This window comes from Burkholderia cepacia, from assembly GCF_001718835.1.
Classification (GTDB): domain Bacteria; phylum Pseudomonadota; class Gammaproteobacteria; order Burkholderiales; family Burkholderiaceae; genus Burkholderia; species Burkholderia cepacia_F.
Map to the genome: position 1 here is coordinate 171,661 of NZ_CP013443.1, position 53,981 is coordinate 225,641.

General features: G+C 68.3%; 59 protein-coding genes, 1 tRNA gene and 2 riboswitches (2 of these 62 only partly in view). Of the genes, 12 read left to right on the forward strand and 48 right to left on the reverse strand.

Going from position 1 to position 53,981, the window contains the following annotated elements; all coding sequences use genetic code 11:
* On the reverse strand, window positions 1-129 hold the 5' portion of the coding sequence (locus tag WT26_RS04025; protein ID WP_069272241.1) for an ADP-heptose--LPS heptosyltransferase. The gene continues 921 nt to the left of window position 1, outside the view; 129 of the gene's 1,050 nt are visible here — the first part of the coding sequence; its start codon is at window positions 127-129; the stop codon falls past the left edge of the window.
* Window positions 130-145: 16 nt separating this feature from the next.
* On the reverse strand, window positions 146-1,849 hold the full coding sequence (locus tag WT26_RS04030) for a thiamine pyrophosphate-binding protein (RefSeq protein WP_069272242.1): 1,704 nt from the start codon (window positions 1,847-1,849) through the stop codon (window positions 146-148).
* A 268-nt stretch (window positions 1,850-2,117) separates the two neighbouring features.
* On the opposite strand from WT26_RS04030, the gene WT26_RS04035 reads away from it, so the two are divergent.
* From WT26_RS04035 to WT26_RS04050, 4 genes are all read left to right on the forward strand, one after another.
* Window positions 2,118-2,576 carry a hypothetical protein gene (locus WT26_RS04035; protein WP_059983870.1) on the forward strand — a complete coding sequence of 153 codons (459 nt, stop codon included), beginning with the start codon at window positions 2,118-2,120 and terminating at the stop codon, window positions 2,574-2,576.
* Window positions 2,573-2,881, forward strand: a complete 309-nt coding sequence (locus tag WT26_RS04040) for a type II toxin-antitoxin system mRNA interferase toxin, RelE/StbE family (protein WP_069269772.1) — start codon at window positions 2,573-2,575, stop codon at window positions 2,879-2,881. The genes WT26_RS04035 and WT26_RS04040 overlap by 4 nt, the downstream gene beginning before the upstream one ends.
* A 205-nt stretch (window positions 2,882-3,086) precedes the next feature.
* Entirely contained in the window at window positions 3,087-3,323 is a 237-nt protein-coding gene (vapB, locus tag WT26_RS04045) for a type II toxin-antitoxin system VapB family antitoxin (RefSeq protein ID WP_069272243.1), read from the forward strand.
* Window positions 3,323-3,724, forward strand: coding sequence for a type II toxin-antitoxin system VapC family toxin (locus WT26_RS04050; RefSeq protein WP_069272244.1), 402 nt, complete (start codon window positions 3,323-3,325; stop codon window positions 3,722-3,724). Before vapB ends, WT26_RS04050 begins: the two co-directional genes overlap by 1 nt.
* Before the next feature lie 44 nt (window positions 3,725-3,768).
* Here the strand turns inward: WT26_RS04050 and WT26_RS04055 are convergent, their stop codons facing one another.
* The 7 genes from WT26_RS04055 to WT26_RS04085 form a co-directional block, all read right to left on the reverse strand.
* Entirely contained in the window at window positions 3,769-5,157 is a 1,389-nt protein-coding gene (locus WT26_RS04055) for an L-serine ammonia-lyase (RefSeq protein WP_059528035.1), read from the reverse strand.
* A gap of 30 nt (window positions 5,158-5,187) precedes the next feature.
* Window positions 5,188-6,324: an alginate lyase family protein gene (locus WT26_RS04060; protein ID WP_059528335.1), complete on the reverse strand. Its 1,137-nt coding sequence runs from the start codon at window positions 6,322-6,324 to the stop codon at window positions 5,188-5,190.
* Window positions 6,325-6,474: 150 nt separating this feature from the next.
* Window positions 6,475-9,402, reverse strand: a complete 2,928-nt coding sequence (gene gcvP, locus WT26_RS04065; RefSeq protein ID WP_059528038.1) for an aminomethyl-transferring glycine dehydrogenase — start codon at window positions 9,400-9,402, stop codon at window positions 6,475-6,477.
* 72 nt (window positions 9,403-9,474) lie between these two features.
* Window positions 9,475-9,855: a glycine cleavage system protein GcvH gene (gene gcvH / locus WT26_RS04070; protein WP_069272245.1), complete on the reverse strand. Its 381-nt coding sequence runs from the start codon at window positions 9,853-9,855 to the stop codon at window positions 9,475-9,477.
* A 104-nt stretch (window positions 9,856-9,959) separates the two neighbouring features.
* Window positions 9,960-11,078 (reverse strand): glycine cleavage system aminomethyltransferase GcvT, encoded by a 1,119-nt coding sequence (gcvT, locus tag WT26_RS04075; protein ID WP_059528044.1) that lies wholly within the window; start codon window positions 11,076-11,078, stop codon window positions 9,960-9,962.
* An 84-nt stretch (window positions 11,079-11,162) separates the two neighbouring features.
* A riboswitch (glycine riboswitch) is annotated at window positions 11,163-11,296 on the reverse strand.
* Between the two features lie 31 nt (window positions 11,297-11,327).
* Window positions 11,328-11,429, reverse strand: a riboswitch (glycine riboswitch).
* 108 nt (window positions 11,430-11,537) lie between these two features.
* Complete coding sequence (locus WT26_RS04080) at window positions 11,538-11,927, reverse strand: hypothetical protein (RefSeq protein ID WP_069273688.1); 390 nt, start codon at window positions 11,925-11,927, stop codon at window positions 11,538-11,540.
* Between the two features lie 122 nt (window positions 11,928-12,049).
* A complete protein-coding gene (locus WT26_RS04085; protein ID WP_069272246.1) occupies window positions 12,050-13,102 on the reverse strand; it encodes an oxidoreductase in 1,053 nt (350 codons plus the stop codon).
* Between the two features lie 373 nt (window positions 13,103-13,475).
* Between WT26_RS04085 and WT26_RS04090 the strand changes: the two genes are divergently transcribed.
* Both WT26_RS04090 and WT26_RS04095 read left to right on the forward strand, forming a co-directional pair.
* The gene (locus WT26_RS04090) at window positions 13,476-15,563 is read left to right on the forward strand and encodes a UvrD-helicase domain-containing protein (RefSeq protein WP_048025221.1); all 2,088 of its coding nucleotides are present in this window, start codon (window positions 13,476-13,478) and stop codon (window positions 15,561-15,563) included.
* Window positions 15,564-15,700: 137 nt separating this feature from the next.
* Window positions 15,701-16,726, forward strand: a complete 1,026-nt coding sequence (locus WT26_RS04095) for an IS110 family transposase (RefSeq protein WP_060092462.1) — start codon at window positions 15,701-15,703, stop codon at window positions 16,724-16,726.
* 298 nt (window positions 16,727-17,024) lie between these two features.
* Here the strand turns inward: WT26_RS04095 and WT26_RS04100 are convergent, their stop codons facing one another.
* Entirely contained in the window at window positions 17,025-17,906 is an 882-nt protein-coding gene (locus WT26_RS04100; protein WP_069272247.1) for a c-type cytochrome, read from the reverse strand.
* A 251-nt stretch (window positions 17,907-18,157) separates the two neighbouring features.
* Here WT26_RS04100 and WT26_RS04105 point away from each other — a divergent pair.
* A tRNA-Arg gene (locus WT26_RS04105) sits at window positions 18,158-18,233 on the forward strand.
* 54 nt (window positions 18,234-18,287) lie between these two features.
* Here the strand turns inward: WT26_RS04105 and WT26_RS04110 are convergent.
* The 7 genes from WT26_RS04110 to WT26_RS04130 all read right to left on the reverse strand — a co-directional run bounded on the left by WT26_RS04110 (window position 18,288) and on the right by WT26_RS04130 (window position 23,897).
* A complete protein-coding gene (locus WT26_RS04110) occupies window positions 18,288-19,319 on the reverse strand; it encodes a tyrosine-type recombinase/integrase (RefSeq protein ID WP_249023797.1) in 1,032 nt (343 codons plus the stop codon).
* Window positions 19,232-19,681, reverse strand: a complete 450-nt coding sequence (locus WT26_RS38325) for a helix-turn-helix domain-containing protein (RefSeq protein WP_080403289.1) — start codon at window positions 19,679-19,681, stop codon at window positions 19,232-19,234. The genes WT26_RS04110 and WT26_RS38325 overlap by 88 nt, the downstream gene beginning before the upstream one ends.
* A gap of 9 nt (window positions 19,682-19,690) precedes the next feature.
* Entirely contained in the window at window positions 19,691-20,050 is a 360-nt protein-coding gene (locus WT26_RS35205; protein WP_080413459.1) for a hypothetical protein, read from the reverse strand.
* Window positions 20,047-22,839, reverse strand: coding sequence for a toprim domain-containing protein (locus WT26_RS04115; protein ID WP_069269775.1), 2,793 nt, complete (start codon window positions 22,837-22,839; stop codon window positions 20,047-20,049). The genes WT26_RS35205 and WT26_RS04115 overlap by 4 nt, the downstream gene beginning before the upstream one ends.
* Before the next feature lie 3 nt (window positions 22,840-22,842).
* A complete protein-coding gene (locus WT26_RS04120; protein ID WP_059586359.1) occupies window positions 22,843-23,106 on the reverse strand; it encodes a hypothetical protein in 264 nt (87 codons plus the stop codon).
* A gap of 202 nt (window positions 23,107-23,308) precedes the next feature.
* The gene (locus tag WT26_RS04125) at window positions 23,309-23,557 is read right to left on the reverse strand and encodes an ogr/Delta-like zinc finger family protein (RefSeq protein WP_010095912.1); all 249 of its coding nucleotides are present in this window, start codon (window positions 23,555-23,557) and stop codon (window positions 23,309-23,311) included.
* A 124-nt stretch (window positions 23,558-23,681) separates the two neighbouring features.
* Complete coding sequence (locus WT26_RS04130) at window positions 23,682-23,897, reverse strand: hypothetical protein (protein ID WP_010095910.1); 216 nt, start codon at window positions 23,895-23,897, stop codon at window positions 23,682-23,684.
* Between the two features lie 126 nt (window positions 23,898-24,023).
* On the opposite strand from WT26_RS04130, the gene WT26_RS04135 reads away from it, so the two are divergent.
* Together WT26_RS04135 and WT26_RS04140 are read left to right on the forward strand one after the other, a co-directional pair.
* Window positions 24,024-24,479: a helix-turn-helix domain-containing protein gene (locus tag WT26_RS04135; RefSeq protein ID WP_155123057.1), complete on the forward strand. Its 456-nt coding sequence runs from the start codon at window positions 24,024-24,026 to the stop codon at window positions 24,477-24,479.
* A 369-nt stretch (window positions 24,480-24,848) separates the two neighbouring features.
* Window positions 24,849-25,145 (forward strand): hypothetical protein, encoded by a 297-nt coding sequence (locus tag WT26_RS04140; protein ID WP_060106460.1) that lies wholly within the window; start codon window positions 24,849-24,851, stop codon window positions 25,143-25,145.
* 131 nt (window positions 25,146-25,276) lie between these two features.
* Here WT26_RS04140 and WT26_RS04145 read toward each other — a convergent pair whose 3' ends face one another.
* The 26 genes from WT26_RS04145 to WT26_RS04265 form a co-directional block, all read right to left on the reverse strand.
* Window positions 25,277-26,356, reverse strand: a complete 1,080-nt coding sequence (locus tag WT26_RS04145; RefSeq protein ID WP_060106462.1) for a phage late control D family protein — start codon at window positions 26,354-26,356, stop codon at window positions 25,277-25,279.
* On the reverse strand, window positions 26,353-26,808 hold the full coding sequence (locus WT26_RS04150; RefSeq protein WP_059530902.1) for a phage tail protein: 456 nt from the start codon (window positions 26,806-26,808) through the stop codon (window positions 26,353-26,355). The genes WT26_RS04145 and WT26_RS04150 overlap by 4 nt, the downstream gene beginning before the upstream one ends.
* 29 nt (window positions 26,809-26,837) lie before the next feature.
* Window positions 26,838-29,390 (reverse strand): phage tail tape measure protein, encoded by a 2,553-nt coding sequence (locus WT26_RS04155; RefSeq protein ID WP_069269776.1) that lies wholly within the window; start codon window positions 29,388-29,390, stop codon window positions 26,838-26,840.
* Window positions 29,391-29,405: 15 nt separating this feature from the next.
* Window positions 29,406-29,519: a GpE family phage tail protein gene (locus tag WT26_RS35210; protein WP_010095898.1), complete on the reverse strand. Its 114-nt coding sequence runs from the start codon at window positions 29,517-29,519 to the stop codon at window positions 29,406-29,408.
* Window positions 29,520-29,527: 8 nt separating this feature from the next.
* Window positions 29,528-29,911: a phage tail assembly protein gene (locus tag WT26_RS04160; RefSeq protein WP_059897886.1), complete on the reverse strand. Its 384-nt coding sequence runs from the start codon at window positions 29,909-29,911 to the stop codon at window positions 29,528-29,530.
* 69 nt (window positions 29,912-29,980) lie between these two features.
* Window positions 29,981-30,490: a phage major tail tube protein gene (locus WT26_RS04165; RefSeq protein ID WP_029226832.1), complete on the reverse strand. Its 510-nt coding sequence runs from the start codon at window positions 30,488-30,490 to the stop codon at window positions 29,981-29,983.
* A 28-nt stretch (window positions 30,491-30,518) separates the two neighbouring features.
* Window positions 30,519-31,691, reverse strand: coding sequence for a phage tail sheath protein (locus WT26_RS04170; RefSeq protein WP_069269777.1), 1,173 nt, complete (start codon window positions 31,689-31,691; stop codon window positions 30,519-30,521).
* Window positions 31,692-31,750: 59 nt separating this feature from the next.
* The gene (locus WT26_RS04175; RefSeq protein ID WP_069269778.1) at window positions 31,751-32,380 is read right to left on the reverse strand and encodes a tail fiber assembly protein; all 630 of its coding nucleotides are present in this window, start codon (window positions 32,378-32,380) and stop codon (window positions 31,751-31,753) included.
* Between the two features lie 15 nt (window positions 32,381-32,395).
* Entirely contained in the window at window positions 32,396-33,895 is a 1,500-nt protein-coding gene (locus WT26_RS04180; protein ID WP_060199750.1) for a phage tail protein, read from the reverse strand.
* Window positions 33,896-33,901: 6 nt separating this feature from the next.
* On the reverse strand, window positions 33,902-34,444 hold the full coding sequence (locus WT26_RS04185) for a phage tail protein I (RefSeq protein WP_060199748.1): 543 nt from the start codon (window positions 34,442-34,444) through the stop codon (window positions 33,902-33,904).
* A complete protein-coding gene (locus tag WT26_RS04190) occupies window positions 34,437-35,351 on the reverse strand; it encodes a baseplate J/gp47 family protein (protein WP_060199746.1) in 915 nt (304 codons plus the stop codon). The genes WT26_RS04185 and WT26_RS04190 overlap by 8 nt, the downstream gene beginning before the upstream one ends.
* Window positions 35,348-35,710 (reverse strand): GPW/gp25 family protein, encoded by a 363-nt coding sequence (locus tag WT26_RS04195; RefSeq protein ID WP_059609406.1) that lies wholly within the window; start codon window positions 35,708-35,710, stop codon window positions 35,348-35,350. The genes WT26_RS04190 and WT26_RS04195 overlap by 4 nt, the downstream gene beginning before the upstream one ends.
* Window positions 35,707-36,390, reverse strand: coding sequence for a phage baseplate assembly protein V (locus tag WT26_RS04200; protein WP_042586752.1), 684 nt, complete (start codon window positions 36,388-36,390; stop codon window positions 35,707-35,709). The genes WT26_RS04195 and WT26_RS04200 overlap by 4 nt, the downstream gene beginning before the upstream one ends.
* Before the next feature lie 4 nt (window positions 36,391-36,394).
* Window positions 36,395-36,802, reverse strand: coding sequence for a hypothetical protein (locus WT26_RS37080; protein ID WP_155123058.1), 408 nt, complete (start codon window positions 36,800-36,802; stop codon window positions 36,395-36,397).
* Window positions 36,803-37,021: 219 nt separating this feature from the next.
* On the reverse strand, window positions 37,022-37,600 hold the full coding sequence (locus tag WT26_RS04210; RefSeq protein ID WP_069269780.1) for a hypothetical protein: 579 nt from the start codon (window positions 37,598-37,600) through the stop codon (window positions 37,022-37,024).
* Window positions 37,601-37,603: 3 nt separating this feature from the next.
* Complete coding sequence (locus WT26_RS04215) at window positions 37,604-38,527, reverse strand: gp53-like domain-containing protein (RefSeq protein ID WP_069269781.1); 924 nt, start codon at window positions 38,525-38,527, stop codon at window positions 37,604-37,606.
* Window positions 38,524-39,090 (reverse strand): phage tail protein I, encoded by a 567-nt coding sequence (locus WT26_RS04220; protein WP_059717646.1) that lies wholly within the window; start codon window positions 39,088-39,090, stop codon window positions 38,524-38,526. The genes WT26_RS04215 and WT26_RS04220 overlap by 4 nt, the downstream gene beginning before the upstream one ends.
* Window positions 39,083-39,994, reverse strand: a complete 912-nt coding sequence (locus tag WT26_RS04225) for a baseplate J/gp47 family protein (protein ID WP_069269782.1) — start codon at window positions 39,992-39,994, stop codon at window positions 39,083-39,085. Before WT26_RS04225 ends, WT26_RS04220 begins: the two co-directional genes overlap by 8 nt.
* Entirely contained in the window at window positions 39,991-40,446 is a 456-nt protein-coding gene (locus tag WT26_RS04230; RefSeq protein WP_069269783.1) for a phage tail protein, read from the reverse strand. The genes WT26_RS04225 and WT26_RS04230 overlap by 4 nt, the downstream gene beginning before the upstream one ends.
* Window positions 40,439-40,675 carry an Rz1-like lysis system protein LysC gene (gene lysC / locus WT26_RS38330; RefSeq protein ID WP_230461592.1) on the reverse strand — a complete coding sequence of 79 codons (237 nt, stop codon included), beginning with the start codon at window positions 40,673-40,675 and terminating at the stop codon, window positions 40,439-40,441. Before lysC ends, WT26_RS04230 begins: the two co-directional genes overlap by 8 nt.
* Complete coding sequence (gene lysB / locus WT26_RS35215; RefSeq protein WP_060265275.1) at window positions 40,563-41,003, reverse strand: Rz-like lysis system protein LysB; 441 nt, start codon at window positions 41,001-41,003, stop codon at window positions 40,563-40,565. Before lysB ends, lysC begins: the two co-directional genes overlap by 113 nt.
* Window positions 41,000-41,830: an N-acetylmuramidase domain-containing protein gene (locus WT26_RS04245; RefSeq protein WP_059955887.1), complete on the reverse strand. Its 831-nt coding sequence runs from the start codon at window positions 41,828-41,830 to the stop codon at window positions 41,000-41,002. The genes lysB and WT26_RS04245 overlap by 4 nt, the downstream gene beginning before the upstream one ends.
* A 3-nt stretch (window positions 41,831-41,833) precedes the next feature.
* Window positions 41,834-42,100 carry a phage holin family protein gene (locus tag WT26_RS04250; RefSeq protein ID WP_045566864.1) on the reverse strand — a complete coding sequence of 89 codons (267 nt, stop codon included), beginning with the start codon at window positions 42,098-42,100 and terminating at the stop codon, window positions 41,834-41,836.
* 1 nt (window position 42,101) lies between these two features.
* Complete coding sequence (locus tag WT26_RS04255) at window positions 42,102-42,446, reverse strand: putative holin (protein ID WP_010095861.1); 345 nt, start codon at window positions 42,444-42,446, stop codon at window positions 42,102-42,104.
* Between the two features lie 15 nt (window positions 42,447-42,461).
* A complete protein-coding gene (locus tag WT26_RS04260) occupies window positions 42,462-42,668 on the reverse strand; it encodes a tail protein X (protein ID WP_042586759.1) in 207 nt (68 codons plus the stop codon).
* A gap of 422 nt (window positions 42,669-43,090) precedes the next feature.
* Entirely contained in the window at window positions 43,091-43,561 is a 471-nt protein-coding gene (locus WT26_RS04265) for a DUF523 domain-containing protein (protein WP_069270644.1), read from the reverse strand.
* 189 nt (window positions 43,562-43,750) lie between these two features.
* Here WT26_RS04265 and WT26_RS04270 point away from each other — a divergent pair, with 189 nt between their 5' ends.
* The 3 genes from WT26_RS04270 to WT26_RS04280 all read left to right on the forward strand — a co-directional run bounded on the left by WT26_RS04270 (window position 43,751) and on the right by WT26_RS04280 (window position 47,744).
* Entirely contained in the window at window positions 43,751-45,325 is a 1,575-nt protein-coding gene (locus WT26_RS04270; RefSeq protein WP_069272249.1) for a TIGR04222 domain-containing membrane protein, read from the forward strand.
* 298 nt (window positions 45,326-45,623) lie between these two features.
* On the forward strand, window positions 45,624-47,294 hold the full coding sequence (locus WT26_RS04275) for a methyl-accepting chemotaxis protein (protein WP_069272250.1): 1,671 nt from the start codon (window positions 45,624-45,626) through the stop codon (window positions 47,292-47,294).
* 144 nt (window positions 47,295-47,438) lie between these two features.
* Window positions 47,439-47,744, forward strand: a complete 306-nt coding sequence (locus WT26_RS04280; RefSeq protein WP_230461593.1) for a hypothetical protein — start codon at window positions 47,439-47,441, stop codon at window positions 47,742-47,744.
* Window positions 47,745-47,762: 18 nt separating this feature from the next.
* Here WT26_RS04280 and WT26_RS04285 read toward each other — a convergent pair whose 3' ends face one another.
* The 5 genes in view from WT26_RS04285 to WT26_RS04305 are tightly spaced (at most 47 nt apart) and all read right to left on the reverse strand, a layout consistent with a single transcriptional unit that may run on beyond the window.
* Window positions 47,763-51,143, reverse strand: coding sequence for a glycosyltransferase family protein (locus WT26_RS04285; protein ID WP_069269786.1), 3,381 nt, complete (start codon window positions 51,141-51,143; stop codon window positions 47,763-47,765).
* A gap of 2 nt (window positions 51,144-51,145) precedes the next feature.
* Window positions 51,146-52,303, reverse strand: coding sequence for a dTDP-4-amino-4,6-dideoxygalactose transaminase (rffA, locus tag WT26_RS04290; protein ID WP_059705448.1), 1,158 nt, complete (start codon window positions 52,301-52,303; stop codon window positions 51,146-51,148).
* Window positions 52,304-52,350: 47 nt separating this feature from the next.
* Window positions 52,351-52,998, reverse strand: coding sequence for a class I SAM-dependent methyltransferase (locus tag WT26_RS04295; RefSeq protein ID WP_060153637.1), 648 nt, complete (start codon window positions 52,996-52,998; stop codon window positions 52,351-52,353).
* Between the two features lie 10 nt (window positions 52,999-53,008).
* Window positions 53,009-53,731: a WbqC family protein gene (locus WT26_RS04300; protein ID WP_088506297.1), complete on the reverse strand. Its 723-nt coding sequence runs from the start codon at window positions 53,729-53,731 to the stop codon at window positions 53,009-53,011.
* Window positions 53,728-53,981: the end of an NAD(P)/FAD-dependent oxidoreductase gene (locus WT26_RS04305; RefSeq protein ID WP_069269787.1), read on the reverse strand. It continues 1,132 nt past the right edge of the window; 254 of the gene's 1,386 nt are visible here — the last part of the coding sequence; the start codon falls outside the window, past its right edge; its stop codon occupies window positions 53,728-53,730. Before WT26_RS04305 ends, WT26_RS04300 begins: the two co-directional genes overlap by 4 nt.

The following is a 53,981-nucleotide window of genomic DNA, read 5'->3' on the forward strand; positions in this document are numbered from 1 at the left end:
CACGTGGCCGGCGGCGCGGCCGCGGCCGTGCTCGAGGTCGTAGGGCGCGACGAGCGTGCCGTCCGGTGCGAGCAGCGTGCCCGGCCAGACGCGCGCCTCGTCGGGTGACAGGGCGGCTGCGGCCGGCACGGCGCACGCTCCCGCGTCATCCGCCGCGCGCGCGGCGGCCCTGTTCGCGGATCTGTTCGAGGGTCGCGGCCGGCGTGCTGGCGTCCTGCGGGATGCGGATCTCGATCAGTGCGGGCAGCCCGCAGGTCAGCGCGCGTTCGAGCGCGGGCGCGAAATCGGCGGTGCGCTCGACGGTCTCGCCATGCGCGCCGAACGCGCGCGCATAGGCGGCGAAATCGGGATTCGTGAGCCCCGTGCCGTGCACGCGGCCCGGGTAGTTGCGCTCCTGATGCATGCGGATCGTGCCGAAATGCCCGTTGTTGACGACGATCGCGACGATGTTCAGCCCGTACTGCATCGCGGTCGCGAGCTCATTGCCGGCCATCATGAAGCAGCCGTCTCCCGCGAGCGCGACGACGGCGCGCGACGGGTACAGCGACTTCGCGGCGAGTGCGGCCGGCAGCCCGTAGCCCATCGCGCCGCTCGTCGGCGCGAGCTGCGAGCGGAAGTGCCGGTACGCGAAGTGGCGATGCAGCCAGATCGCGTAGTTGCCGGCGCCGTTGGTCAGGATCGCGTCGTGCGGCAGGCGCTCGCGTAACTGCACCATCACGTCGCCGAGCTGGACGTCGCCGGGCATCGGCAGCGGCGCATGCCATTCGCGATACGCGCGATGCGCGTCGGCGGCGCTGCCGGCCCACGCGGGGTGCGCGGGCGGCTCGAGCGCGGCGAGCGGCGCGGCGATCTCGGGCATCCCGGACACGATCGGCAGGTCGGCCGCATACACGCGGCCGAGCTCGTCCGCGCCCTGGTGCACGTGGACCAGCGTCTGGCGTGTCTTCGGGATGTCGAGCAGCGTGTAGCCGCCGGTCGTCGCTTCGCCGAGGCGCGGCCCGACCACGAGCAGCAGGTCGGCGTCGCGGATGCGTTTCGCGAGCGCGGGGTTGATCCCGAGCCCGACGTCGCCCGCATAGTTCGGGTGCGCGTTGTCGATCGTGTCCTGGTAGCGGAACGCGCAGGCCACCGGCAACTGCCAGCGTTCGACGAAGGTGCGCAGGTTCGCGCACGCGTCGGGTGTCCAGCCGCTGCCGCCGACGATCGCGAACGGCCGTTCGGCGCGCGCGAGCCGCTCGCGCAGCTCGTCGAGCTGCGCGGCCGACGGCGCGGCCGCGATGCGTTTCGCGGCCGGCACAACGGGCTGCGGCGCGCAGGCTTCGGACAGCACGTCCTCCGGCAGCGCGAGCACGACCGGGCCGGGCCGGCCGGCGGTCGCGACGTGGAACGCATGGCTCAGGTATTCGGGAATGCGGCGCGGGTCGTCGATCTGCGCGACCCATTTCGCCATCTGGCCGAACATCCGCCGGTAGTCGATTTCCTGGAAGGCTTCGCGGTCGAGGTGCTCGCGCGCGCACTGGCCGACGAACAGGATCATCGGCGTCGAATCCTGGAACGCGGTGTGCACGCCGATCGACGCATGCGTCGCGCCGGGCCCGCGCGTGACGAACGCGATGCCGGGGCGGCCGGTCAGCTTGCCGACCGCCTCGGCCATGTTCGCGGCGGCCGCCTCGTGGCGGCAGACGACCGTCTGGATACGCGCGGTGTCGTCCGCCAGCGCATCGAGTACGGCGAGGAAACTCTCGCCCGGCACGCAGAACACGCGTTCGACGTGATTGGCGAGCAACGCATCGACGAGCAGTCGCGCGCCGGTGGTGGCGGGCTGCTCGAGATCCTTGGAATGCGACATGGGCTGCCGTCTCCCTGGGTAGCGGGACGTACAGCTTACGCCGGTTCGGGTGCGGGTGAAAAGTGACGGAACGCGGGTGGGGGAAAGATCATCGGCTGGCTGGAAGGCCAGCTTGCGCGCGCTTGGCGACCGGTGAAAAGTACTGCGACGGACGCCGAGTCGAATCCCGACCCGGATCACTGAAGCCACGCTACCAATTAACAGTAAAATGGTCGACCATTCAATAGTAAGATCCCCTTCGGAATCATTGATGGGGGCAATCATCATCATGGCAACCGAAACGATCGACCAGAAGACGCTCACGCAGCTCGTCGAGGCGGGCGCCGTGCGCGACGCACACGTGGTCGGCCACGGCAACGGCTGGACCGTCGCGGCCCGCTATGGCGCGACCGAGCGCTTTCTGTCGGCCAGGCGCGGCGACGTGCGCGTGTTCCGCCGGTTCGAAACGCTGGTCGGATTTCTGCGCGACATCGGCATCAGCCGATTCGACGTGGACGCTTCGGATTTCGATCCCGATGCCGCCGGCCGGGCCACCCGGCCCGATCGCGCGGCCGCGCTGAAAGCGGCGCACGAGGCGGCTGCTTACGATCGCTGGTTTCGCGAACAGGTGCAGCAGGCGCTGGACGACCCGCGACCGTCGATTCCCCACGCCGAGGTCGAGGCCGAGTTTGCTTCGCGCCGTGAAGCGCTCCGACAGCGGATCGCTAAGCGTGGGGGCAAGGTTTGACGTTCGCGCTGCACTGGAATCCGAACGCGTGCGAGGATCGTGCGGCAATCATGGACTTCATCGGCCAGGACAACCCCGTGGCCGCGCTGGAGCTGGACGAACTGATCGATGAAATGGCCGAGGCATTGCCGGTGCGTGCCGAGCTGTATCGGCCGGGGCGCGTGCAAGGCACGCGCGAGTTGGTGATTGCGCCGAACTACGTGCTCGTGTATCGCATCCGGCAAGCCGAAGGCATCGTCGAGATTCTGCGCGTGCTGCATGCGCGACGGCAGTGGCCGTACCGAAAGAGGTCGGGGTTTGAATGATGCTGGCCGGAGCCTTTGTTGTGTGTTCGGGGGAGGGCGATGTGACCCCGAAGCCAATGCCGCCACGGGTACGCATTCCTAATCTATCAAGGATGCATCTTTTCCGATGTGGCAGTTGGTGTAGGCACATGTACACACATGGATTTACATTTTGCCGGAAGTGGACTAATGTACATCCATCGTACATCCGTATTTGGAGGTAACCATGCATACCACCCGAGCGTTCAGGAACGGCAACTCACAGGCCGTACGGATTCCGGCGGATCTTGCTTACGAGCGCAGCGACATCGAGCTCGAAATCGAGCGAGTGGGCGATGAAATTCGCATTCGACCTGCTCGGCGGCCGTTGACGGGTGTGCTCGAGAAGTTCGCGAAATTCGGGCCGGATTTCATGGCGGAAGGGCGTGGCGACCACGAGCAGGCCGACCGCGAGGGCTTGTGATGGCGCGCTACATGCTCGACACCAACATGTGCATCTATCTGATGAAGAATCAGCCGGAACAGGTCGCGAGACGATTTGCCCAGTGCTACACGGGGGACGTCGTGATGTCGGCGATCACCTATGCCGAGCTCGAGTATGGTGTCGCGGTCTGCGCGAATCCTGATCGCGAGCGCCGAAATCTCGCGGCGCTGATCGAGGACATTCCCGTCGCCCCGTTCGATGTGGCGGCGGCGCGGGCCTACGGGCCGGTGCGGGAGGCAACGCGGGAGCGCAAGAATGACCAGCTGGACAAACTGATCGCCGCCCATGCGGTGTCGCTCGACGTCGTGCTCGTGACCAACAACGAGCGGGATTTCGCGAGCTACCCGGGCGTGCGGCTGGAGAACTGGCTGAACGATTAGGAGCCGTTTCCGCTTTCAGTGGAAACGGCTCTCGCACACCGCCATCAGCACTCGACGATATTCACCGCGAGCCCGCCGCGCGACGTTTCCTTGTACTTCGTCTTCATGTCGGCACCGGTCTCGCGCATCGTCTTGATCACCGAATCGAGCGACACGTAGTGCGAGCCGTCGCCGCGCAACGCCATGCGCGCCGCGTTGACCGCCTTCACCGACGCCATCGCGTTGCGCTCGATGCAGGGAATCTGCACCATCCCGCCGACCGGGTCGCAGGTGAGGCCGAGGTTGTGCTCCATCCCGATCTCGGCTGCGTTCTCGACCTGTTGCGGCGTGCCGCCGAGCACGGCCGCGAGCGCGCCGGCCGCCATCGAGCACGCGACGCCCACTTCGCCCTGGCAGCCGACTTCCGCGCCGGAGATCGACGCATTCAGCTTGTAAAGAATGCCGATCGCGGCGGCGGTGAGCAGGAAGTCGATCACGCCCTGCTCGTTCGCACCCGGCGTGAAGCGCGTGTAGTAGTGCAGCACGGCGGGGATGATGCCGGCCGCGCCGTTGGTCGGCGCGGTTACGACGCGCCCGCCGGCCGCGTTTTCCTCGTTGACCGCGATCGCGTACAGGTTGATCCAGTCGATCATCGACAGCGGATCCTGCAGCGCACGCTCCGGGCTGCCCGTCAGCGTGCGGTACAGCTGCGGCGCGCGGCGCTTGACCTGGAACGGGCCGGGCAGGTTGCCGTCGGCATCCGGGTTGCCGATTCCGCAGCCGCGCGACACGCACGACTGCATCACCGCCCAGATCTTCAGCAGGCCGTCGCGCGTCTCTTCCTCGGTATGCCACGCGCGCTCGTTTTCCCACATCAGCTGCGCGATCGACTTGCCGGTCGACTCGGTCAGCGCGAGCAGCTCGGCGCCGGTGCGGAACGGGTGCGTCATCTGCTCGGCCGCGCTCAGCACCTTCGTGTTCGGCGCGCCGGCCGTCACGACGAAGCCGCCGCCGACCGACAGGTAGGTGCGCTCGACCAGCACCGCGCCGTTCGCGTCGCTCGCGCGCAGCTTCATCCCGTTCGGATGCTCGGGCAGCGCCTGGCGGTAGAACGCGATGTTCTCCTTCAGGACGAACGGCACCGGGTGCGTGCCGAGCAGCGCGAGCGTCTTCGACTGGCGGACGTCTTCCAGCCGCGCGTCGATCGTGTCGGGATCGACGGTGTCGGGCGCGTCGCCGAGCAGGCCGAGCATCACGCCGCGGTCGGTGCCGTGGCCCTTGCCGGTGGCGCCGAGCGAGCCGTACAGCTCGACCTTCACGTGGGCGGTCGCGTCGAGCATCCCGTCGCGCTCGAGGCCCTGGACGAACATCAGCGCCGCGCGCATCGGCCCGACCGTATGCGAACTGGATGGACCGATACCGATCTTGAAGAGGTCAAAGACGCTGACTGCCATTTCGATTCCTGCCTTGCTTTAAGAGTAGTGCTAGCGCGCCTGCAATGGCAGGCACGCGGCGAGCCATGCGGGCGGCGTTGGGGAAAGTTGCTGCGCGACGCGGGCGTAGCGCCCGTCGAGCCGCGCGGCCAGATGAAAGAGTTCGGTGGCGTTTTTCGGGTCCCACTGCCCCGTGTAGCCCGGCAGGCCGGCTTCGCGGCGCTTCGCGTCGAACGGCACCGGCGAATTCACGAATTCCTCGTGCGTTTTCTCGCCGAGCGCGTACGGCACGAGCCAGTCGAGCGCGGCCTCGAGGGTCGCACCGTTCGTGCCGCGCTCGCGCAGCCAGTTGCGGTTGAAGCGGCGCGCGGCGAGCGCGGCCGTCACCAGCGGCTGCAGGTCGTAGACCGCGTAGTGCAGCGCGTCGCGCTCCTCGAAGTCCCACGTCTTGCCGTCCGGGCCGATGTTGTCGGCGAGATGCTCGACGAACAGCCGCTGCGCGGCGTTCATCATCTTGCGGTCGCCGAGCGTGAACGCGGACAGCGCGATCAGCTTGATCCGGTGGCTCTGCCAGTTGTTGCGCCAGGTGCCGGTGAGCGGGCGTTTCTGCGCGTCGATCTGCGCGACATAACCGGCGCCGAGCTTCGCGATGAACGCTGCGGTCGCGTTGCGGGTCTTCACCGGCAGCGCGCTTGCCGTCATGTCGTACGCGACGATCAGGCTGTCGAAACGCGTCTCGTCGATCGGGTTGAAGCTCGGCTGGTAGGTTCCGACCCACGCGGACAGGAAGCGGTCGACGAGCTGCAGGTAGCGCGGCGCGTTCGTCACGCGCCACGCGAGCGCGGCATCGCGCATCAGGTCGAGATCCTTCAGCGCGGCGGCACTCTGGTCGTAGATGCCTTCGTGCGGCAGCGTGCCCTCGGTGTGCACGCGCGCCATCGCCTTCGGCTGCTCGCCGATGCGCGCGTCGACGCTGCGGATCAACGCCTGGACGCCCGGCTCGGCCTGTGTCGTCTCGCTCGCCTGCAGGGCCGGCGCCGCGCAGAAATTCATCGCCGCGCGCGCGCTGCCGCACGCGCCGAGGCCGGCCGCGGCCAACGACAGCGACGCGACGAACATCGGCACGAAGCGGCGCGCACGCGGCCGCCCTTGCATTGCACCATGGCCCGGAAACATCGGACGCACCATGCGGAACTCCTTCATTGGCTGGATCGCGTGTGATGTTAGCCGGATTGGCGCACAAACGTGCACGGGTTCGAGCGGCGAACAAAAAAACCGCACGCAACCCCGGGTTGCGTGCGGTGCGGTCACCATCGGATGGCTCCTGCCTCGTGTGCGTTATGCGTATTCCGACATCGGCACGCACGAGCAGAACAGGTTGCGGTCGCCGTAGACGTTGTCCGCGCGGCCGACCGGCGGCCAGTACTTGTTCGTGCCGAGCGACGCGACCGGGTACGCGGCCTGCTCGCGCGAGTACGCGTGCGGCCATTCGTTCGCGGTGACGACGGCCGCCGTGTGCGGGGCGTGACGCAGCGGGTTGTCCTCGCGGTCGGCGCGGCCTTCCTCGACCGCGCGGATTTCGTCGCGGATCGCGATCATCGCGGCGATGAAGCGGTCGAGTTCCTCCTGCGATTCCGATTCGGTCGGCTCGACCATCAGCGTGCCCGGTACCGGGAAGCTCATCGTCGGCGCATGGAAGCCGTAATCCATCAGGCGCTTCGCGACGTCGTCGACGGTGATGCCGCTCGACTCCTTGATCGGGCGCAGGTCGAGAATGCACTCGTGCGCCACCAGCCCGCCCGGGCCCGAATACAGCACCGGGTAGTGCGGCGCGAGGCGCTTCGCGATGTAGTTCGCGTTGAGGATCGCGGTTTCCGTCGCGGCGGTCAGGTTCTTCGCGCCCATCATCGCGATGTACATCCACGAGATCGGCAGGATCGATGCCGAGCCGTATGGCGCGGCCGACACCGCGCCGATGCCGTTTTCGTCGCGCGAATAGCCGGTCGAACGCTGGTTCGGCAGGAACTTCGCGAGGTGCGCGCCGACCGCGACCGGGCCGACGCCCGGGCCGCCGCCGCCGTGCGGGATGCAGAAGGTCTTGTGCAGGTTCAGGTGCGACACGTCGCCGCCGAACTGGCCCGGCGCGGTCAGGCCGACCATCGCGTTCATGTTCGCGCCGTCGACGTACACCTGGCCGCCGTGCGCATGCACGATCTCGCAGATTTCACGGACGTTCTGCTCGAACACGCCGTGCGTCGACGGATACGTGATCATGATCGCCGCGAGGTCCTTCGCGTGCTCGTCGGCCTTGGCCTTGAGATCGGCGATGTCGACGTTGCCCTGCGCGTCGCAGGCGACGACCACGACCTTCATGCCGGCCATGTGCGCGGAGGCCGGGTTCGTGCCGTGCGCGGACGCCGGGATCAGGCACACGTCGCGGTGCGCTTCGCCGCGCGAGGCGTGGTAAGCGTGGATGATCAGCAGGCCCGCGTACTCGCCCTGCGAGCCTGCGTTCGGCTGCAGCGACACGGCCGCGTAACCGGTGGCCGCGACGAGCATCTGCTCGAGCTGGTCGATCATCTCGCGGTAGCCGACGGTCTGCTCGGCCGGCGCGAAGGGGTGGATCCGGCCGAATTCGGGCCACGTGACCGGCAGCATCTCCGACGTCGCGTTCAGCTTCATCGTGCACGAGCCGAGCGGGATCATCGAGCGGTCGAGCGCGAGATCCTTGTCCGACAGGCTGCGCAGGTAGCGCAGCATTTCGGTCTCGGAATGGTGGCGGTTGAACACGTGGTGCGTCAGGTACGCGCTTGTGCGCTCGAGGCCGGCCGGCAGCGCGGCGACGCCGGCAAGGCCGGCATCGAGGGCATCGACGGCCGGTGCGGTGCCGCCCGCGGCCTGCGCGAACACGGCGAGGAGATCGGCGAGGTCGTCGCGCGTCGTCGTTTCGTCGACCGACACGCCGACTTGCGTGTCGCTCACGCGGCGCAGGTTGATGCGCTTGGCCTTCGCGAATTCGTGGACCTGCGCGGTGCGCGCGCCGGTATCGATCGTCAGCGTGTCGAAGAACGTGTCGTTGACGGTCGCGAAGCCGAGCTGCTTCACGCCGGCGGCGAAGAGGGCCGCGATGCGGTTCACGCGCAGCGCGATCGTCTTCAGGCCGTGCGGGCCGTGATAGACCGCGTACATGCTCGCCATGATCGCGAGCAGCGCCTGCGCGGTACACACGTTCGACGTCGCCTTCTCGCGGCGGATGTGCTGTTCGCGCGTCTGCAGCGCGAGGCGCAGCGCGGGCTTGCCCTGCGCGTCGACCGTCACGCCGACGAGGCGGCCCGGCATCTGGCGCTTGAATTCGTCACGCACCGCGAGATACGCGGCGTGCGGGCCGCCGAAGCCCATCGGCACGCCGAAGCGCTGCGTGTTGCCGATCGCGACGTCCGCGCCCCAGTCGCCGGGCGGCGTCAGCACGGTCAGCGCGAGCAGGTCGGCCGCGACGACCACGTGGCCGCCGGCCGCGTGGATCGCTTCGGTGAGCGCGCGGTAGTCGCGCACGTCGCCGTTTACGCCCGGGTACTGCAGCAGCACGCCGAATGCGTTAGCCTGCGCGGCGTCGGCGGCCGGGCCCGTCCTGACCTCGATGCCGACCGGCAGCGCGCGCGTGCGGATCACTTCGAGCGTTTGCGGCAGCACGTCGTCGGCGACGTAGAACACGTTCGATGCCGGCTTGCCGGTGCGCTGCAGCAGCGTCATCGCTTCGGCCGCGGCGGTGGCTTCGTCGAGCAGCGACGCGTTCGAGATCGCGAGGCCCGTCAGGTCGGCCACCATCTGCTGGAAGTTCAGGAGCGCCTCGAGGCGGCCCTGGGAAATTTCGGGCTGGTACGGCGTGTAGGCCGTGTACCACGCCGGGTTTTCGAGCACGTTGCGCAGGATCACCGCCGGCGTGTGCGTGTCGTGGTAACCCTGACCGATATACGAGCGGAACACCTGGTTCTTGTCCGCGAGAACCCGCAGCGCGGCGAGGGCTTCGGCCTCGCTCTTCGGCTGCGCGAACGGGCCGAGCGGCAGCGTTTCGGCGCGGCGGATCGAGGCCGGGATCACGGCGTCGATCAGGGCGGCGCGCGACGCAAAGCCGAGCGTGTCGAGCATGGCCTGCTGGCTGGCGGCGTCGGGGCCGATGTGGCGTTCGGCGAACGCGTCGTGCGTTTCGAGCGCGGCGAGCGAGAGGGGCGTGCGGTTCATCAGGCGGTCCGGGTGTTCGAGCTTCATGGCAATCCTGCGGTCGCGGCGCGCGGCCCGTGCTGCCGGGCCGGCGCGCCGCGCGATTCGTGAGTAGTTGGGTTAGCCGACCAGCTTCGCGTAGGCGGCGGCGTCGAGCAGGTTGTCGGTCGATGCGCCGTCGGCGAGCTTGATCTTGAACAGCCACGTGTCGTACGCGTCGCTGTTCACTTCTTCCGGCGTGTCGACGGCGTCCGCGTTGATCGCGACCACCTCGCCCGACACCGGCGAATAGATGTCCGACGCGGCTTTCACCGATTCGACGACGCCGATCGCGTCGCCCGCCTTCACCTGCTTGCCGACGGCCGGCAGTTCGAGGAAGACGATGTCGCCGAGCGTGTTCTGCGCGTGATCGGTGATGCCGACCGTCAGCGTGCCGTCGGCTTCGGTGCGGATCCACTCGTGTTCGTCGGTGTACTTCAGATCGGCCGGGACGTTGCTCATCGGATGCTCCTGAATAGAAAGGGTGTGATTCGTTGTTCGGGCGCGTCGCGCGGACGCGCCTGGTGCGGGTCGCCGGGCGCCATGCCGCCCGGCCCTCCGGGTCGTTACGCAGCGAGGACCTTGCCGTTGCGCACGAACGGCAGTTTTACCACGCGCGCGGGAAGATTCTTGTCACGAATTTGCACCTGGACCAGGTCGCCGATCTGGACGGCCGCCGGCACGCGCGCGAACGCGATCGATTCCTGCATCGACGGCGAGAACGTGCCGCTCGTGATCTCGCCTTCGCCGTGCGGCGTGACGACCTTCTGGTGTGCGCGCAGCACGCCGCCCGCCTTGCCGTTTTCCTTTTGCAGGATCAGGCCGACGAACGCGGCGCGGGTGCCGTTTGCTTCAAGGGCGGCGCGGCCGACGAAGTCGCGCGGCGCGCTGAGGTCGACCGTCCATGCGAGGCCCGCGTCGAGCGGGGAGACGGTGTCGTCCATGTCCTGGCCGTACAGGTTCATGCCGGCCTCGAGGCGCAGCGTGTCGCGCGCGCCGAGCCCGCACGGGCGCACGCCGTTCTGCTGCAGCGCGTTCCACAGCGCTTCGACGTGTACGGCCGGGACGATCACCTCGAAGCCGTCTTCGCCGGTATAGCCGGTGCGTGCGACGGTGAGATCGCCGAACGGCGTGCCGGCGACCTGCGCGGCGTTGAACGGCTTCAGCTCGCTCGTCGCGGCGCGCGCGGCGGGCACGGTCGTCCAGACCTTTTCGCGCGCGTTCGGGCCTTGAACGGCGACGATCGCGAAATCGCGGCGCGGCGCGATCGTGACGCCGTAGCCGCCTTGCTCGTTCAGCTGGTTGAACCACGCGATGTCTTTCTCGGCCGTGCCGGCGTTGACGACGACGCGGAAGAATTCTTCGGTGAAGTAGTAGACGATCAGGTCGTCGACGACGCCGCCCTGCGGGTTGAGCAGGCACGAGTAGAGTGCCTTGCCGGGCGTCTTGAGCTTGCCGACGTTGTTCGCGATCGCGTGCTCGAAGAACGCGCGCACGCGGCTGCCGGTGAAATCGACGACGCACATGTGCGACACGTCGAACATGCCGGCGTCGGTGCGCACGGCTTCGTGTTCTTCGATCTGCGAGCCGTAGTTGACGGGCATGTCCCAGCCGCCGAAGTCGACCATGCGGGCATTGAGCGCGCGGTGCGCGGCGTTGAGCGGGGTGTGATTCAGTGCAGTCATCGAGGCCTCAGGCAAGGCGCTTGCGCGCGGATCAGAACGGCCATGTGCCGACCACCGCGGCCGACGGCCTGCGAGCGATCCGGTACATGCCCCTCTGTCCTCGATACCTGAGAGATTGCGCTGCCGGCCAGGCCTGGCGAACGCGCGCCCCTTCGGTGGGCAGCCTGCCCGCGCAGCCTAGGCGCTGCGGGCTACTGCCGCTCTCCAGAGTGCGAAGATCGCGGCCTGCGACGTGCGCAGGCGGGATGCTTCGACGCGGTCGGTCCTTTTGCCTGAGAGTTTGCGGGTGTGCCCCTTCGGCGGCGCAACCGGCTGGAACAGCACGGTCACACGCTCTCCCGACGCGTGCGGGCGACTGTACGCGAGCGGGTGGGCCTTGTCAATTTGAGCAAAAGAATGTCGCTTCGCGACAAGCGGCGGCACGGCGCCGCCGCGTTTTTCGTCCGGCCGCGGCCGGCGTCACTCGCCGATCGCGCGCGCGGCCGTGTCGAGTTCCTGGTTCAGCACGCGCTGCTCGTCGCCGGACAGGCCGCCGCTGTGCTGCGCGGACATGTCGTTCGCTTCCTGGCGGATCACGTCGAGGCGGTGATGAAGCTGCGCGCCGTACGGCGGCGGGTAGTAGCCGCCGTTCACGCGCGCGTCGATGCGGCGGTGCAGGTTGTCGATCCGGCCCTGGATCTGCTGCGCGCGCTCGAAGCCGACGACCTGCGGACTGGGTTGCGGAACGACTTGCGGAGCGGGGCGGGGCGGTGGCGGAGGCGCCGGGCGACGCTGCTGCGGCTGCACGATACAGGCCGCAAGCGAGGAAACCAGGACGCAGCACGCTGCTGCGCGAATCAACCGTTGCATCAACATTCTCCAGACGGATTGGTGTCGGATCGACTTTTTCGAGAAACGCGTCAGACCGGTAGGACGCTGACTTTCGTTCCCCCGGCATTTGTAACCGAATGTTCCGGCGCGACGCGGGCCGTTCAGACGATCTTGCGCACGAACGGCAGCCGGCGGCCGTCGTGCTCGCTTTGCGCGGCGAGCTCGATGATCGTCATCACGTCGACGGCATCCTGCGCGGTGACCGGGAACGGCGCGCCGTCGCGGATCGACGCGGCGAGCGCGCGGTAGAACTCCGCGTACTGGCCGTCGAGTGTCGGCACCGGGCGCTCGACCTCGACCTCGCCGTCGAGCACGCGCAGCAGGCCGGGCGGGTTGCCGCCGCCGAATTCGACGTCGTCCGCGGTGAGGCCGGCCTTGAGCTGGTCTTCCTGCGTGTCGAGCCCGAACTTCTGGTAGCTGCCGCGTGTGCCGTGCAGCGTGAAGCGCGCGGGTTCGATCGCCGACAGCGCGCTCGCATGCAACGCCACTTCCTTGTCCGGGTAGCCGAGCTGCAGGTGCACGAAATCGGGCGCCGTGCCGTTGTCGCGACGGGTCTTGACGGTCGCGCCCACCGTTTCCGGCAGGCCGAACAGCGCGAGCGCCTGGTCGATCAGGTGCGGGCCCAGGTCGAGCAGCAGGCCGCCGCCGCGGGCGGGCTCTTCGCGCCAGCGCGTGCGCGGCGTCGGCCGGAAGCGGTCGAAGTGCGACGTGACACAGGTGATGCGACCGAGCTCGCCCGATTCGACGATGCGGCGCACGGTGAGGAAATCGCCGTCCCAGCGGCGGTTGTGGAACGGCGCGAACAGCCGGCTGCGCGCGTTCGCGAGCCGCGCGAGCGCGAGCGCCTCGTCGGCGGTGAGCGTGACGGGCTTGTCGACGACCACGTGGCGGCCGGCTTCGAGCACCTGGCGCGCGAGCGCGAAGTGCGTGTCGTTCGGCGTGGCGATCACCACGCATTCGATGTCGTCGAGGCCGAGCAGCGTGTCGAGATCGGGGACGACGCGCGCGCCCGGATACGCGGCCTGCGCGCGATCGGGCTGCCCCGTTGCGATCGCGGCGACTTCAGTGCGGCCGCTCGTGGCGATCACCGGCGCGTGGAACGTCGCGCCGGCGAAACCGAAACCCATCAAACCAATCCTGAGCAATGACGACATGGCGATCCTTGGCAACAAGCGAAACGTGAGGACGGCGCACCGTAGCGGCGCGAAGACGACCGGCTATTTTGGCACGACGGCGGTCTGGAATCCGGCGCGATTTTTGCGCTCGCGCACGTGGCTATATAGAGGGGCAATGGCCCGCGGCCGCTGATTGTCGCGCAATCGCCGCCGCGCGTAGCCGAATTGGCCGAACGGACAGGGGCGCATGCGCCCGTCCGCCCGCACAGCCCCGCCCGGCGCGGCTCCGGAATTCGCCGCCGCGGCCGTGTTAACATGCGCGTCCTGCCCGTGCGTCCGCATGCCCGACCCGGCGCCCCGCGCGCGGCATCCTCCCGGCGTTCCGCCGTCAACCGCAACACCATCCGCCATCATGTCCGCAGGCCTCAATCCCGCCCAGAACGAAGCGGTGCGCTACCTCGACGGTCCCTGTCTCGTGCTCGCCGGCGCGGGCAGCGGCAAGACCCGCGTGATCACGCAGAAGATCGCGCACCTGATCGAAGCGAAAGGCTTCGAGCCGCGCCACATCGCAGCCGTCACGTTCACGAACAAGGCAGCCGCCGAAATGCGCGAGCGCGTGGGGAAGCTGCTCGAGGGCAAGACGCTCACCACGCCCGGCAAGGAGGGGCGCAAGGTGCCCGTCAACCAGCTCACCGTCTGCACGTTCCATTCGCTGGGCGTGCAGATCCTGCGCCAGGAGGCCGAGCACGTCGGGCTGAAGCCGCAGTTCTCGATCATGGATTCGGACGACTGCTTCGGGATGATCCAGGAGCAGCTCGGCACGACCGACAAGGGGCTGATCCGCAAGATCCAGAGCATCATCTCGCTGTGGAAGAACGGCCTGATCATGCCCGACGAGGCGATGGCGATCGCGGCCAACGAGGACGAGCACCAGGCCGCGCTGGTCTACCGCAACTACGTCGCGACGCTGCACGCGTACCAGGCGGTCGACTTCGACGACCTGATCCGCCTGCCCGCCGAGCTGTTCGCGAAGAACGAGCAGGTGCGCGACCGCTGGCAGAACAAGCTGCGCTACCTGCTGATCGACGAGTACCAGGACACCAACGCGTGCCAGTACGAGCTGCTGAAGCTGCTCGCGGGCCCGCGCGCAGCGTTCACGGCCGTCGGCGACGACGACCAGGCGATCTACGGCTGGCGCGGTGCGACGCTCGAGAACCTCGCGCAGCTCGGCAAGGATTTCCCGAAGCTGCACCTGGTCAAGCTCGAGCAGAACTACCGGTCGACGGTGCGCATCCTCACCGCCGCGAACAACGTGATCGCGAACAACCCGAAACTGTTCGAGAAGAAGCTGTGGTCCGAGCACGGTATGGGCGACTCGATCACCGTCACGGCGTGCAACGACGAGGAGCATGAAGCCGAATCGGTCGTGTTCCGGCTGTCCGCGCACAAGTTCGAGCGGCGCGCGCAGTTCCGCGACTACGCGATCCTCTATCGCGGCAACTTCCAGGCGCGCATCTTCGAGCAGGTGCTGCGGCGCGAACGCATTCCGTACGTGCTGTCGGGCGGCCAGTCGTTCTTCGACAAGGCCGAGATCAAGGACCTGTGTGCGTACCTGCGGCTGATCGCGAACGCCGACGACGATCCCGCGTTCATCCGCGCGGTCACGACGCCGCGCCGCGGGATCGGCAACACGACGCTCGAGGCGCTCGGCTCGTTCGCGGGCCAGGCGAAGGTGTCGCTGTTCGAGGCCGTGTACATGGGCGGCATCGAGGCGCGGCTGTCGGCGCGCCAGGTCGAGCCGCTGCGGATGTTCTGCGACTTCATCCAGCGCCTGACCGAGCGCGCGGACAAGGAGCCCGCGACCGTCGTGCTCGACGACATGATGGAGGCGATCCACTACGAGGCGTACCTGTACGACGCGTTCGACGAGCGCCAGGCGCAGTCGAAGTGGCAGAACGTGCTCGAATTCCTCGAATGGCTGAAGCGCAAGGGCACCAAGCCCGAGACGGAGGCCGTCGACGGCGAGGCCGAAGGCTTCCACAACGCGGACGGGCTCGCCGATACCGGCAAGAACCTGCTCGGCCTGATCCAGACCGTCGCGCTGATGTCGATGCTCGAGGGCAAGGACGAGGATCCGGACGCCGTGCGGCTGTCGACCGTCCACGCGTCGAAGGGGCTCGAGTATCCGCACGTGTTCCTGGTCGGCGTCGAGGAAGGCATCATGCCGCACCGCGGCGGCAGCGAGGACGACGGCCCGATCGACAACGAGCGGATCGAGGAGGAGCGCCGGCTGATGTACGTCGCGATCACGCGTGCGCAGCGCAGCCTGCACCTGAACTGGTGCAAGAAGCGCAAGCGGGCGCGCGAGACGGTCGTGTGCGAGCCGTCGCGCTTCATTCCGGAGATGGGGCTCGACGATGCGCCGCCGCCCACCCCGGAAGAGGCGCCGATGTCGCCGAAGGACCGGCTCGCCAGCCTGAAGGCGTTGCTGCAGAAGTGATCGCGGCCGCCGCGTGACGGACGGCCAGACAAAACCCCCGCGATGCTTGTCGCAGCGCGGGGGTTAATAGGATGGTCAGCCCGATCCTCGCTCAGTGGACTACGCTGAGTGAGGATTTTGTCCTTTTGGGGGCCATCATGGACACGGTATCGCTGATCGGCATCGATCTCGGCAAGCACTGCTTCCACCTGCATGCGCAGGATGGGTCGGGCAGGATGGTGTTGCGCAAGAAGCTCACGCGCAATCAGATGTTCACGCTGCTGAGCAATTTTCCGAGTTGTACCGTGGTAATGGAAGCCTGCGCCGGTGCTCACTGGATCGCACGCCGACTTCAAACGCTAGGCCATGAGGCCAAGTTAATCTCCCCCCAATTCGTCAAGCCGTTCCGGCAAGGCAACAAGAACGATTTCGCGGATGCTCAGGCGATCTGTGAAGCCGCTTCGCGCCCGAGCATGCGTTTCGTGAGCCCGCGTAACGAAGCGCAGCAGGTCGTGTCGGCGTTGCACCGCGTGCGCGAGGCGCTGGTGCGCAATCGCACCGGTACGATCAACCAGATTCACGCATTTCTGTTGGAGTTCGGTATCAGCCTACCGCGTGGCATGGCAGTGATGCGGCGATTACCGGCCGTACTGGAGGCGGAAGCGTTGCCGCCCAGGCTGGTGGCCGTGCTCGAACGCCTGCAGGCGCATTTCAAGTATCTGGACGAGCAGATCGGCCAGGTCGAACACGAGCTGCTCACGCAACTGCACGAAGACGAACGCAGCGAACGGCTACTGGAGATTCCCGGCATCGGCCCGATTACTGCCAGTGTGTTGATGTCGGAATTGGGCGATGCCCGCCAATACGGCTCAGCGCGTCAGTTCGCGGCGTCGATCGGCTTGGTACCTCGGCAATACAGCACGGGCGGCAAACCCACGTTATTGGGCATCAGTAAGCGCGGCGACAAAGGCTTGCGGAGACTGCTGGTGCAATGTGCGCGGGTCATCATGCTGCGCATCGAGCGCCGAACGGATTCCTTGGGCGTGTGGGTCCGCAGTCTACTGGCACGAAGGCACTCGAACGTGGTGGCTTGCGCTCTGGCCAATAAATTGGCGAGGATCGCCTGGGCCATCCTCGCCAAAGGGACACACTATCGAAGCGCGCCGGCGGCTCTGCCGGCCTGACGCTTCCCATCGCTTACAGCTTCAGTTTCAGTCGTCACACCTGGTTTTGCGACGCGAGATACGTGAAGGCATAAACGACTCAACGGCCGGGCAAGTAACCTGACACAAAAATCAGCATGTCGATGCTGAGGGGTTTTTGAGGTTTGCCCGGTGCGGCTCCCATCATGGGGCGGGATCTTTCCCATCCACAACCCCGGATAGATTCGAGCAAGTCCACTTTAGGTCAACGCTGCCTCGCTTGCAAAAATCGGGCTGACCATAGATTTTCATTGGGCCGACGCGGGCGTTACTTCGGGCGTTACTTCGCCGAGTTGACCATGTAGTCGACGGCGGCCTTCACGTCGGCGTCGGATGCGTTCGACCCGCCCTTCGGCGGCATCGCGCCCTTGCCGTGCAGCGCGTAGTTGTAGACCGTGTCCATCGAGTCCTTCAGGCGCGGCGCCCAGTCTTCCTTGCTGCCGAACTTCGGCGCGTTCAGTACGCCGGTCGCGTGGCAGGCCTGGCAGACCTGCGTGTACAGTGCCTTGCCGGCGGTTGCGGCATCGGCGCTGGCCGGGGCGGCCGCCGGTTGTTCGCCGGCCTTCGGGATCGCGGCGATCGCGGCCTGCGCGGCGGCGATCGCGGCGTCGGCGGCGCCCGACGCGGGCGCGGCGCCGGCAGCCGCCGTCGCATTGGCGGCCGGTGCGGCCGGTTCGGGGAAGTTCGCGCCGTCGTTGTTCGCCATGTAGACGATCGCGCGGGCGATTTCATAGTCGCTGACGTCGTCGGGGCTCGTGCCGCCGCGCGGCGGCATCGCGCCCTTGCCGGCCAGCGCCGTCTTCAGCAGCGTGTCGAAGCCTTGCGAGATGCGCGGCGCCCAGTCGTCCTTGTTGCCGAACTTCGGCGCGCCGGCGGCGCCCGTGCCGTGGCAGGTCACGCAGACGGCCTTGTAGACTTCCTCGCCGGTCTTGTACGTGCGGGGCGCATTGGCGTCCTTCACTTCGACCTGCGCGAGCGGGGCGATACGCGCGGCGACCTGCTCGTCGGATAGCGCATCCGTGCCGGCGCCGGAACGGAACGCAACGTTCGCGTAGGTGGCGAACAGGACGATCAGGATGATCGGAATCGCGAACGACGCGATGATGACGGCAATCAGCTGCCCGGGAGTTTTGACGGGAGATTCGTGGGGTGCTTCGCTCATGCTTGCCTCGTCTCCGTGAATAGGAATTGTGAGCGCGGTGCAACGGCAAAATGGCAGTCCAATGAAGCACGGACGATTATAGACGGAACGTTTACATCACGGCGAGCGGCGCGATGGCGCGTGTTTACCCGCACGATCGCCGCCCGGCGGGCGATTTGCCGGCATGGTGGACGCATCATGGGAAACCGAGTATCCTTGCCGTCTTGCCAATCGTGGGCGGCCTGTATACTGGGGTCGTTTCACTGTCACACGCGCCCGTAGCTCAATGGATAGAGTACTGCCCTCCGAAGGCAGGGGTTGCTGGTTCGATCCCAGCCGGGCGCGCCAAGTCTAGTAAGACTCTCAGCGGTTTCCTCCCTTCGTCAGGCAGCATCGTTGCAGCTAGATTGCAGCCAGCATCGGCGCGGGCTCGGCCGTCAGCGGCGTGACCCACTGCGCCAGGTGGTCGGCCGACAGGTGCGCGTACCGCTGCACCATCTCCATCGTTTCCCATCCGCCCAGTTCCTTGAACACCTGGAGCGGCGTGCAGCGCTGCACGTGCCAGCTCGCCCACGTGTGCCGCAGGTCGTGCCAGCGGAAGTCGCGGATGCGCGCACGCTCCAGCGCCTTGCGCCACGCGGCCGTCGTGGTCTGGTAGACCGGCTTGCCCTGGTACACGAACACGCTGTCGGTGAAGCCGGGCGCGCGCTTCGTCGCGCGCTGGCGCAGCAGCACGGCGATCGCCGTGTCCGACAGCGGCACCGTGATCGCCTTCTTCGCCTTCGCCTGGTCCGGGTGGATCCACGCGACGCGCCGCGCGAGGTCGACCTGCGACCACTGGAGCCCGGTCACGTTCGAGCGGCGCAGCCCGGTCTCGAGGCTGAAGCGCGCCATGTCGGCCAAGTGGTCGGGCAGCTCAGCGAGCAGCCGATCCGCTTCCGCCGGCGTCAGCCAGCGAATCCGCTTCGACACGACCTTCGCGCGCTTCGTGACCGGTGCGCGATCCAGCCATTCCCACTCGACGGCCGCGTTCAGCACGGCCTTCAGCACGCCGAGCACGCGGCGCACCGTGCCGTCGCTGACGGTCCGGCCGGTCTCCACGTCGCCGTGCCGGGTGCGCACCACGCGCGGTTCCCGCCGTTTCGCGAGCGCGATCGCGTCGATGCGGTTCCGGTCGATGTCGGCCAGCGCGACGCCGGCGAGGTGCCGGTCGAGCCAGCGCAGATGCGTCTTCGACGTTTCCAGGCTCGGCAGCCCGTCGCGCTCGATGACGTACCGGACGACCGCGTCGTTCCACGTATGGCGCGGCTTCGCGCCGAGCCGCGCCTGGTTCCACAGGTCCACCTTCAGCCGGTCGTGGAATTCCTGGGCCTGCGCTTTGTCGCGGGTGCCAGTGCTTCCCTGTATCGGCGTTCCGCCGCCAGGGGGGTACAGCTTGTATTGCCAGTTCGGGCTGGTTTTTCGTTTGTAGAGCGACATTCGTTCACTTCCTCCGGCGGTTCGCCCTGCGCCGCTCGCGGGAGCCATTCTCCGGCGAGGTAGCGCTGCAGGGCAGCGATCGAGAACATCCAGCGCTTGCCGACCTTGCGGCCCGGCAGCGCGCCGGCCTTGGCCTTCAGGCGCACCGTTTCAGGGTGCGCGCCGAGCAGGGCCGCCGCGCCGAACAGGTCGACGGTCGCCGCGGGCGCGGCTTCGGCGTGCCGCGCGCCTGGGGGGCAGGCAGCGCAACTCGTGGAATGGTGGCTTGCACGAGAAATGGTCATAACGCATTGATTTTCATGGTTTTTGTTTGCCATCAGTTGCCATCATTCACGCGTGGCGGCCCCGCAAGACTCATGGCGCGAAAAACGGGCAGCGCGGGCGACCGATGGCGACGCGCACGCGACTCGTGGCGTGCGTTGCCGGCCGATGCCTGCCGCTTCCCGGTTGTCTTTCTTCTTCTTTTTCAATGAGTTGAAGAAAAAGAAGAAAGAGACGGGCGCGGCCGGCGCGAAACCCGGACTCGTGGCAAAAACGGCCCGACACATGGCGGATCCGGCACCACGCGCGGCGGCAGTTCGTTCAGGAATCAAGGACTTGCAAGCGGGCACCCGCGAAATCCACGATTCGCGCGCGCTGCCTGCGGGTTCCCCGCACTCCGGCCGGTTCAGCCGGTCGCGGCTCATGCGCGGCCTCCGTGCATTGCGTCGGACGCCAGGTCTTCGCGCACGGACACGTGCAGGCCGAACGCGGCCAGGCGCTCGAGCGACACCGGCGTCAGGTACGGCACGCGGCGCATGTAGATGCGGCGCTCGACCTCCTTCTCGCCGACCACCACGCCGGCGTGCTTGAGCTGCGCCTTGAACACGCGGTCGGACTTCACCGGCAGGCCGTTCCACTTGTCACGCAGCGCGCTCGTGTGCGCGAGGTGATCCATCACGTGCCCGGTGCGCAGCAGCAGGCAGAACTCGCCGTCGACGGTGTCGAACGTGTACGGGTGCTTGTAGTTGCCGCCGTCGATCTCCGACAGCACGGTTTCCATGATCCAGACCCATGGCTCGCGATCGGCGCTCGTCTCGGCGACGTGGCCGTTCATCTCGGCGATCAGGTCGCGCGGGAAGTCGCCCTCGCTCGGGTCCATCCCGGCGAACTCGCACAGGTAGCGCCACGCCAAGGCGACTGCCGCATAGTTGCCCGCCATGCGCCGCGCGCCGTCGTCCTCGCCGCTCGCGCGGCAGCTGGCGAGCGCCCGGTCGCGCAGCGTCGTGTACTGGTCGGCCACGGCGCGCTTGTCCAGGCCGGCGAGGAATTCGAGCCATTGCCGGACCGGGAAGCGCGGCAGGTCGTCGGGCAGCAGCGGCCCGCGCTTGCCGGTCAGCGTCGTGCGCACCAGCTTGCCGAGCAGGCTGCGCACCGGCACGTCCTCGCCGGCCAGCATCACGGGCGCGCACAACAGGTATTCCGTCATGTCGGCGCCGCGCCGCGTCACCGTGTACTGGTAGTTCTCCTGCAGCAGGCCGACGGCCTTGTCGATCACGTCCTGCCGGCGCGCGGACAGTTCCTCCCAGCCGACCGGGTGGCTCGTGTGGCTGATGCTGGTGAGGAGCCGGAATTCGGTCTGCAGCGACTGCCCTGAGAACATCGTGAACGCGAGCGAGCGTTCGAGCCGCTTGATCAGCGTCGACTTGCCCGCGCCCTTGTTCGCCTGGATCGTGAGGTGCGGCCAGAAGCCGAGCAGCGCCTTCAGGTGGCCGCCGAGCGCCCACACGAGCGGGATCGTCGCGGCGTTCTGCCGGAACGTCGTCTGGTACGCGGCGATCACGCGGCGCGCGTCGCTGGCGAGGCCGCTCGGGAACGTCAGGTTGTGATACGGGCACTGCTTGTCCGCTTCGGTGAAGTAGCAGTCCGGGCCTTCGTTGACGATCAGCCGGCCGTCGCGCCATGCGAGCCCGACGAAGTTCGCGGCCTGGCGCGCGCCGAGATCCGCGCCGCGCTCGAGGATGTTCACCATCCGCTTGAACGGCGCCGGCGCCCAGATCGGGCCGAACTTGCCCCACTGGTCGACGTTGTGCAGCTGGTCGTCGAGCATCACGCGGCGGATGAGCTGCGCGCCGTGGCGCGGCGCCTGCACCGACACGGCGAAGTAGACGGTCGGCGCCTGGTCGGCGTCGCCCGTCATCGTCGACGTCGCGCTCGCGACCGACACGCGGCTGATGCCGGCGATGCGGAAACCGCACAGATCAGTCATGACCGGCGTTTCGACGCCCGATTCCTCGTTGCGGTCCATCTTCGTGATGTAGCTGGTGAAGTCCGGCCGCACGCGGAAGCGCCAGTACTGCGCGAAGTCGTGCGGCGGCAGGAAGATGCGCGGCCGGCCGCGGCGCGTCGCGTCGCCGGGCAGGCCCGCGATCAGCCACGGCTCGAGCTGCTCGAGCGCGCGCGCCAGCTCGGCCGGGCCTCGCAGCTGCAGGAAGTCGTTCACGTCGTTGATCGGCTTCTGCGTCGTCTCGCCGTTCGCGAGGTCCGCGAGCCAGCCGGCCTGGTCGACCAGCACCGCGCTGACGTTCAACGCAGTGAGCCGCTCGTGCAGCGCCCACGCGGCTTCCGGGCCGGGGCGGTGGCCGGCGCGCGGGTGGCCGTCCGCGAACGGCGCGTCGTTGTCGAGGCAGATCACGACGTGCTTGCCGCGCAGGAACGCGAAATCGATGCGCTCGACGTTCGCGAGGCCGCGCAGCGCGAGCGCGGCGGTGCCGGGCAGCGCGCAGGTGTCGACCGACAGCGCGTTGATCGCGCTTTCGACGATGATCACGCGCTTCGCGCTGTCGAGCCGGCGCGCGTCGGCGGTCCAGCCGTAGCCGGCCTTGTCGCCCTGGGTCTGCGTCTTGACGCCGCCGTTCAGCGCGGGATCGACGTAGCGCATGTCGACCGCGACGACGCGCGCGTCGCCCGGCGCGCGCACCACGAATGCGGCGGCTGGGCCGCCGTGGCCGACTTCGCCGGCGGCGACCTTCGGGCTCGTCCACGTGTTGAAGCCGAGCGTGCGCGCGGCGATCGCGGCGTCGATCGCCGGGGCCGCGATGCCGCGGCCGCCGAGGTAGCCGCGCACGCGATCGCGTTCGGCGAAGCACCGGTCGGCGATGTACTCGACGGTGGATTTCTCGCGGCGCTCCGCCGGCGCCGGGCGCTCGGGCGGGAGGCCGTAGGCGTCGTGCAGGTAGCGCACGGCGTCGGCGACGGTGCCGCCGCGCGCATGGATCACGAGGTCGATGCACGAGCCGCCGGCGTCGGCGCTGTGGTCGCGCCAGCCGGTGCCGTGCTTCGGGTGGTTCACGTAGATCGACAGGGACGGGCTGCGGTCCTCGTGCCGCGGCGAGTGGTAGAGCGCCCGCTCGCCGCCGCGGCCGCGCTTCAGGCCGAGGCGGCCCGCGAGGTCGTGCAGGTCGATATGCCGTTTCAGTTGGTCGATCGAAGCCATCGTTTATTGCTGCTGGTCAGGTTGCTGCCGGGGGTGTTGCGCCGGATTGCCGGTCGTGGCGGGCGACGCGACGAGCGCGCGCAGCGCGGCGGCGGATTGCGGGAAGCCGAGCGCGAGGCGATCGCCGAGGGCCGCGATGAAGCAGGCGAGCGCGCGTTGCCGCGCGGCGCTGTCCGGCGGGTTGTCGAAGCTCGGCACGTCGGCGGCTGCCGCGATCGCGGCCCGCAGCGCCGTGTCGTGCGGCGCGGGTTCGAGGAAGCGGTTCATGCGCGCGCCTCCCCGGCGAACGTGCAGGCGGGGTGCGCCGTGCGGCGGCAAATCGAGTGGCCCGCAGGCCGCCGGACGGCGTGGCCAGGAAGGGGCGATGCAAGGGTCGGGAACATGACGTGTCCTTTTCGACGGCAAAAAGAAGCCCTCGCGCCGTTCAGGCGCGATGCGAGGGGCCAGGCAGGGGGCGGGGGTTAGGGCGTCAGACGGGCAGCTCGAGCTGCGCCGCGAGGCGCTCGCGCACGTGCGGCGAGAGCGGCAGCTGCAGCGACAGGTTCGGGATCGCGGACGGCGACAGCGTGCGCGCGAATTCCATGTTCACGACGTACGTGTGGCCGCACTCGGGGTTCGTGCACTGGAAGGTGATTTCGCGGAAGGTCAGCGACATTTCGCGGCTGCTGCGCGCGGTGGCGCGCGTGCGGCAGTGCGGGCAGCGGTTCAGGATTCGCATGGTGTCTTGCTCCGTGCGGCCGGCGCGATGCAACGTTGGCCGATTGGCGAGTGGGCGTGTGCGCGCACGTGGTCCAGAATCGACACGTCGCGTGCGGGATCGGGGGACATGAATGCGCGCCGGTTCAATGGCGCGCGGTGCGCGAGCGCGGCGCGGCGATCGCGCGCAGATGGCTCGCGCCGATGCGGATCAGCTCGCGCGCCATGCTGGAAATCGAGCGGTTGCGCTGCGCGGCGAGCTGCTCGAGCTCGCCGCGCTCGGTCGGCGTCAGCCCGACGTAGACGGGCTTGTTCGACATCGTGCCGCGCGGCGAACGGCGTGGGCCTTTGGAGGTGGTCATGGTCGGTATACTTTGTTGAGATAGTCTTGCGTTACGGTAAGGCTAGTCTAATGAGCAAAAAACGACGCGTCAATTGTTAATGGGTAATTTATGACACAAATCGGGAGTCGCTTGCGAGACGAGCGCTTGCGGATCGGACTCAGCCAGGATGAGTTTGCGACCGTGGGCGGCGTCGCGAGACGCTCGCAGTCCGCATACGAGTCGGACGAACGCTCTCCCGACGCGGCCTATCTGCTGGCCGTTCGCGAGATCGGCGTCGACATCGGCTACGTGCTGACCGGCGAACGGCTCGCCGTCGACGGAGCGGCGGCGGAGCAGGGCGAGCGCGACGCCGACGAGGCGGAAGTGCTCGCGATGTACCGGCAGCTCAACGAAGCCGGCAAGGCGTCGCTGCATGCGTTCCTCGCCAGCTGCATCAACACGGGCGCGATGCTGCAGACGGCGACGCCGCGGCGCGCGAAGCGCCTGTCGGAGAATCGCCGCGCGGCGCTCGACCAGCGCACCGCCGAGAACGTCGATCGCGCGATGGCCGAGCTCGAGCGGCTGAAGGCCGAGCGCGCGGGGAAGGAACCGAAGAAGTAGGTCGCGGCGCCGCGCGCCGGTCTGTTTGCATCCGGCTGCCGCAAGCGGCGGCCCGGCCGGCGTCGGCGTTCCCGCTTCGCCGTCGTCACGCCATCCCGGCATCGGCGAAATCCCGCCGTCCGTTCCCTTGAAATTCCTGTCGCCCGCGGACCAGGCGCATGCTCCCGCGCGCGGGCACGCGCGGGGCCGTGGCGTTCGGACGTTTCGCAAACGCATCGGATAAAATCCGAACAATCACTGTATATCCATACAGTATTGGTTTAGCATTCTGAAAGCCGGCGAGGCTGGCGATGGTGGGAAATCCGAGGCTACCCCCGTCGCGTCAGGCGGCCCCGCCGGTTGATGACTGTGTTTGTGGAGACCGGAAGAATGAACAGCAACAGTGAGCACAACACCGGCACGATTGGCGCGTCGATGCCGGCTGATCATCACGCGGACAGCCGCGGGTCGTCGATGTTCACCCCGCGAATCCGTACGGGCATGACCGAGGATGAGCGGGCTGACGCGCACGCGGCGATCGACACCGCGATGCAGTCGGTCGGCCAGGTGCTCGAGGCCGCGCTGCAGGCGATGGCGAACCTGCGCGATGCGCGCGCGACGTTGACGCAATGCGGCGACGGGCGGGACGCGCGCCTGAATCTCGGCGGGCAGCAGACCTCCCGCTGAGCCGCGGTCATGCCCGGCGCCGTCGCGACCGGTCGCGCGACGGCGCCAGGAATCGCCACGCAGGCCGGCTTTCCGTCCGGCCCCTCCTTCCTTTCCTTCCGCCCGATCCGGGCCGCGCATCCGGCGCCGCGCTAGTGCTTGCCGGACGCCGCGCCACCTTGTTTCTTCTTCGAATCCTTGCGCACCTCGAGCTCGAGCTCCGTCGTGAAGCCTTCGCTGCCGAGCTTGTGCGTCGCCTTCTTCACGAGCCACGGCGTGTCGTCGATTTCCGGCTTGAAGCCCGACACGGTGACGGGCATCTCGGGAAACAGCTCGGGCCGCCCGAGCGCGAGCGTGTAGTTCAGCGTCGCCTGCTGGCGCTGGATGCGCGCGTATTCGGCCTGCGCCGCCGCGCGCGCTTCCGCTTCGGTCGCATAGTCCTGCGGCAGCACCTTCGTGTTCCTGGCCTTCTCGTCGCCGACCGCCACCGACTTGCGCTGCGCCTTGCCGTTCGAATGGTAGTGCGCGCGCACGGCCGCGTAGCTGTCGCGCTCCACGATCCTGTAGTGATGCTGGTCGCCGCTCGCGCGCGTGAGCGGCAGCACGTCGAGCGGCTTGCCGCTCGCCGTCTTGCCGCCGCCGATCGGCAGGAACAGCAGATGGCGGGTCTTCACGGTCATCACGGCGTCGTAGCGCTTCGCGAGGCGCGTCAGGAACGACATGTCGGATTCGTGCGTCTGGTCGATGTGGTCGATCAGGATCTGCGCGAGCGTCGCGTCGACCGTCGGCTTCAGCCCGTGGCGCGCGGCGATCGCCTGCACGATCGCGCCGATCGTCTGCCGGTGCCAGCTTTTTTCCCGGCGCTCGTGCATGCGGTTCGTCATCGACGCCGAGCGCGCCTTGATCGTGATGATGTCCGGCGCGCCGCTGTGCTCGACCTGGTCCACGGTGAACGTGCCCTTGTCGACGAGCGGCTCGCCGACCCAGCCGATCGACACCGCGATGTTCGCGCCGCGCAGCGGAATCGCGAACGTGTTCTGCGTGTCGTCGATCACGAGGTCGAGCATGTCGGCCTCGTCCGCGCGCGATTCCGCCAGCGACAGGCTGACGAGGTTCGGCGCGATCAGGCGCGACAGGTCGCGGCCGTCGAGCGTGATCCGGTAGTCGGCCTGCGGCTGCGTGCGTCCGGTGCGGGTCGGCCGTTCGCCCGGCTTGCAATCGAACGTGCTCATCGTTGGGCCGCTCCGCCGTCTTCGTTGGCCGGCGCGCCGTCGTCTTCCGCCGGCGGCGCTTCGGCCAGCACGCCGTCGTCGACGCGCTTGAGCGTCAGCGTGAAGTCGATCTTGCGCGGCACGCCTTCCTTCGTGTGATACGTGCCCGTCACGCTCAGGTTGTCGATGATGTACGCGCCATAGACGTAGCCGTTGCCGTCGACGAGCACGTACGCGTCGCCGACGTCGCCCATCCGCGCGAGCGTCTCGATCGACGCGATCTCGCCGATGCCGTTCTCGGGCGCGACCGTGCCGCTGAGGGTGATCGTGTCGTCGCCGGCGCCGGTGTACTGGCTCGCGTCGCGCACGCCGATGCGCGCGGTGGCGCGGTGCTTCCAGTTGCGCTGGCGCTGGAGCTGGTGGTACGGCGCGGTCGCCAGGCTGAAAACGAACTGGTCGAGCGACATCATCATGGCGGGTTTCCTTTCGTTGAAGCGGACAATCAATCGGACAGGCGCGAGCTGGTGCGGGAGGCCTTTTCGCGTTCGGCGCGCTCCCACTGGACGCGCACCAGACGGGCGACCTCTGCCTCGTCGACGCCGGGCGGAGCGGTGAAGTTGATGATGACCGGGCCGGACGCAGGCGCGGCGCTCGCGGCGGCTGCCGGCGCCATGAGCGGCGGGCGGTAGTCGAGCGACGTGCTATAGCGCGCGAGCGGCGACGCGGCGGTGGCTGACGAGTTCGCGGCGTAGGCGGGCGGGCCGGCCAGGGCCGCCGCGGTCGTGATCGTGGCGGCGGTCAGCGCCACGCGCCCCTGGCCGCCTGCTGCGCCGGGCGCGTCCGACGCTTGCAGGCCGAGCTTTTCCTTGAGCCAGCCGAGCGCCGAGCTGCCCAGGTTGCCGATCGTGTCTTTCAGCGCGCCGAGGCGATTCGTGATGCCGTCGATCAGCGCGGAAATCAGGTTGCCGCCGATTTCCATGAAGCGTGTGCCGATGTTGCCGAACCAGTCGCCGATGCCGCCCAACGCGGCTTTCACCCACTCGACCGTGGCGTCCCATTTCGCGGCGATCCAGTCGCTTGCCGCGCCGAACGCGCCCGTGATGGTGTCCCACAGCGCGATGAACTTCGGGCCGAGCGTGTCCCAGTTCTGCCAGACGCCGATCGCGCCCATCGCGATCAGGCTGATCACGGCCAGCAGCGGGTTCGCCAGCGCCAGCCGGCCGAGGCCCAGCAGTGCCTGCCCGATGACGTTGAACGCGCTGACCATCGACATCGCGAAGCGGAGCACCGCGATCGATCCGAGCACGGTGCCGAACGCACTCGCGAGCGTGCCGACGACGACGAACAGCCCGGCGAGCACCGTCAGGGTCGTGACGATCACGTTCGCGGCCGTGCGGTGCTCGCGCATGAACGTGACGACTTTTCCGATCGCGGTTGCCGTGAGGTCGAGCGCCTTGTTGTAGATCGGCGTGACCCGTTCGCCGATCTCGAGCTTCAGGTCGCGCAGCTGCGCGAGCGCGGCGAGCTCGCGGCCGTGCGTCGACTCCGCGCCTTTCGCCTTCATCCCGTCGACGCCGTCGGCGGCGGCACTCTGCCGTTCGGTGTCGTGGATCTGCTCGCGCTGCTCGTACATCGTCGTGAGCAGGTTCCCCGCGGCCTTGTCGGGGAAAAGTTTCGCAAGCTCGGCCTTCACCTTGTCGGGGCTGGTGATCCCCTTGGCGGCGAGCTTCGGCAGCAGCACCTTTTCGAGCCACTCGAGCGGCGACGCCTGCAGCTTGTCGCTACCGGTCAGCGCGCCCGGCTTGAGTCCGCTGATCGCGCCGTTCTTCTTGTGCTCGACCAGCTTCGGATCGACCAGGCCGAGCGCCGCCAGCCGTTGCGCAGCGGGCCCGGACGCCTTGCCCTCGAACGCGCTGCCGTACAGCGACGCGAGGCCTGCGCCGGCCGCCTTGCCGCCCAGCTTCTCGATGAGCGGCTGCATCTGGTAGTAGAACGCGTCCGTGCGCAACTTCTTGGCCGCATCGCCGCCCGATTCGGCGAAATTGCTCCACTCGTCGCCGCTGACCTTGCCGGCGGTTGCCGTCATCATCTTCTGCACGATGTTCGCTTCGGCGCCGAACGCCGCTTGGTTCCTGGTGCCGCCGCGCAGGTCGATCACCTTCAGCATGCCCATGAACTGGTCGACGTTCTTCTTCGCGTCTTCCGCGCCGAACAGAGCCTCGTTCGCGAATTTCATGTTCGCGAGCATCGGCATCGCGACCCGTGCGTGTTGCTCGTCGCCGCCCAATGCCGACAGCGACTCGCGCATCAGGCTCAGGTTGTCGATGGTCGACTGGCCGTAGGCCTGCTGCGCACGCGCGAACTTCACCGCATCGGCCGACGCACCCTGCGCGCGCATGCGCAGCGTTTCGCTCTCGGCCTGCTTTGCGATGTCGAGCGGCTCGGACAGCATGCCGAACATGTCCTTGCCGATGCCTTTGATGGCCTGGCCGCGTGTCGAGAATTTCTCCCCGACACCCCGCAGCGCCTCGATCCTTGCGCGCCTGGCGTCGGCACGCTGCTGGCGCTGGGCGTTGTACCCGCGCACCCCTGCGTCGATCATCGACGTGCGCGACGCCATGGCTGCGCGCAGGTTGCGCTCGTCCCGCGACAGGTTGCGCGTGTCGATGCCCGCGCCGGCGAGCTGGGTGCGCAACGCTTGTACACGGCGCGCTTGAAACTCGTGCGAATTCGCCAGGTTCGTGGCTGTGCGGTATGCCTTGTCGAAGTCACTGATCATCTGGCGCGACGGCGAGCGGGTCGCGCGCAGCGACTGGGCGAGCGTGTCGACGCGCTCGCGCGCCGCCTTGAGCTCGGACGCAGTATTGGCGAGACCCTTGCGCATCTCGCGAAACTCGCCGATGCGCTTCTGCGTCTTCGCCATGTCATCCAGCTCGCGGCGGGTATCCCTCAGCGAGCCGGCCAGCCCCTTGTTGCCGGTCAGCATCATTTGCAGGGGCTTCGTCATGTTGTCGACCATGTCGAACATGACGCGCAGTTTCAAGGTGTTGTCCATCGTCGATCGTTTCGCTCATTCGGCGCCGGCGCGCACTCGCGCGCGCTCGCGCCAGTCCATCAGCTCGGCCAGGCTGAAGGCGTCCATCACGGGCGGTGTCCAGCCGAACACCGCCGCGATGTCCGCCATCGGGTCTTCTATGCGGTCTGGGAGGCCAGTCGGGATTTCACGGCCTTCGGCATCAAAAAACCCGCGAAGATGCCCCCCAGTTGCACGAGGTCGGCGGGGTCGATGTTGGCGACGTCGGCTTCGGTCAGCATCGGCGAGCTGATGCGCGGCAGCACCTTCGACAGCGCGACGACGTCGAGGCTGACGAGGTCGGACAGCGATACGCCGCGCAGCTCGCCCGAATTCGGCTTGCGCAGCGTGATCGTCGTGATCGTCTGGCTGCCGCGCACGAGCGGCGTGTCGAGCGTGTGCGTTGCCGGATCGTCCTGCGCGGGCGCTGCCTCGGTGACGGCTGCAGCGGATGCGTCGGCCTGCAGGTCGGTCGCGGCTTGTTCGGATTGGGTCGGATACATGGTGGTCCTGGCGGTGATGAAGGAAATACAGCGGGCGGGCCCGGCCGGGGATGCCGGCCGGGCCGCGGCTTACAGGCCGATCGCGTTGCGCAGCGCCGAGAACAGGTCGGTGCCGTTGTACTTTTCGATCATGTTGATGAAGTCGATCTCGATCAGGTCCACGCCGTTGACGGACAGCTTGTAGTAGCTGGCGACGGTCGTGACCTTGAACGTGGTGTCGTCCTTCGGCTTCGCGGTGCCCATGTCGATTTCGCTGTGACGGCCCTTGATGACGATCTCGACCGCGTCGACGCTGGTCGAATCCGCGGCCTGGTAGCCGCCGGCGAAGCGCAGCAGCACGCCGTCGTGCTTCGTGATGCCGTACTGGCCGAGCACGGAGCGCATGAAGCCGCCGCAGGTCCATTCGAGCTGGATTCCTTCCTGCCCGAAGTCGACCTTGATCGGGCCGCTCATGCCGCCGCCCTGGTAGTCCTCCATCTTGCGCGTGAGCTTCGGCAGCGTGACTTCGACAACCTGGCCGACGAAGTTCTCGCCGTTCTGGAACAGGTTGAATCCCTTGAGTTTGCGAGGCATACCCATCGTGTTTGACTCCTGGTGAGGCCGACCGTTACGCGCTCACGCGCGCGGCGAAATCGGCGAGATAGCGGTCGGTGATGCGCTGGCGCAGCATCAGGTTTTCGAGCGGCGGCACCGGCGTGTACTCGTAGTCGAGATACGCCTTGCCGGACTTCAGCACGTCGGTCGTGTTCGGCTCCGGGTCGTACCAGGCCGAGCCGCCGATCAGGTAGCCCTGCGACGTCCATTCGCGGAACTTGCCGTTGATGGTCTCGATGATGTCGCGCGGCAGCGACGGATTGAGCGGGCCGTCGATGATGGCCATCTGCGCTTCGGCGATCGAATCTGCGATGACCTGCGCGGTGCGCGTGTAGTTCTCGAACGCGAACAGCGGATCGTCCGAGCACGTGCGCGAGCCCCAGAAGCGGAAGCCGTTGCGGTTCACGAGCGTCGTCACGTCCTGCTCGTTCAGGAAGCCGGCGTCGGTCGCCGGATCCTGCAGATCCCACGACACGTCTGCGCTGATGCCCGTGACGCCGTTCACGCCGACGTTCGACAGCGTCTTGTGCCAGCCCGTGTCGTTGTCGATCTTCGCGCGCAGGCCCGCGGCATACGCGGTGGCCGGCACGACGACGGTCGAGTTGGTCGCGTCGTCCCACGCGAGGAAGTCCGGCCAGATCACCATGATTTCGCGCTGGCTGAACTGCTTGCGATATGCAACGGCGTCTTCCTTCGTCTTGGCGCCGTTGGCCGACACGTAGGCGAACGCGCGCAGCGACTGCGCGATCGACGCGAACGCGGCGGCGACCGGCTGCGTGTCGAGGCCCGGCGCCGCGAGGATGCGCGGCTTCACGCCGAAGCGCGACTGCGCGCCGAGCAGCGCCTTCATGCCGGTGTACTTGCCGTCGGCGGTGACGGCGCCGATCACGTTGGTGTTCGTCTCGGCGGCGTCCTTGCCTTCGGCGACGCGCACGACGATCGTGACGGGCTTGGTCTGGCGGCCGATCGCGTCGAGCGTGCGGCGCAGCGTGCCTTTCTTGCCGGCCTTGCCGAGCGCGGCGACGACGTTGGTCAGCAGGACCGGGGTGTTGAGCGGGAAGGCGGTGGCGTCGGCGTCGTCGGCCGTGCAGACGATGCCGAGCACGGCCGTCGAGATCGTGCGGATCGGACGGCTGCCTTCGTTGATTTCGATGACGCGTACGCCGTGGTGGTAATCCTGCGGCATGGTGTGTGGCTCCTGTGTTTGCTTACGGAAGAGAGAAAACGGGATGAATCCCGTGCGGATCAGGTCGCGGTTTCCGCGACCGGAGCTGCAGGTGCGCTCGGCTCGGCCGGCGGCGTCGGTACGTAGGGCGCGGGCGTGGCGGGCCACGCCACCGCATCGGGGAACGTGTCTGCCTGGATGGCCGATACGAGCGCCATCTGGTATGCCGACCAGGCCTTGAAGTAATAGGTGCCTTCGTCGTCGAGCAGGCCCGCGGCGTATGCATCGGCCTTGCCGGCGTTTGCCTTGCGCGCGGTTTCGAGACGCTGTTCGAACTCGGCCATCGCGGCGTCGCGCTTCTCGCGCTCGACCAGTTCGGGCGGGACGGTCCATGCGCCGTCGATCCACGTGTGGCGCAGTGAGGGCCGCGGTTCGGTGGTCAGGCCGAGGTCGTCGGGGGTCTTGCCGGCGAGCGTGATTTCGACCGGCTCGCCGGTCTCGGTGCGATAGCAGGTGCGTCCGCGATAGTCCGGCAGGAGAACCCATGCGCCGTTGCGGTAGAACGGCCAGGTCGTCGGCGTGCGCGCCGGCGGCGCGTCGAACGTGGCCGACGACGGGACGAGCCAGCGTTCGTGGTTGCGTGGATCGGCGTCGGGCTGGCTGCTGCTCAGGTATTCGCCGGTCGAAGGGCTGTAGTGGTGGATCAGCATGGTTCGGAATCCAGGTTAATAGGCGCGGATCATGGCGAGCAGCGCGATGTTGCGGGGGCGCGACTCATTCGAGCCGTCAGCGTTGACGGTGATGACGTGGTTGTGTGCGCCAGCGCCAACGGTGCCGATGTTATGGACGTGGTGGCCGTCGCCGGCGATACCGATGCCGGTGAGCGAGGGCGTTGCAGTCGTGCCCACTCGCGAATTTCGGGCGTTGACACTGGAGCCGACGTCACCGCCAGGCTGATTGGTCCATGCGTCGTTCACTCCATGCACGTGCCCGTGGTCGACCACGCCGTGACCGTGAAAGCCGGCGCCATCTGACCAAGCGCCGTGAGCGTGATCGCCGACCGGGCTCGCGCCCGCGCCGTGAGCGTGCAATCTGTTTGCACTTTCCTGCCACGATCCAATTGCGCGCTGAGGGTCGGTGTCGCCGCGGCCGTCTGCCCAGCAACGGATGAACTCGCCGCGCATTTCCGGGAGGCGGAACGTCGTTGTGCCATCGCCGGTTGAAAAGCAGCCCCAACGGCTGTTCCCCCAATCGGCATCTGACACGAGTGCGCCGCTCGCCTGCGCGTAAGCCCACAGACCTGGATAGTCCGCACGGTTCAGGAGCACACCGTTCGCCTTCAGGAAGCCAGCGCGCACTGTCGTGCGAGGCTCAAATACGATTTGGCCGATGGTCGTCGTCGAGAGGGCAGCCAGCACCCATTCCGTCGTCGCCAAACGCGTGGAACGGTCACCTTGTGCAGGGGTCGGGCCTGTCACCGGCTGGTCGAAGGCCGCGAGCGTTGGGGTGAAGCGCAGTACGGATGCACCGTTGCATGTCACGCCAAACTGGCCGTCTCCGTTGTGGTACAGGCCCGAGTCCGATGTGCCGTCGTTCACGAATGTGAGCGACGGACTGGTGAGGCTGCCTTCGGCGAGTATCAGGCGCTTGCCCGGTTCGATCCACACGTCGCCGCTGAAAGTTGCGCCGGCCAATGAAGCGTAGCGTTTGGCCGCAGTCTTCGGCGTCACGGCGCGCGTGTCATCGGCACCCGCATCCACTTCCGCCTGCGTCGCCAGCTCGACCACGCCCTGCCGCTCGGTGGTCGCCGGCGGGTTCAGGAACGACGCGTCGCCGAACACGAGCTGCGTCGCGTCGATCGTCGCGAACTGCATGTCGGTCGACAGCAGCAGCAGCGCGGCCGGCGATTTCTCCATGATCGGCGTCGCCTGGCCGTAGGCGGCCAGCAGCACGCCGTTCTCGAGATAGAGGCCGAACCCGTACAGCGAGTACTGGTCCGCCGTGTCGTCCTTCAGCGTCGCGTGAATCGTGTCCGGCGCGATGTTGGCGCCGCCGAACGTCGTGATGCGCTTCAGCTCGTTCGGCAGCTTCATGAGCCCCTTGTCGGCGACGAAGGGTGCATTCGCAAGACCGATTTCCACGACCTGGTGGGCGCTGGTGCCGCCGTTGCCGGGTGCGACGAGCGCTGCGCGGCCGGCGTCGGTGATGAGGATCTGGGTTGCCATGTGCGATCAGTTGTCGGTGAGGTTCAGGCGGCGATAGACCGCCACGCGAGCGGCGGCGCCGACGCGTTGCCGGCCCCGCATCGCGAAGCCCTGCGTGAACGTGTAGTGCGCGCGTACCGGCTTGGTCCGGTCGATTTCCGCGAGGATGTCGGCGACGTATTCGGCGGTCGGCGGTTCGCCCTCCTGACCGCTTACCGTCATCACGATGTCGAACGTGCCGGGCCGGCCCGGTGGGGCCTGCTCGTACCATTCGCGCAGCACGAGGTTGCCGCCGAAGGTCGCGACGACTTCGCGCACGGCCGCGGCGGTGCCCTTGCGGCGCGCGATCGGAATCGCGTGCCTGACACGGGCGCGCTTTACGTGCTCGGGCCAGTAGTCCTTCCATGCGTCGACGCCGAGGTGCCACGCGAGCCACGGCAGCAGGTCGGACCGGATGGCGTCCGGATTCATCAGCGGCGCGAGCGGCGTCGGAATGTCGTCGACGCGCGCATTCACGGCGGCGAGGTTGCGCTCGAGCCGGGTCGCATTCGGCGGCAGGATGTCATTCATTGCTGTACACCCCGCCGTCGATCAGCTCGATGCCGGTGCAGTACGGCGCCTGTTGCTTCGTCGCCGGAATGCCGGCGAGCGGGCTTTCGAGGATCACCTTCTGCACGCCTGCCGCGCGTGCGGCCGCGTAGATGCCGTCCAGCGTGACTTCCATGCCGAGCCGGTGCATGTCGTCGGCGTATTTCTTCATCGCCTTGTTGGCTTGCGTGAGTGCCACCGCACGATCCGGTCCTGCAAAGAACACCAGCCGCGCGCGGATCGCGTAGCGCAGGATTTCCGCGGCGCGCACCGTCACCTTGTCGGTGAGCGGCCGCACGTCGTCGGCCTGCAGCGCGGCCGTCACGGCGTCGACCAGTTTCTGGTCCGCCGTGCCGTCGCCGTCACGCGCGAGCACGGTGACGAGCACTTCGCACGGGGCGGGGCTGACTGCCGACGCGTCGAGCACGCGGCCGTCCGCGTTGCGCGCATGCGAGACATACGCGCCTTCGGGGCCGGCGACGGAGAAGCTTTGCGGCGCGAGCTGCGTGCGGGCGCGCAGGTCGACGTCGCTTTCCATGACCGCCGCAACATTGTGTTCCGGGTCGGCGGGCGTGATCGTCAGGCGTCGGATGCCGAACAGCGCCGCGAGATGGTCGAGGTCGTCGCCGCGCGCATAAGCGAGCATGACCGCGCGCGCGGCGTCGTTCACGCGCTGGCGCAGCACGAGCTCGCGATATGCGTTTTCCTGCAGCAGCTTCACCATCGGCTCCGATTCGAGCGCGAGCGTGGCAGCGATCTCGGCCTGCTCGGCCGCCGGATACAGCGACACGAGGCGCGCCTTGCGCTCGGCCAGCAGCGTTTCGTAGTCGATCGTCTCGACGACGTCGGGCGACGGCAGCTGAGAGAGGTCGATCGGGGTCACGCTCATGCGGGGCTCCCTTGCGCGACCGGCACGCGCGTCGTCACGGCCGTGCCGCTCTCGCTCGTCCAGCCTTCGATGTCGAGATAGATCGCGCCGGCTGCGGCGTTCGAGTCGTCCGCGGCGAGCACGACGCGGGTCAGCGTGAGGCGCGGCTCCCAGCGCATCAGCGCCGTCGCGACGGCCGCATACAGGCGTGTGCGCATCGCGCCGTTGCCGGGCGCGTCGATCAGGTCGGGCAGTTCGGAGCCGAACGTGCGGCGCTTCACGCACGATGCGAGCGGCGTCGTCACGATCTTGCCGATCGACTGGTAGAAGTGGCCGAGGCCCGAAATCGAGCGGCCGGTGTTCGCGTTCATGCCCTTCATTGCGGTTGGCTCACCAGTTGTCCATCGCCTTGTTCGCGATGCGTGTGATGCGGGAGGCTGATGCCTTGCGAAGTCACTTCCCGGGTGAAGCTGGCCGCGCCGTCGATCTGCATCGTGGCGCCGCCTGCGCCGCCCTTGCCGGTCATGCCGGACTCGAACGCGAGCGGCCCCTTGACCGTCATCGCGCCGGTGCAGGTGGTTTGCTGCGCGTCGAGCGTGATGGTCTCGGCCTGCACGGTCGCGGCTTTCGTCTGCACGGTGACCGAGCCCGGTGCTACGACGAGCACGGTCGCGCCGGCGGGCAGTTCGGCCTTCAGCGCATGCGCGGCGTGGTCGTATGCGACGCTCGCGCCGTCGGGATAGACGCGCGTGTGCGTGTCGGGGCTCGACGCCGGCGCCGGGGCGGCGTCGGAATAGAGGCCGCGCAGCGCGACGCCCTGTGCCGGATCACCCATCGGGCAGAGCAGCACGACCTGCTCGCCCGGGGTCGGCGGCAGCCATTCGCGCGTGGTGCCCGCGGTGCAGGCAATCCATGGAATCCAGTTGGTTTGCAGCCCGCCGCCGTCTTCGTCGGGAGTACCGACCGAGACGCGGCACAATGCGGCCGCATGGTCGACCGCGAGGATCGTGCCCTTGCGCACCGCGTTGCGTGCCTGCCGTTGAATTTCGTTAGCGTCCATGTGGTTATGGTGCCGGGCGGAGGCGTGTGGGGCGAGCGATGGCTTGTGTCGTGGGGGTGAGGACGGAAGGGGCGTGAGGCGGGTGGGGCGAGACATGCACGTTGATCGGTGTGGTGGCATGCGTAACGCGCCATTTTTTTTCCACCTTCACGAAGATGAAATGTGGATGCTGGCCGACGCCATGATTGCGGCCGATTGAGCTTCTTGTTCGAGGGGGATGCAGCGTCGAGGCGCTGATGAACGTCGCGCGAAACGTCAGGCTGACGTTTCGCGGAATCGTGGTGCCGGATGAGACGTCGGAGCGTGCCGGACGCGGCGTTGTGCGCGGCCGACTACGGCGGGTCCCGGCAATCGTGAGGGTGGCGATTCGTCGACCGATCTCGTCGAGCGTGCGGCGCAGGTCACCCGTCATGCGGGACGGGTCGAGCGTGGCGACGACGTTGGTCAGATGGACTGGCGTGTCGGGCGTGATTGCGGCGTCGTCATCATCGGTCGTTCAGGCGATGACAACGACGGCCATCCAGCGGCTGCGAATCGGGAGGCCTTCGCCGGTCCGCATGACGTGCAGGCCGTCGTGACGATTCCGCGGCGCGGAGTCGTCCCCGGATTGATGGACAGGGGAAAGATACGGTCAGGCTGTTGCTGCGATGGCCCGCATTGCGTCGATCGTCGTTGCCTCATGCACCTGGGCAATTGCATCAGCATACTTCTGCTGCGAAGCCGTGCGGAAAGTCACCCAATCTGCATTCACTTGCTGCACCTGTTGCGCCGTGTGCTCGACATACGCCCATGCGTCACCCTGCCGGCACCACAGGGAGGTGTGCCAGTCTGCCGCCCCAGCATTCCACGCGGCAGCCAGAGCGGAACTCTGGAGGTTGCGCTGGTCGGTGTCCGTCGTCGGGTAGAACGTTGGCATGCCGATGCCCGGCGACGTAAAGCCTGCCAGGATTGCGGCCTGGCATGCCGCGTTCAGCGACGCGATTGTCGATGCCTTGACGGATGCGAGCTGCTCGGCAGCGGACGGCGGCGGAACCTGCGCGAGCGCACCGCTCACGACATGCCATTGCCCCGGCTGGCTGATACACGTCATCCACTGAACGTCAGTGATTTCGATCGTGTTCGTGACGCCGGACGGGATCGGGCTGTCGATGCTGTCGTAGAACGCCTCGATATTGCCTTGCGCGTCGAAGGCTGCATATTTTTGACCCACGATTTAATACCCTAAAGAAATATAAGCGCCCATTTGCGTGGTGAGATTGGATGAGCCGTTCCATGCAACAAACAGTGCCTTGGGGTTACTTGAAGCGCCGGCCATCAAACCATTAATGGCGGAGCTGCCAGTACTAGTAGCGCCCGCAATCGCGGAAATAGATAAGAGGCTATTTGGGAACGCAATTGGGTAATTGACCGTCACACTACCGCCAGCAGGAATATTTGGAACGGAGCCCCACTGGATAATCAACCCGCTCGGCAGCTTCTGATAACCGCTTGACGTAAGCGAATTGGCGAACGGTTGCCCGACGCGCTGCGTATAGGTTCCGAACGCCTGCCAGTACGTGCCGCTCCATACCAGCACTACGAACTCGCCAGTGGCGAGCATGATCGACGAAGCAAGACCAATCGTGGTATCGATGATTGCGTTCGCTTTGTTAGTGCCGATCGTCAAACTGTATTGGGCTCCACGTTGGAACGCAATCGCGGCACCCGGCGGCAACCCCACTTCGCTCGGCAGTGTGGCCGTCTGGTTTGTAGGACCGTTGAAGTAGTGAAAGCCGCCGACGTCATCGTTTGTCAATGTCACGGCCGCTGCAATGATGCCGGAACCTGTACCGCTACTGGCATTGAAGTTCCCCAACGCGCGCTGCACGAATGCCGTCGTGGCGATCTTCGACGTGTTGTCGAACTGCTGCGGCACGGGCGCCTGCGGGCTACCCGTGAATGCCGGCGACGCAAGCGGCGCTTTCATCTCAAGACCACCCGCTTGCGCGTCCTGCACATCCTTCAAATACCGCGTCCGATTCGCCAACTGCCGCAACGGCACGTTATCGATCCCATCCGGCCCGCCTTCAACCGGATCCGACGTTTCGAACTGGCGGATGCCGGGTGTCCAGGTCGAGCTTTCAACCAGGTCAGTCATGACTTGATACTCCCTCTGTTGTACTGGCCGTCGCGATGCGCGAAGCCGTTGTAGCGAATCGGTGCCTCGCGGTAGTCGAGCGACGCCAGCATCGAGCGTCGCGGCGCATAGCGCTCCAGCACCGCCTTCAGGTTGTCCGCCTGGTCGCGCGTGATCGGCCGCGACAGCTTGACGATGTATTCCGCCCACGCCGTCTCCCGGCCGTGCACGTAGTCGCCGTTGTAGATGGCCGACCCGTCGCGCCGGCGCACGCGCCGGCCCTCGACGATCGTCACCTCGCCGAAGCCGAGCCGGCGGATCACTTCACGCACCGCCCACGGCGTGCCGCGCTTCTGATGCAGCTGGATCGCACCGCGGACGAGCGCGCGGCGCGCATCGTCGGACTCGGCGAGCTCCCACCCGTCGACCGACACTTCGGCGGCGAGATACGGCAACAGGGCCGCGTCGCAGCGATCCGGGTCCCAGTAATCGCGGATCGGGACCGGCAGGCCCTCGGCGGCGGCCAGCGCGTTCGCGGCGCGCCGCTCGAGCGGCGTCGCGTTCGGCGGCAGCAGCTCACTCATAGATACCGCCGTATTCGATGACGACGTCGACGCAGCAGGACGCCTGCGTCGGGCCGATCGCGAGGTCGCCGGCCGGCTCGATCAGCTCGGTCTTCGACAGCCCTGCGGCCTGGCAGACGCCCTTGATCGCCGATTCCGCGACACCGACGCCGAGACGGCGCACCTTGTCGGCATACGCGCGGGCGTTCTTCGTCGCCTGCGCGATCAGCACGTCGGCGCCGACCGGCGAGCGCGTATAGCCCTTCGCGCGGATCCGGTAGCGGACGATCTCGGCCGGGCGCGCGAGCACGGTGTCGTTCAGTGGCCGTTGATCCTCGGCCGACAGCGCGGACTCGACCGCGCGACAGAGCGCATCGTCCACCGTGCCGTCGCCGTCGCGCGACAGCAGCGTGACGAGCACGTCGCCCGGCCGCGGGCGCGTGGCCTTCGCATCGAGCAGGCGGCCGTCGACGGCAAGCGCCTTCGATTCGTACGCGGCAGCCGGGCCGGCCACGCTGAAGCCCTGCGGCGCAAGCTGGATGCGACGGCGCAGCGACTCGTCGTCCTCGTAGACGGCCGGGACGTTGTCGGGAAGGTCGGCCGGCATGACGACGAGCCGCTCGATCCCGAACAGCGCGGCGCGCTGGTCGAGGTCGCTGCCCTTCGCGAAGGCGAGCATCACGGCCCGCACGGTGTCGTTGATGCGCTGGCGCAGCACGAGCTCGCGATAGCAGTTTTCCTGCAGCAGGCGCGCGAGCGGCTCGGATTCGAGCGCGATCGTCGCCGCGATTTCGGCCTGCTCGTCGGCGGGCCAGAGCGCGATCAGCGCGGTCTTCCGGCGTGCATACAGCGTTTCGAAATCGAGTGCCTCGAGCGCGTCGGGGGCGGGCAGGCTCGACAGATCGATGAGCGCGGCGGCCGTCATGCGGCACCTCGCTGCGGCAGCGCGACCCACGTCAGCGTATTCGCCGGGTCGACCTGCGTGTCGTCGACGTGCGTGACGACCTGCTTGCCGTCCGGCCCGGTCGTCACGACGACGCTTTCCGTCAGCGCGAGCTTGATCGACAGGTCGACCGCGGCCGGATCGCGCACGCTCATCTCGAAGGTGATGCCGTCGGCGCGCACGGCGGGGCTCGTCACGAGGTCCGGCTGGTTCGCGCGCACCCATTCGACCAGCGCGACGAACATGGGGTCCGCGTCGCCGGTGAAATTCGGCGCGAGCACGCGGGCCACGTACCGGTATTCGAACGACGGCGTCAGCGTGCCGGTCGCGGCGAGCGACCCTTGCTCGACGAGCACGGTCAGCTTGCCCGGGTCGGTCCCGAGCGCGGGAACCGCGGCGACGAGCGCGCGCCGCAGGCTGTCTGGCTTATTCATGCGGATGCTCCCCGTTATCGGCCGGCTGCGATTTGGCCTGGCACGTCGCGATCATGTCGACCTTGGCCGCGCACGTCGCCCATGCCGCCTTGACGGTCGTGAGCGCCGCGTCGAGCTCACCGTTGGTGCGCGGCGCGAGCGCCGGCAGCGTGCACGGGCTCACCGTCTGGCAGGGGGCCGACGTAATCGTCGGCGCCGGTGAGAGCGGGAGTGGCTTGCAGGCGGACAACGTCGTCAGGCAAACGAGTGTCAGCCCACGCGCGAAGCGCGGCGTTTTCATCGATCAATCTCCGGTTTTCAAGTCGAACGGCGTCGAGCTTCGACGCGATCGCGTTCTGCGTGCGGTCGAGCCGCGCCTGCTGTCTGGCGCGGCCGGCGGCGTCCTGCTGCAGGCGCCGGATCGCGCCGTCACGATCGGCGAGGCCCTGCCGCGCGTCGGCGAGTTGCAGCCGGGCAGTCGCCAGATCCGCATGCAGCTCGCGCACGTACAGCGCGGCGGCCACGCAGGCGGCAAGCACGAGCAGCCCCGCGGCGAGTTTCGCGGCGAGCTCGCTCATGCCGCCGCCGCGGCGTCGTCGGCATCCGCCGCAACGGGCGGCGACGCATACCGGTCGTAGGCGCGCGCGAGCTTGACGTCGTAGAGGTTCGCCGCGTAATCGGGCCCGTTGTAGCCGCGCGCGAACGCGGCCCAGTTGCGGGCGCGCAGCGCGGCGAGCAGCCCGGCGTCCGCGGCGACGAACCGCACGAACGCGTCGAGGTGTTCCGCCTCGCCGCTTTCCATGCGCGCGACGAAGTCGTCGATGCCCGCATAGCCGAGGCGTTGCCAGTGATAGCCCATCACCTGGAACGCGCCCCAGCTCGCGGACTCCCACGCGGCGCGGGCGTCGATCACTTCGGCCGCGGCGAGGCGCGTGTATTCGGCGGTGCCGCCGCGATAGCCGCCGCGCGTTTGCGACACGATGTCCGGCTGCTTTGCCGCGAACGGCGCCGGATCGATGCCGCGCGCCTGCAGCCGCTTCCAGAAAATGTGCCGCTCGAACAGGATGACCGGCCGGCCGTCGGGCAGGAAGCCGGCGCCGCGCGATTCGACTTCGTTAACCGCGCGCACGCAGGCAAGCGGCACGCCGAGCGTGCGCGCGGCGCGTTCGAGATCGGCCAGCGCCAGGTGCTGCGGATCGCGCTGGCCGGTGGCGAGCGCGGCGTACGTCTTGGGGCCGGCGATTCCGTCGTCGACGAGGCCGGTTTTCCGTTGCAGCGCGATGACGGCGGCTTCGGTGGCGGCGTCGTAGATATGCGTGACCTGCACCGCATAACCTGCGCGGATCAGGCGGCGTTGCAGCAGGCCCACGTCGTCGCCGTGGTCGCCGAGGCGGCGGGTTTTCATGATTCACTCTCTCCGCAGAAGGCGCGCGACGTTGCCGCGCGCGCCGTACACGAACATCGCCAGCAGGACCGCCGTGGCCGCTTCGAAGAAGCCGACGGATGCGGCATGCAGCAGCAGCTCGATCGATGCGCCGCCCGTCACCACGACGAGGGCCCACGCGACCCACGACACGTGGCGCCGGTGCCGCGCGCCGTTGCGCCGGTAGGCGAGCACGCGCACGAGCGCGGCGAGGTGCGCGGCGAGGGCGATCAGCGCGAGCGGGACGTGCATGTCATCCCCCTTTGCGGAACAGCGAGAGCAGGTCGAGGGTCTTGACCCGCTCGATGAGCTGCAGCGTGACGGCGATCACGAGCGCGGCCGCGAAGAACGCGGCGACGCCCGTCGAATGGATCGGCGTGGCGCTGACGATTTCCGGCGCGGCGAGATAGCCCATCACGAGCGAGATCAGCAGGTAGGCCGCGCGCCGCGCGACGCCGATCTCCTTCGACGTGACGACGACGAGCGCCGCGCCCGTGAACGCGCCGATCAGCGCGTTGCCGTCGATGCCGGGCGCGAGGCCGGCGAGCCCGATCGCGGTCGACAGCCCCGCGGCGGTGGTGGTATTCGGTTCGGCCATGGCGGCGTTCCAGGGTCAGTCAAACAGTTGCAGCAGCGGCTTCGTGCTCGACACGGTGTCGAGCGGCGGCAGGTAGACGGGCGTGCCGGCGGGCAGCACGACGCCGAGATCGGCGAGGCCGGTGTTGGCCTCGAGCACGGTTTCGACGGTGCCGTCGGTGCGGCCGTAGTGCCGCCAGCACAGTGCGTCGACCGTGTCGCCTTGCAGCGTGCGCACGATCATGGCTGGCCTCCTCGATGACGGACGGCGCGAGCGTCGCGGGCCGCGGGTGCCGACGCGACGCGGAAGAATGTCGATGTCGAGTTGCTTGGCATGGCGAGGTGTCGAACCGTGAGTCAGTGAAGAGGGTTCTCATGTTCGAACTTCGCGCGGCGGGGCTCAACGAGCGGCGTGCGTCGTCCGCCCGGGCACGCAGCGCGGCGCGTGCCCGGGCGGGCGGGGCGTCTTACGCTTCAGGAACGGGCGCGGCAAGGGCCGCCGGCGGTGCAGGGCCGTGCAGCCGGATTGCAGCTTGGATGAACTGGCGAGGCCTTGATTGACCTTGTGCAGCCTTGGTTTTGCGGTGGGCGAGGGGCGCAGGGCCTTGATGGGCAAGGCAGGGCGATGCGTAGGTAAAACTCCGAAGGCAGGGGTTGGCGCGCGGCTTACCCCTGCTGCGCCAGCCGCTCGAGGAGCGCATCGATCTCCGTATCCGCGAACACCTCGATGCCGTGCTGCCGCAGCAGCGCGGCGGTGACGCCCGCGCCGGCATGTCGGTCGCCCGCAAAGCTGCCGTCGTAGATGAAGCGACTGCCGCATGACGGGCTGCCGTCGGCCAGCAGCGCGAAACCGCAGTCATGCGCGCGCGCCAGCGCCAGCGCCGCCTGCGCGCCGGCGATGAAAGGCGCCGTGACGTCCGCGCCGGTCGCGTCGACGATACGGGCGACGCCCGCCAGCACCCGCTGCCCGGATTGCCCGTCGGCAATTTCGGCCGGCGGCCGCGGCACGCCGAATCCCGCCGACAGCTCGGGACAGATCGGCACGAGACGTCCTTCGCGCCGCCATTGGTCCAGCGCCTGATGCGCGGCCGTCTTGGCGGAGCCGTTGTAGCGGACCGGTTGGCCGAGCACGCACATGCTGACCAGGATGTTCTGCTTCGTCGGCAATGTCGTCTCCTCGCGCGGGATGGTGGAAGGGCCTGAAATTCTACGGCACGCGTGCCGACGCGCCGCGCGCCGCGCGCCGCGCCGTCATGCGAGAATCCCCCGCAACGACAACTCCAAGCGTCGATCGCGGCGGCCGTCCGCGCATCGCGCCGACTCCCGATGGCTCCATTCCCGACTCCCGTCGCCGCCGCCGCAACCGATGCGGATGCGCTGACCGATCCGCAACGCGCGCTGCTCGCGCGCCTGCAGGCCTATACGCCCGACGCGCCCGATGCACCGCTGCCGTACAGCCGCCGCCTCGCCGAAGCGGAGCACTGGCCATACGCGCACGCGCTGGCCGTGATCGACGAATACAAGCGCTTCGCGTTTCTCGCGCAGGCGGCCGGACACCCGGTCACGCCGTCGGTCGCGGTCGATGCCGCGTGGCATTTCCACCTGCAATACACGCTCGAATACTGGGACGTCTTCTGCGCCGGCGTGTTGCGCGCGCGGCTGCATCACATGCCCGGCACGGGCGCGCCGGACGAGGCCGCGAAGTACGAACAGCAATACCGGCAGACGCTGGACAGCTATCGCCGGCTGTTCGGCTGCGAGCCGCCCGCGGCGATCTGGCCGCGCCCCGCGGCCGAGCCCGCCGACGCTCCCGCGCAGCGCGCCGAACCGCGCGTCGGCCTGTCGGGCGAGCGCGCCGCGCCGTCGCGTGCCGCGCGCGCCCGAGGCTGGCGGCGCGTCGCGAAGTTCGCATGGCCGGCGGCGGCGATCAGCGTCGCGGCGACCTGCGCGTCCGCGAGCGACTTCAATGTGCTGGACCTCCCGGGACCGGAGTTTCTCGCGTTCTACGTGCCGGCCTGCATCATTGCGCTGCTGCTGATCGTCGGCCTGCAGTGGATCGAGTACCGATACCGCGCGTGGGGAACGCGCGCCCGCGAATCGTCGCCCGACCTGAGCGCGGAGGAGGCGGCCTATCTCGCGGGCGGCGGCTCGCGGATGGCGCAGGTCGCGACGCTGTCGCTCGTGCATGGCGGCGCGGTCGAACTGGTGCACCAGGCCAACGGCTGGCGGGTGCGGATCGGCGATCCGCAGCACGCGGGCGCCTATGGCGCCGACTGGGAATGGCTGAGGAAGCAGCTCGGCGGCGAGACGAGCTGCCACGCGTTTCGTCAGCATCTCGCATGGCGCGAAGGCCACTGTGAGGTTGCATTGCGCCGGAAAGGCTGGCTCTGGGCGCCGGGCGAGATGCGCGCGGCGTGGATGGCCGCGCGCGCGATCGTGCTGCTCGTGCTCGGCGTGGGGGCGGTGAAACTCGCGATCGGCCTGAGCCGCGGCCGGCCGGTGCTGCTGCTGATGATCTTCATGGCGGCGTTCATGGCGGCGTACCACTTCGTGGTCGGACGCCTGCCCGGCATCGGGCGCGGCGGCGTGACGCACGGCGGCCAGGCGGCGCTCGACGCGCACCGGAACGAACGCCAGGGCGACCGCGCGACCCCGGACGGGCTGCTGTGGACGGCCGCCTTGTTCGGCGCCGGCGCGCTCGCCGGCACCGTGTGGGCCGAGCATATGGGCGCGCTGATGGCGCCGCCGCCCGTCGTCGCCGCGAAAACCGGCGGGTCGAGCGGTTCGTCCGACTCGGATGCCGGGGACAGCAGCAGTTCGAGTTCCTGCGGAGCGTCGAGCGCGTGCAGTTCGTCGAGTTCTTGCAGCTCGAGCAGTTGCGGCGGCTGTTCGAGCAGCTGAACGCGTTGCGAGTGCGGCCGGCCGCGCTCGGTTTTTTTAATTTGAGATAAAAGCGGCGGCCGATGACGCCATGCGATGCCACGATGAAATCGATCGAATGCCGCTTCTCAGTTAATAAATTGACGTCACATCCGCACTGAAAAATCGCCTCGACAGATCATATTGAGATAATAAAAAATAATTCCACGTGACGCGCAAATAAATGGATTAAAGAAATTCGAAAGACCTCCGTAAACGACGAATGCATAAGGGGAAATTCAACTTTGCATTGATTCGTACTTTTACGATGAGGCTTGAAATGAAGCACTTTGCGCACAGCATCAAATTCAAGGTCGTTCTCGCGTTCGCTGCCTGCGTCGCCCTGATGGCGGCGATCGGCGTATTCGGAATCAACGGCCTTGCCCGCCTCAATTCGAATGTCGCCAATGCGTATGCCGGCAATACGGTGCCGATCAGCGAACTGTCCGAAATCCGCGCCGCCGAATTCGGCATCCTGCTGAAATTGCGCCAGATGCAGCTCGATCGCGACCCGGCGCGGACCCGGGCCGGTATCGCGACGGTGCGCGCCGAGCAGGCGCGGCTCGACGCAACGTGGGCCCGCTATTTCCCGGACGCGGTCACGAGCGATGGCGAGCGCCGGATCGCCGAGCGAATGCGGGACTTGCTGCCCGGCTTCCGGGCCGGGACGGACGACGCGCTCGCGATGCTGGAAAGCGGCAGCGACGCGCCCGGCGCGGCGTTCGACCGGCTGGCGCCGACCGCCGACGCGCTGCGGCGCGCGATCGACGACAACATCGCGCTGAACATCGTCCAGGCGAAAACGTTCGCGGAGGACAGCGCGGCGACGTTCGCGCGGATCTTCTATGCCGCGATCGCGCTCGTCGGCGTCGGCGTGCTGGTCGCGGTCGGCGTATCGGCCTACCTGCTGCGGCAGATCACGCGGCCGCTCGATCGCGCGGTGCGGGTCGCCGGCGAGATCGCGGCCGGCCGGCTCGAGAACGGGATCGTCATCGATTCGCGCGACGAATTCGGCCGTCTGCTCGACGCGCTGGCCGTGATGGACCGGCAGCTCGGCGATACGGTGCGGGGCATCAAGCGCAATGCGGAATCGGTGACGATCGCCGCGCACCAGATCGCGAGCGGCAACGTCGACTTGTCGGCGCGCACCGAGCAGCAGGCCGTGTCGCTCCAGCAGGCCGCGGCGAGCATGACCGAGCTCGCGGAAACGGTGAAGCACAACGCGGACAACGCGCAGCAGGCGAACACGCTGGCGACGCGCGCGTCGGGCATCGCCGACGCCGGCAACGACGCGGTGCTCGGCATGGTGGGCACGATCGAGGAGATCAGCGCCAGTTCGAGCCGGATTTCCGACATCACGGGCGTGATCGAGTCGATCGCGTTCCAGACGAACATTCTCGCGCTGAATGCGGCCGTCGAGGCGGCGCGCGCGGGCGAGCAGGGGCGCGGCTTCGCGGTCGTCGCGACCGAGGTGCGCGGGCTCGCGCAGCGCTCGGCCGCGGCCGCGAAGGAGATCAAGGAGCTGATCGCGTCGTCGGTCGCGATGATCCACGACGGCGCGAAACAGGCGACCGACGTCGGCGCGACGATGGGGCAGGTGAAGGTGGCGATCAAGCAGGTGTCCGACATCGTCGCCGAAATCGCCGCCGCATCGCAGGAGCAGAGCCGCGGCATCGAGCAGGTCAATCAGGCGGTCGTGCAGATGGACGACGTCACGCAGCAGAATGCGGCGCTCGTCGAGCAGGCGGCCGCCGCGGCGCGCTCGCTCGAGGATCAGGCGGACAGCCTGAAGGATGCGATGGCCGTTTTCAGCGTCGCGGATGCGCGTGCCCCGGCGCACGCCCCGGCACGTGCGCCGGCCGTCGCCGCGATCGCGCGCGTGGCGCCCAGGCCGCCGAAGCTGATGACGGCGGTCTCGACGCCCGACGGCGCGGCATGGGAGACGTTCTGACGCCGCCCGCGCCGCAGCACGCGCGGCCCGGATGCGGCCGCGCGAAGCCGGCCGGCGCGTGGGGTGCGGATTCCGTGCCGCCGCGCGCGCAAGCCGCCCGAAGCCGCGCGCGATCCGGCGCGCCTCTTTCGAACGCCGTTCGCCATGACGGGGACGGCTGCCTGCCTGATGAACCTCTTCTCGTGCCTGACCAACGCCGATCTCACCGTGGAGACGCTCGCCGACGCGTGCCTGCGCTTCGACGCGGCCGACCGGGATCAGCGACTGGTCGTGCAAGCGCTGGCGATGCCGATGCTTGCGCGACGCCTGACGTGGCTGCGGCTCGTGCTGCGGGCGAGCCCGGACAGCGCGGCGACGCGCTCGACGATCGAGTGGATCGAGCGCGCGCTTGCGAGCGCGCGTGCGCGGCTCGGCCTCGACGGCGAATGCGGGACCGCGGCCACGGCGTAGCGCCGTGAGCCGGGTACGCTAGGCCGTCACCGCATCCGCCGGCGCGTGCGCCGCCTCCCCGCCACCCGCCTCGACGATCAGCGTCCAGTCGAACGCCGGCAGCGCGCAGAGCTGCTCGACGGTGGCCGTGTAGTCGTGCGCGGCCGCGTGCAGGTAGCGCACCTTGTCGGTCCACTCGGGCAGCGGCGCCTGCGACGTGGTCAGCACGACCGCCAGCAGGTCCTGTTCCGGCCGCGCCGCGACGGCCTGCAGGCTCTGCCGGACCTTGTCGAGGTCGCCTTCGGCGTCGAGGATCAGCGCGCCCGGAATCGGCGCATCCTGCCGGGCGGGCGGGCTGGCGACGGCGCCCTTGTCGACGCATTGCCGATACACCTGCCCATGGCGCGGCAGCGCCTGCTGCAGCGCGTGATGCTTGCGGACCTTCGCCTGCGCGGTGCGCGCGAGCCCGCGGCGCAGCGCCGGGTTCGCGATCAGCCGGTCGAGCGCGTCGATCCAGGCCTCGCGCGCATCGGCTACCAGCAGGCCGTCGCAGCCGTCGTTCAGCGCGAAGCGATAGGCGGGCCGGTCGCTGACGATCGCGGCGATGCCCGCCGCCGCGTATTCCTGCCAGCGGATCGTGCTCTTGCCGGCGTGGTAGTCATCGTCGGCGAGCGGCAGCAGCGCGATGTCCCAGCGCTGTTCCTTCAGGCGTTGCGCGTACGCGTCGTAGTCGTTGAGCGCGGGCTCGAACGTGGCCGCCGGGTGCGCGGCCCAGCCGGCGGGCGCGCCGGGGCCGGCGAAGCACACCTTGACCTTGCCGGGATGGCGCGCGCAGATCGCCTGCAGCGCCGCGTCGACGAGCGCGAAGTTGTCGGCGCGCAGCGCCGCGCCGGCGATGCCGATCGTCACGCAGTCGTCGCTGCGTGTCGCCATGGGGCGGTAGAAGCGGACGAAGTCCACGCTGTCGGGCAGCACGTGGACGCGGGGGTTCTCCATCCGGTAGCGGCTCGCGGCGAACGGCGTCGACACGATCACGGCAGCCGCGTTGCGCAGCGTGAACTCGATCCCCGCGCGGGCCGTCGCGCCTTGCGCGGCGAGCGGATGCGCGGCCGGCAGGTCGGTCAGCAGGTCGTCGGTGTCGTAGATCACCGGCTTCTTGAGGCTGAAGATGGCCCGCAGGCCTTCGTCCGTCAGCACGCCGGGCGTCATCCGCTGCAGCAGGATGGCGTCGGCGTCAGCCAGCACGCTGCTGTCGATCCGGCCGTCGCGAATGCCCCAGACGAGCTCCCACTCGTCGCGCAGCCGGTCGAACGGCTGCACGAGGCGAATTCGCGCCGACGCGCCTTCGGGCGGCTCGACCGAGTACACGACGAGCCGCTTGCGGCGCGGCGCGGCGTCCGCGCTCGCGGCGACGGGCGCCGGCGTCCGGTTCTGCTCCAGCAGCCGCGCATACAGCGCGCCGTGGCGCGCGGCGTTGCGGCCGACGTCGTGTCGCGCGCGGATCGCATCCTGCGCGGCTGCGGCGAGTTGCGCGCGCGCCTGCGGATGCTCGATCAGGTGCGCGATCGCGTCGACCCACGCATCGGCGGCGTCGGCGACGAGCCAGCCGGTGCGGCCGTGGACGATCGCGCTGCCTTCAGCGGGCGCGGCGATGAGCGCCGTGGCGGGCGCGGCGACGAGCACCGTGGCCGCGCCGGCCGCCGAGTATTCGAGCCATTCGCGCGGCGGATCGTCGTCGCGCAGCGCGAGCGGCGCCGCGACCAGCGCGAGGTCGAGCTCGGCGCGCTTCAACTGGTCCGCATACGCGTCATAGGGCGCGGGCGACGCGATCAGCGTGACGTCCGGATCGCCGTCCCAGCCGGCCGGCAGCGCCGGCCCGACGAACGACACGCGGAGCTTGCCCGGATACCGGCGGCGCAGTTCGGCCAGCGCCAGCCGGGCCTGTTCGAGACGGGGAGCGTCGAGCCCGGCGCCGGACACCGCGAGGCTCACGTGGTCGCGAACGCCGGGCGCCGCGCGGTACAGCCGCTCGACGTCGATGTCGGTCGGCAGCACATGGACCGACGCGTTGACCTGCCGGTACTGCCGGGCCAGATCCGCCGACGGCACGACGAGCGCGTGCGCGCGCTGCGCGGCGTAGCGGATGTTCGTGTTGCGGCGCGCGTTGTCGGCGGCCCCGGGCGCGCCGGCGAGCAGCGCGTCGAGCGGTGCGTCGATCTCGTAGACGACCGGCTTGCCGAGCGCGAACAGCTGTTCCAGCGCAGCCGGGGACAGCAGGCCCGGCGTGTCACCCTGCAGCACGATCAGGTCGGCGCGCTGCAGCGCGTGCGCATCGAGGCCGGCTTGCGTGACGGGAAAGCTCAGCTCCCATTCGCGTTCCAACCTGGCGAACGGCTGCACGAAGCGCACGCTGGCGCGCGCGTGCGCGGCCGGCTCGGCGGTCACGACCGCGATGCGCTTGCGCGGCGCGGCCGCCTCGCGGCCGGCGGCGCCGGCCGCAACGGCCTGCGCGTCCAGTTCGTCCGCGCGGGCCTGGGTCTTGTCGACGAACGTCTGCAATTGCCGCCAGAACGTTTCCTCTTCCTGCAGGTACGCGTCGCGCGCTTCGTGAACCGTGGCCTTCGCGCGGGCGATTTCCTCTTCGTCGAGCCCCCACGCGATGCCCTTGCCGTCCATCACCCAGCGCTCGGCCTTCGGCATCGACGCGTCGTTCAGGATGCAGACGACCGGGCAGCCGCACAGCAGCGCCTCGAACGCGGCGGTCGACCACTCGTACATGTACACGCATTCGACCTGGCGAAACAGCGCCGCGAGCTCGTGCGCCGAGCGTTCCGGCACGCGGTTCGAGATCTCGATCGAATCGGCGGTGACCGGGTGCAGGCTGCCGCCGCGCACCAGGTGCCGGTTGATGAAGACGGCCGTGCCGCTGCGGCGCGCGTCGTCGACGCCGTTGCTGTTGAAGATGCGCGTGTCGACCAGCGGCATGCGCAGCAGGTCCGCCTGCCATCCCGCGGGCACCAGCGTCGGCCCGAACGTGAACACGAGGTCGCTCGGCTGCAGCTCGATCGCGTTGCCCTCGATGCGGCCGGGCTCGGCAAGCAGATAGCGCGCGACGCAGCGCGTGCCGAACGGGTTGCCGGACACGATTTCCGGATAGACGGCGATCGGGCTGCGATGCGCGTCGGCGTGCGCCTGCGCGACGTCGTTGGTCAGATGCGGCGTGCGCAGGTCCGGATGCGCGCCATCCGTGTTGACGTACGCTTCGTGGCCGAGCAGGTTCAGCACGTGGCACAGGTAGTGCATCGCGCGGACGCCGCCGGACGTCTGCCGGAATTTCGGCGCGCAGACGTAGTACGGGTGGTCGAGCCGCGCAAAGATGCGCGACCCGCGGTGCGTCGGGCCGGAAGTCGGAATCGTCATCGTTATCGGGTGCGGTAGAAATCGAAGACCACGTCGAGGATGCGGTCCTGTTCGGCTTCGGTCATGTCGTGGTACAGCGGCAGCCGCACGAGCCGGTCGGCGACGAGGTCCGTCACCGGCAGCGCGGACCCGCGGCGCCCGTAGCGCTGGCCGGCCGGCGAGCTGTGCAGCGGCACGTAATGGAACACGGCGTTCACGCCCAGCGCGCGGATCTGCTGCAGCAGCTCGGTGCGCTCGGCGAGGTTGCGCGCGAGGAAATAGAACATGTGGCCGTTGCCGCGCTCGGCGAGCGAAATCGCGGGCAGCTCGATCAGCCCGTCCGCGTGCAGCGGCTGCAGCGCGTCCTGGTAGCGCTGCACGGTCGCGCGCCGCTGCGCGGTGATCACGTCCGCGTGCTCGAACTGCGCGTACAGGAACGCCGCGATCAGCTCGCCCGGCAGGAACGACGAGCCGACGTCGACCCACGTGTACTTGTCGACCTGCCCGCGGAAGTACTGGCTGCGGTTGGTGCCTTTCTCGCGAATGATCTCCGCGCGCTCGACGAGGCGCGGGTCGTTGACCAGCAGCGCGCCGCCCTCGCCGGAAATCACGTTCTTGGTTTCGTGGAAGCTGAGGCACGCGAGGTGGCCGAGGCTGCCGAGCGGCTTGCCGTTCCACGTCGACTGGAGCGCCTGCGCGGCGTCCTCGATCACCCACAGCCCGTGGTCCGCCGCGAGCTGCCCGATCACGTCCATGTCGCACGCGACGCCCGCATAGTGCACCGGCACGATCGCGCGGGTGCGCTCGGTGATCGCGGCGGCAATCAGCGTTTCGTCGAGGTTCAGCGTGTCGCGGCGGATGTCGACGAACACCGGCGTCGCGCCGCGCAGCACGAACGCGTTGGCGGTCGACACGAACGTGTAGGACGGCATGATCACTTCGTCGCCGGGCTGCACGTCGGCGAGGATCGCGGCCATTTCCAGCGCGGCCGTGCACGAATGCGTGAGCAGCGCGCGCCGGCAGCCGATGCGCGCTTCCAGCCAGCGGTGGCAGAGCTTCGTGAACGCCTGGTCGCCGGCGAGGCCGCCCTGCTCGACCGCTTTCGCGATGTAGTAGAGCTCCTTGCCGACCACGAACGGGCGGCCGAACGGAATGCTGTCGAGATTGGGTGGGCCGAACATGGTCAGGCTCCGCGGTAAGGGGTGGGACGATCGGCCGCGCGGCGCGCTCAGGCGTCCTTGCGGACGAGGATCGTGAATTCGTACAGGCCGTAGTCGTGCAGCAGCGCGACCTGGCGCGAATAGCGGCGCTTGCAGCGATCGAACAGCGCGCACGGGTCGGCGTAGTACAGGAGGTCCGGACGCATGAACGGCGGATCGGAATACGACGTCAGGCAGTTGAACGCGAAGCCCCGGCGGCTCGTCTCGTGCAGCGTGTCGAGCGTCGCGTGGATGTAGTCGAGCCACGCGTCGTCGCCGTGACCGCGCCTGACGTTGAAGATGCCGGACGCGATCCCGTAGTCCGACGCGGCCTGCGGCGTCGCGCCGACGTGAAACGCGACGTTCGCGTCGTCGCGGTAGCGCTGCCGCGCGGCGTCGACCATGTCGGACGAGATGTCGTTGCCCGCATAGGTGAAGCCGTCCGGCAGCGCGCGCGCCTTCAGGAAATCGACCAGCGCGCCGTAGCCGCAGCCGATGTCGTTCACCGAGTGGCCGCCGGACGCCGGCAGGATCTTCGTCAGTTGCTCGAAGCGCAGGAACTGGCCGGTTTCGCCGTTCCAGTCCACGCCGCGCGCGGTGGCGCCGTGCTCCGCCAGCCGCGCGCTGTAGTACGCGGCCACTTCCTGCAGCAGGCTTGCATGCGGGGTTTCGCTCATGTGCATCACCTCACGCTTTCGAGGTCAGCGCGTACCGGCGCGCGTCGGGGCCGCAGTTGAACAGCACGTCGAGCACCGTCACGCCGTGGACGAAGTCGCCCCACTGCTGCGGATACTCGGGATAGGCCGGGTAGTCGAACCAGCGCACCGCGACCCCGGCGTCGGCGAACAGCTTCTCGTCCAGGTAGCTGCGCGCGGCCGGGCCCGACAGGTACTCGGTCGCGCCCGCCTGCACGCACAGGTTCAGCAGCTTCTCGGTGCGGTCGCCGTGCAGTTCGTAGTCCGAAGACGACGACACGCGCGTGTCGATCTCCAGTTGCCGCAGGGTCCACGTCAGCATCGCGAAATTCAGCTCGCTCAGCATCCCGTACGTGCGGCCGGTGTAAAGCGCTTCGAGCTCGTCCGCGTAGCGCGCGAAGTGCGGCGCGCGCGCATAGTTCTGCTGCAGGCGCTTCCAGTGCAGCGGCGCCCAGTCCGCGCCGTCGATTTCCGTTTCGCGGATCGACTGGTGGTACTTGCCCTTCACCTTCACCGGCACGCTCAGCCATTGCACGCCCTGCGGCGTCTTGATCTGGTTGCGGTTGCGCCAGTCGCGGCGCGTGTACTGCGCGTCGTCGTAGAGGATGAACTCGTCGCTGGCGGCGATCAGGTCGAAGTAGCCCTTCCACGGGATGTAGTTGGACTGGACGATCGCCACCCGCTTCGCATCGCGGTTCATGGGCGCACCGCTCATGCCGGGATGTGGCCGTACCGGTACATGTCGACGAGCTCGGGCGGAATGCCCCAGTCCGTCGCGCCCAGCCTGTCGTGCAGCGCTTCGAGGTCCGCGCGCATCGCGTTCCGGAGCTGCTCGACCATGCGGTTTCTCGCCGGCACGAAATCGTGCTGGTAGGCCGCGTTGATCTGATGGCGCACCGTCTTCGCGATTGCGGCCTCGCGCGTCATGTTGCGGATCAGCTTTCGCTCGGGCGCGAGTTCCGCGT

What these genes read in the sequence shown, in the direction of transcription:
- WT26_RS04200 (WP_042586752.1), bottom strand. Translation starts at nt 36,390, where the DNA reads ATGGACGCTAACGAAATTCAACGGCAGGCACGCAACGCGGTGCGCAAG.
- gcvT (WP_059528044.1), bottom strand. Translation starts at nt 11,078, where the DNA reads ATGACTGCACTGAATCACACCCCGCTCAACGCCGCGCACCGCGCGCTC.
- WT26_RS04055 (WP_059528035.1), bottom strand. Translation starts at nt 5,157, where the DNA reads ATGGCAGTCAGCGTCTTTGACCTCTTCAAGATCGGTATCGGTCCATCC.
- WT26_RS04265 (WP_069270644.1), bottom strand. Translation starts at nt 43,561, where the DNA reads ATGTGCGTGCTCGGCCAACCGGTCCGCTACAACGGCTCCGCCAAGACG.
- WT26_RS04255 (WP_010095861.1), bottom strand. Translation starts at nt 42,446, where the DNA reads ATGGCCGAACCGAATACCACCACCGCCGCGGGGCTGTCGACCGCGATC.
- WT26_RS04090 (WP_048025221.1), top strand. Translation starts at nt 13,476, where the DNA reads ATGTCCGCAGGCCTCAATCCCGCCCAGAACGAAGCGGTGCGCTACCTC.
- WT26_RS38325 (WP_080403289.1), bottom strand. Translation starts at nt 19,681, where the DNA reads ATGGCAAACAAAAACCATGAAAATCAATGCGTTATGACCATTTCTCGT.
- WT26_RS04170 (WP_069269777.1), bottom strand. Translation starts at nt 31,691, where the DNA reads ATGCCGCAGGATTACCACCACGGCGTACGCGTCATCGAAATCAACGAA.
- WT26_RS35210 (WP_010095898.1), bottom strand. Translation starts at nt 29,519, where the DNA reads ATGGCGGACATCGCGGCGGTGTTCGGCTGGACACCGCCCGTGATGGAC.
- WT26_RS04225 (WP_069269782.1), bottom strand. Translation starts at nt 39,994, where the DNA reads ATGACGGCCGCCGCGCTCATCGATCTGTCGAGCCTGCCCGCCCCCGAC.
- WT26_RS04080 (WP_069273688.1), bottom strand. Translation starts at nt 11,927, where the DNA reads ATGCAACGGTTGATTCGCGCAGCAGCGTGCTGCGTCCTGGTTTCCTCG.
- WT26_RS04140 (WP_060106460.1), top strand. Translation starts at nt 24,849, where the DNA reads ATGAACAGCAACAGTGAGCACAACACCGGCACGATTGGCGCGTCGATG.
- WT26_RS04275 (WP_069272250.1), top strand. Translation starts at nt 45,624, where the DNA reads ATGAAGCACTTTGCGCACAGCATCAAATTCAAGGTCGTTCTCGCGTTC.
- WT26_RS04190 (WP_060199746.1), bottom strand. Translation starts at nt 35,351, where the DNA reads ATGAGCGTGACCCCGATCGACCTCTCTCAGCTGCCGTCGCCCGACGTC.
- WT26_RS04155 (WP_069269776.1), bottom strand. Translation starts at nt 29,390, where the DNA reads ATGGACAACACCTTGAAACTGCGCGTCATGTTCGACATGGTCGACAAC.
- WT26_RS04115 (WP_069269775.1), bottom strand. Translation starts at nt 22,839, where the DNA reads ATGGCTTCGATCGACCAACTGAAACGGCATATCGACCTGCACGACCTC.
- WT26_RS04220 (WP_059717646.1), bottom strand. Translation starts at nt 39,090, where the DNA reads ATGAGTGAGCTGCTGCCGCCGAACGCGACGCCGCTCGAGCGGCGCGCC.
- WT26_RS37080 (WP_155123058.1), bottom strand. Translation starts at nt 36,802, where the DNA reads ATGACGGGTGACCTGCGCCGCACGCTCGACGAGATCGGTCGACGAATC.
- WT26_RS04215 (WP_069269781.1), bottom strand. Translation starts at nt 38,527, where the DNA reads ATGACTGACCTGGTTGAAAGCTCGACCTGGACACCCGGCATCCGCCAG.
- WT26_RS04250 (WP_045566864.1), bottom strand. Translation starts at nt 42,100, where the DNA reads ATGCACGTCCCGCTCGCGCTGATCGCCCTCGCCGCGCACCTCGCCGCG.
- WT26_RS04150 (WP_059530902.1), bottom strand. Translation starts at nt 26,808, where the DNA reads ATGATGATGTCGCTCGACCAGTTCGTTTTCAGCCTGGCGACCGCGCCG.
- WT26_RS04050 (WP_069272244.1), top strand. Translation starts at nt 3,323, where the DNA reads ATGGCGCGCTACATGCTCGACACCAACATGTGCATCTATCTGATGAAG.
- WT26_RS04285 (WP_069269786.1), bottom strand. Translation starts at nt 51,143, where the DNA reads ATGACGATTCCGACTTCCGGCCCGACGCACCGCGGGTCGCGCATCTTT.
- WT26_RS04270 (WP_069272249.1), top strand. Translation starts at nt 43,751, where the DNA reads ATGGCTCCATTCCCGACTCCCGTCGCCGCCGCCGCAACCGATGCGGAT.
- WT26_RS04130 (WP_010095910.1), bottom strand. Translation starts at nt 23,897, where the DNA reads ATGACCACCTCCAAAGGCCCACGCCGTTCGCCGCGCGGCACGATGTCG.
- WT26_RS04035 (WP_059983870.1), top strand. Translation starts at nt 2,118, where the DNA reads ATGGCAACCGAAACGATCGACCAGAAGACGCTCACGCAGCTCGTCGAG.
- WT26_RS04060 (WP_059528335.1), bottom strand. Translation starts at nt 6,324, where the DNA reads ATGGTGCGTCCGATGTTTCCGGGCCATGGTGCAATGCAAGGGCGGCCG.
- WT26_RS04165 (WP_029226832.1), bottom strand. Translation starts at nt 30,490, where the DNA reads ATGGGTATGCCTCGCAAACTCAAGGGATTCAACCTGTTCCAGAACGGC.
- lysB (WP_060265275.1), bottom strand. Translation starts at nt 41,003, where the DNA reads ATGAGCGAGCTCGCCGCGAAACTCGCCGCGGGGCTGCTCGTGCTTGCC.
- WT26_RS04120 (WP_059586359.1), bottom strand. Translation starts at nt 23,106, where the DNA reads ATGAACCGCTTCCTCGAACCCGCGCCGCACGACACGGCGCTGCGGGCC.
- rffA (WP_059705448.1), bottom strand. Translation starts at nt 52,303, where the DNA reads ATGTTCGGCCCACCCAATCTCGACAGCATTCCGTTCGGCCGCCCGTTC.
- WT26_RS04260 (WP_042586759.1), bottom strand. Translation starts at nt 42,668, where the DNA reads ATGATCGTGCGCACGCTGCAAGGCGACACGGTCGACGCACTGTGCTGG.
- WT26_RS04230 (WP_069269783.1), bottom strand. Translation starts at nt 40,446, where the DNA reads ATGAATAAGCCAGACAGCCTGCGGCGCGCGCTCGTCGCCGCGGTTCCC.
- WT26_RS04280 (WP_230461593.1), top strand. Translation starts at nt 47,439, where the DNA reads ATGACGGGGACGGCTGCCTGCCTGATGAACCTCTTCTCGTGCCTGACC.
- vapB (WP_069272243.1), top strand. Translation starts at nt 3,087, where the DNA reads ATGCATACCACCCGAGCGTTCAGGAACGGCAACTCACAGGCCGTACGG.
- WT26_RS04185 (WP_060199748.1), bottom strand. Translation starts at nt 34,444, where the DNA reads ATGAATGACATCCTGCCGCCGAATGCGACCCGGCTCGAGCGCAACCTC.
- WT26_RS04085 (WP_069272246.1), bottom strand. Translation starts at nt 13,102, where the DNA reads ATGTCGTCATTGCTCAGGATTGGTTTGATGGGTTTCGGTTTCGCCGGC.
- WT26_RS04145 (WP_060106462.1), bottom strand. Translation starts at nt 26,356, where the DNA reads ATGAGCACGTTCGATTGCAAGCCGGGCGAACGGCCGACCCGCACCGGA.
- WT26_RS35205 (WP_080413459.1), bottom strand. Translation starts at nt 20,050, where the DNA reads ATGAGCCGCGACCGGCTGAACCGGCCGGAGTGCGGGGAACCCGCAGGC.
- WT26_RS04160 (WP_059897886.1), bottom strand. Translation starts at nt 29,911, where the DNA reads ATGTATCCGACCCAATCCGAACAAGCCGCGACCGACCTGCAGGCCGAC.
- WT26_RS04295 (WP_060153637.1), bottom strand. Translation starts at nt 52,998, where the DNA reads ATGAGCGAAACCCCGCATGCAAGCCTGCTGCAGGAAGTGGCCGCGTAC.
- WT26_RS04245 (WP_059955887.1), bottom strand. Translation starts at nt 41,830, where the DNA reads ATGAAAACCCGCCGCCTCGGCGACCACGGCGACGACGTGGGCCTGCTG.
- WT26_RS04030 (WP_069272242.1), bottom strand. Translation starts at nt 1,849, where the DNA reads ATGTCGCATTCCAAGGATCTCGAGCAGCCCGCCACCACCGGCGCGCGA.
- WT26_RS04100 (WP_069272247.1), bottom strand. Translation starts at nt 17,906, where the DNA reads ATGAGCGAAGCACCCCACGAATCTCCCGTCAAAACTCCCGGGCAGCTG.
- WT26_RS04180 (WP_060199750.1), bottom strand. Translation starts at nt 33,895, where the DNA reads ATGGCAACCCAGATCCTCATCACCGACGCCGGCCGCGCAGCGCTCGTC.
- WT26_RS04195 (WP_059609406.1), bottom strand. Translation starts at nt 35,710, where the DNA reads ATGAAGGGCATGAACGCGAACACCGGCCGCTCGATTTCGGGCCTCGGC.
- gcvP (WP_059528038.1), bottom strand. Translation starts at nt 9,402, where the DNA reads ATGAAGCTCGAACACCCGGACCGCCTGATGAACCGCACGCCCCTCTCG.
- WT26_RS04095 (WP_060092462.1), top strand. Translation starts at nt 15,701, where the DNA reads ATGGACACGGTATCGCTGATCGGCATCGATCTCGGCAAGCACTGCTTC.
- WT26_RS04125 (WP_010095912.1), bottom strand. Translation starts at nt 23,557, where the DNA reads ATGCGAATCCTGAACCGCTGCCCGCACTGCCGCACGCGCGCCACCGCG.
- WT26_RS04300 (WP_088506297.1), bottom strand. Translation starts at nt 53,731, where the DNA reads ATGAGCGGTGCGCCCATGAACCGCGATGCGAAGCGGGTGGCGATCGTC.
- WT26_RS04175 (WP_069269778.1), bottom strand. Translation starts at nt 32,380, where the DNA reads ATGCTGATCCACCACTACAGCCCTTCGACCGGCGAATACCTGAGCAGC.
- gcvH (WP_069272245.1), bottom strand. Translation starts at nt 9,855, where the DNA reads ATGAGCAACGTCCCGGCCGATCTGAAGTACACCGACGAACACGAGTGG.